The sequence below is a fragment of the Nocardia carnea genome, assembly GCF_029869215.1.
GTDB classification, from domain to species: domain Bacteria; phylum Actinomycetota; class Actinomycetes; order Mycobacteriales; family Mycobacteriaceae; genus Nocardia; species Nocardia carnea_B.
Map to the genome: position 1 here is coordinate 1 of NZ_JARWPM010000209.1, position 57671 is coordinate 57671.

Annotated in this window: 55 protein-coding genes (1 of these 55 running past the window's edge); 22 read left to right on the forward strand and 33 right to left on the reverse strand. The window is 68.9% G+C overall.

Features of this window, described 5'->3' with window-relative positions; all coding sequences use genetic code 11:
• A partial coding sequence (locus QH276_RS14325; protein ID WP_280406764.1) for an acyl-CoA dehydrogenase family protein occupies positions 1–477 on the reverse strand: 477 nt, incomplete at its 3' end.
• 92 nt (positions 478–569) lie between these two features.
• Between QH276_RS14325 and QH276_RS14330 the strand changes: the two genes are divergently transcribed.
• The 3 genes from QH276_RS14330 to QH276_RS14340 are packed head-to-tail and all read left to right on the forward strand — an operon-like array spanning position 570 to position 2363.
• Complete coding sequence (locus QH276_RS14330; protein WP_280398640.1) at positions 570–953, forward strand: nuclear transport factor 2 family protein; 384 nt, start codon at positions 570–572, stop codon at positions 951–953.
• Complete coding sequence (locus QH276_RS14335) at positions 950–1318, forward strand: hypothetical protein (protein WP_280398639.1); 369 nt, start codon at positions 950–952, stop codon at positions 1316–1318. Before QH276_RS14330 ends, QH276_RS14335 begins: the two co-directional genes overlap by 4 nt.
• Positions 1319–1340: 22 nt before the next feature.
• Positions 1341–2363: an NADP-dependent oxidoreductase gene (locus QH276_RS14340; RefSeq protein WP_280398638.1), complete on the forward strand. Its 1023-nt coding sequence runs from the start codon at positions 1341–1343 to the stop codon at positions 2361–2363.
• Between the two features lie 87 nt (positions 2364–2450).
• Here QH276_RS14340 and QH276_RS14345 read toward each other — a convergent pair whose 3' ends face one another.
• From QH276_RS14345 to QH276_RS14360, 4 genes are all read right to left on the reverse strand, one after another.
• A complete protein-coding gene (locus tag QH276_RS14345; protein WP_280398637.1) occupies positions 2451–3224 on the reverse strand; it encodes a MerR family transcriptional regulator in 774 nt (257 codons plus the stop codon).
• A 68-nt stretch (positions 3225–3292) separates the two neighbouring features.
• On the reverse strand, positions 3293–4801 hold the full coding sequence (locus QH276_RS14350; RefSeq protein ID WP_280398636.1) for a flavin-containing monooxygenase: 1509 nt from the start codon (positions 4799–4801) through the stop codon (positions 3293–3295).
• Between the two features lie 11 nt (positions 4802–4812).
• On the reverse strand, positions 4813–5736 hold the full coding sequence (locus QH276_RS14355) for a ferritin-like domain-containing protein (RefSeq protein ID WP_280398635.1): 924 nt from the start codon (positions 5734–5736) through the stop codon (positions 4813–4815).
• A 1-nt stretch (position 5737) separates the two neighbouring features.
• Entirely contained in the window at positions 5738–6631 is an 894-nt protein-coding gene (locus QH276_RS14360) for an SDR family NAD(P)-dependent oxidoreductase (protein WP_280398634.1), read from the reverse strand.
• Between the two features lie 261 nt (positions 6632–6892).
• Between QH276_RS14360 and QH276_RS14365 the strand changes: the two genes are divergently transcribed.
• On the forward strand, positions 6893–7858 hold the full coding sequence (locus tag QH276_RS14365) for an AraC family transcriptional regulator (protein ID WP_280398633.1): 966 nt from the start codon (positions 6893–6895) through the stop codon (positions 7856–7858).
• Positions 7859–8390: 532 nt separating this feature from the next.
• Here the strand turns inward: QH276_RS14365 and QH276_RS14370 are convergent.
• A complete protein-coding gene (locus tag QH276_RS14370; RefSeq protein ID WP_280398632.1) occupies positions 8391–9284 on the reverse strand; it encodes an endonuclease/exonuclease/phosphatase family protein in 894 nt (297 codons plus the stop codon).
• 61 nt (positions 9285–9345) lie between these two features.
• Positions 9346–9552, reverse strand: a complete 207-nt coding sequence (locus QH276_RS14375; RefSeq protein WP_280398631.1) for a universal stress protein — start codon at positions 9550–9552, stop codon at positions 9346–9348.
• 333 nt (positions 9553–9885) lie between these two features.
• Here QH276_RS14375 and QH276_RS14380 point away from each other — a divergent pair, with 333 nt between their 5' ends.
• Positions 9886–10344 carry a CBS domain-containing protein gene (locus QH276_RS14380; protein WP_280398630.1) on the forward strand — a complete coding sequence of 153 codons (459 nt, stop codon included), beginning with the start codon at positions 9886–9888 and terminating at the stop codon, positions 10342–10344.
• Positions 10345–10428: 84 nt separating this feature from the next.
• Positions 10429–11223, forward strand: a complete 795-nt coding sequence (locus QH276_RS14385) for an SDR family NAD(P)-dependent oxidoreductase (protein ID WP_280398629.1) — start codon at positions 10429–10431, stop codon at positions 11221–11223.
• Positions 11224–11328: 105 nt separating this feature from the next.
• Here the strand turns inward: QH276_RS14385 and QH276_RS14390 are convergent, their stop codons facing one another.
• The 9 genes from QH276_RS14390 to QH276_RS14430 form a co-directional block, all read right to left on the reverse strand.
• A complete protein-coding gene (locus QH276_RS14390) occupies positions 11329–13431 on the reverse strand; it encodes a neutral/alkaline ceramidase (RefSeq protein WP_280398628.1) in 2103 nt (700 codons plus the stop codon).
• A gap of 124 nt (positions 13432–13555) precedes the next feature.
• Positions 13556–14827 (reverse strand): DNA polymerase IV, encoded by a 1272-nt coding sequence (dinB, locus tag QH276_RS14395; protein WP_280398627.1) that lies wholly within the window; start codon positions 14825–14827, stop codon positions 13556–13558.
• Positions 14828–14883: 56 nt separating this feature from the next.
• Entirely contained in the window at positions 14884–15921 is a 1038-nt protein-coding gene (locus QH276_RS14400; protein WP_280398626.1) for a sugar kinase, read from the reverse strand.
• Positions 15918–16547, reverse strand: coding sequence for a bifunctional 4-hydroxy-2-oxoglutarate aldolase/2-dehydro-3-deoxy-phosphogluconate aldolase (locus QH276_RS14405; RefSeq protein ID WP_280398625.1), 630 nt, complete (start codon positions 16545–16547; stop codon positions 15918–15920). The genes QH276_RS14400 and QH276_RS14405 overlap by 4 nt, the downstream gene beginning before the upstream one ends.
• Positions 16544–17557, reverse strand: a complete 1014-nt coding sequence (locus tag QH276_RS14410) for a C-terminal binding protein (protein WP_280398624.1) — start codon at positions 17555–17557, stop codon at positions 16544–16546. The genes QH276_RS14405 and QH276_RS14410 overlap by 4 nt, the downstream gene beginning before the upstream one ends.
• A complete protein-coding gene (locus QH276_RS14415) occupies positions 17544–19337 on the reverse strand; it encodes an IlvD/Edd family dehydratase (protein ID WP_280398623.1) in 1794 nt (597 codons plus the stop codon). Before QH276_RS14415 ends, QH276_RS14410 begins: the two co-directional genes overlap by 14 nt.
• 41 nt (positions 19338–19378) lie before the next feature.
• Positions 19379–21205: a glycoside hydrolase family 15 protein gene (locus tag QH276_RS14420; protein WP_280398622.1), complete on the reverse strand. Its 1827-nt coding sequence runs from the start codon at positions 21203–21205 to the stop codon at positions 19379–19381.
• Positions 21206–21393: 188 nt separating this feature from the next.
• Positions 21394–22389, reverse strand: coding sequence for an ABC transporter permease (locus QH276_RS14425; protein ID WP_280398621.1), 996 nt, complete (start codon positions 22387–22389; stop codon positions 21394–21396).
• A 184-nt stretch (positions 22390–22573) separates the two neighbouring features.
• Entirely contained in the window at positions 22574–22969 is a 396-nt protein-coding gene (locus tag QH276_RS14430) for a hypothetical protein (RefSeq protein ID WP_280398620.1), read from the reverse strand.
• A 327-nt stretch (positions 22970–23296) separates the two neighbouring features.
• On the opposite strand from QH276_RS14430, the gene QH276_RS14435 reads away from it, so the two are divergent.
• The 8 genes from QH276_RS14435 (at position 23297) to QH276_RS14470 (ending at position 32198) form a co-directional block, all read left to right on the forward strand.
• Positions 23297–24904: an ABC transporter substrate-binding protein gene (locus tag QH276_RS14435; protein ID WP_280398619.1), complete on the forward strand. Its 1608-nt coding sequence runs from the start codon at positions 23297–23299 to the stop codon at positions 24902–24904.
• A gap of 4 nt (positions 24905–24908) precedes the next feature.
• Complete coding sequence (locus tag QH276_RS14440; RefSeq protein WP_280398618.1) at positions 24909–25868, forward strand: ABC transporter permease; 960 nt, start codon at positions 24909–24911, stop codon at positions 25866–25868.
• A 64-nt stretch (positions 25869–25932) separates the two neighbouring features.
• Positions 25933–26739, forward strand: coding sequence for an ABC transporter permease (locus QH276_RS14445; RefSeq protein ID WP_280398657.1), 807 nt, complete (start codon positions 25933–25935; stop codon positions 26737–26739).
• On the forward strand, positions 26736–26954 hold the full coding sequence (locus QH276_RS14450) for a hypothetical protein (RefSeq protein ID WP_280398617.1): 219 nt from the start codon (positions 26736–26738) through the stop codon (positions 26952–26954). Before QH276_RS14445 ends, QH276_RS14450 begins: the two co-directional genes overlap by 4 nt.
• Positions 26951–28612 (forward strand): dipeptide ABC transporter ATP-binding protein, encoded by a 1662-nt coding sequence (locus QH276_RS14455; RefSeq protein WP_432278616.1) that lies wholly within the window; start codon positions 26951–26953, stop codon positions 28610–28612. Before QH276_RS14450 ends, QH276_RS14455 begins: the two co-directional genes overlap by 4 nt.
• The gene (locus QH276_RS14460; protein ID WP_280398616.1) at positions 28612–29700 is read left to right on the forward strand and encodes an LLM class flavin-dependent oxidoreductase; all 1089 of its coding nucleotides are present in this window, start codon (positions 28612–28614) and stop codon (positions 29698–29700) included. Before QH276_RS14455 ends, QH276_RS14460 begins: the two co-directional genes overlap by 1 nt.
• Positions 29701–29703: 3 nt before the next feature.
• Complete coding sequence (locus tag QH276_RS14465; protein ID WP_280398615.1) at positions 29704–31068, forward strand: NtaA/DmoA family FMN-dependent monooxygenase; 1365 nt, start codon at positions 29704–29706, stop codon at positions 31066–31068.
• Positions 31065–32198: an LLM class flavin-dependent oxidoreductase gene (locus QH276_RS14470; RefSeq protein WP_280398614.1), complete on the forward strand. Its 1134-nt coding sequence runs from the start codon at positions 31065–31067 to the stop codon at positions 32196–32198. Before QH276_RS14465 ends, QH276_RS14470 begins: the two co-directional genes overlap by 4 nt.
• A 72-nt stretch (positions 32199–32270) precedes the next feature.
• Here the strand turns inward: QH276_RS14470 and QH276_RS14475 are convergent, their stop codons facing one another.
• The 13 genes from QH276_RS14475 to QH276_RS14535 all read right to left on the reverse strand — a co-directional run bounded on the left by QH276_RS14475 (position 32271) and on the right by QH276_RS14535 (position 46962).
• Positions 32271–32663, reverse strand: coding sequence for a VOC family protein (locus tag QH276_RS14475; protein ID WP_280398655.1), 393 nt, complete (start codon positions 32661–32663; stop codon positions 32271–32273).
• Positions 32664–32665: 2 nt separating this feature from the next.
• On the reverse strand, positions 32666–32947 hold the full coding sequence (locus tag QH276_RS14480; protein WP_280398613.1) for an ArsR/SmtB family transcription factor: 282 nt from the start codon (positions 32945–32947) through the stop codon (positions 32666–32668).
• A gap of 233 nt (positions 32948–33180) precedes the next feature.
• A complete protein-coding gene (locus QH276_RS14485) occupies positions 33181–34821 on the reverse strand; it encodes an alkaline phosphatase D family protein (protein ID WP_280398612.1) in 1641 nt (546 codons plus the stop codon).
• A 132-nt stretch (positions 34822–34953) separates the two neighbouring features.
• On the reverse strand, positions 34954–36087 hold the full coding sequence (locus QH276_RS14490) for a hypothetical protein (RefSeq protein WP_280398611.1): 1134 nt from the start codon (positions 36085–36087) through the stop codon (positions 34954–34956).
• Positions 36084–36671 (reverse strand): hypothetical protein, encoded by a 588-nt coding sequence (locus tag QH276_RS14495; protein ID WP_280398610.1) that lies wholly within the window; start codon positions 36669–36671, stop codon positions 36084–36086. The genes QH276_RS14490 and QH276_RS14495 overlap by 4 nt, the downstream gene beginning before the upstream one ends.
• A gap of 7 nt (positions 36672–36678) precedes the next feature.
• Positions 36679–38301 carry a VWA domain-containing protein gene (locus QH276_RS14500; RefSeq protein WP_280398609.1) on the reverse strand — a complete coding sequence of 541 codons (1623 nt, stop codon included), beginning with the start codon at positions 38299–38301 and terminating at the stop codon, positions 36679–36681.
• 146 nt (positions 38302–38447) lie between these two features.
• Complete coding sequence (locus tag QH276_RS14505; RefSeq protein ID WP_280398608.1) at positions 38448–38609, reverse strand: hypothetical protein; 162 nt, start codon at positions 38607–38609, stop codon at positions 38448–38450.
• Between the two features lie 112 nt (positions 38610–38721).
• Positions 38722–41985: a protein kinase domain-containing protein gene (locus QH276_RS14510; RefSeq protein WP_280398607.1), complete on the reverse strand. Its 3264-nt coding sequence runs from the start codon at positions 41983–41985 to the stop codon at positions 38722–38724.
• 167 nt (positions 41986–42152) lie between these two features.
• Entirely contained in the window at positions 42153–42566 is a 414-nt protein-coding gene (locus QH276_RS14515) for a Zn-ribbon domain-containing OB-fold protein (protein WP_280398606.1), read from the reverse strand.
• Positions 42567–42755: 189 nt separating this feature from the next.
• Positions 42756–44096: an MFS transporter gene (locus tag QH276_RS14520; RefSeq protein ID WP_280398605.1), complete on the reverse strand. Its 1341-nt coding sequence runs from the start codon at positions 44094–44096 to the stop codon at positions 42756–42758.
• Between the two features lie 2 nt (positions 44097–44098).
• Positions 44099–45247: a galactonate dehydratase gene (dgoD, locus tag QH276_RS14525; RefSeq protein ID WP_280398604.1), complete on the reverse strand. Its 1149-nt coding sequence runs from the start codon at positions 45245–45247 to the stop codon at positions 44099–44101.
• Between the two features lie 48 nt (positions 45248–45295).
• The gene (locus tag QH276_RS14530) at positions 45296–45943 is read right to left on the reverse strand and encodes a 2-dehydro-3-deoxy-6-phosphogalactonate aldolase (protein ID WP_280398603.1); all 648 of its coding nucleotides are present in this window, start codon (positions 45941–45943) and stop codon (positions 45296–45298) included.
• A gap of 14 nt (positions 45944–45957) precedes the next feature.
• A complete protein-coding gene (locus tag QH276_RS14535) occupies positions 45958–46962 on the reverse strand; it encodes a 2-dehydro-3-deoxygalactonokinase (protein WP_280398602.1) in 1005 nt (334 codons plus the stop codon).
• A gap of 67 nt (positions 46963–47029) precedes the next feature.
• Between QH276_RS14535 and QH276_RS14540 the strand changes: the two genes are divergently transcribed.
• Together QH276_RS14540 and QH276_RS14545 are read left to right on the forward strand one after the other, a co-directional pair.
• Positions 47030–47800: an IclR family transcriptional regulator gene (locus QH276_RS14540; RefSeq protein ID WP_280398601.1), complete on the forward strand. Its 771-nt coding sequence runs from the start codon at positions 47030–47032 to the stop codon at positions 47798–47800.
• A 162-nt stretch (positions 47801–47962) separates the two neighbouring features.
• Positions 47963–49117, forward strand: a complete 1155-nt coding sequence (locus tag QH276_RS14545) for an acyl-CoA dehydrogenase family protein (protein ID WP_280398600.1) — start codon at positions 47963–47965, stop codon at positions 49115–49117.
• 207 nt (positions 49118–49324) lie between these two features.
• On the opposite strand, the gene hydA is transcribed toward QH276_RS14545, so the two are convergent.
• From hydA to QH276_RS14565, 4 genes are read right to left on the reverse strand one after another with little or no spacing between them, the layout of a single operon-like run.
• On the reverse strand, positions 49325–50704 hold the full coding sequence (hydA, locus tag QH276_RS14550) for a dihydropyrimidinase (protein WP_280398599.1): 1380 nt from the start codon (positions 50702–50704) through the stop codon (positions 49325–49327).
• Complete coding sequence (locus QH276_RS14555; RefSeq protein ID WP_280398598.1) at positions 50701–51087, reverse strand: allophanate hydrolase-related protein; 387 nt, start codon at positions 51085–51087, stop codon at positions 50701–50703. Before QH276_RS14555 ends, hydA begins: the two co-directional genes overlap by 4 nt.
• Before the next feature lie 15 nt (positions 51088–51102).
• Positions 51103–52248, reverse strand: coding sequence for an NAD(P)/FAD-dependent oxidoreductase (locus QH276_RS14560; RefSeq protein ID WP_280398597.1), 1146 nt, complete (start codon positions 52246–52248; stop codon positions 51103–51105).
• Positions 52238–53203: a dihydrodipicolinate synthase family protein gene (locus tag QH276_RS14565; RefSeq protein ID WP_280398596.1), complete on the reverse strand. Its 966-nt coding sequence runs from the start codon at positions 53201–53203 to the stop codon at positions 52238–52240. The genes QH276_RS14560 and QH276_RS14565 overlap by 11 nt, the downstream gene beginning before the upstream one ends.
• Before the next feature lie 176 nt (positions 53204–53379).
• On the opposite strand from QH276_RS14565, the gene QH276_RS14570 reads away from it, so the two are divergent.
• The 6 genes from QH276_RS14570 to QH276_RS14595 form a co-directional block, all read left to right on the forward strand.
• Complete coding sequence (locus QH276_RS14570) at positions 53380–54396, forward strand: LacI family DNA-binding transcriptional regulator (RefSeq protein WP_280398595.1); 1017 nt, start codon at positions 53380–53382, stop codon at positions 54394–54396.
• Positions 54397–54593: 197 nt separating this feature from the next.
• Positions 54594–55454: an ABC transporter substrate-binding protein gene (locus QH276_RS14575; protein WP_280398594.1), complete on the forward strand. Its 861-nt coding sequence runs from the start codon at positions 54594–54596 to the stop codon at positions 55452–55454.
• A gap of 28 nt (positions 55455–55482) precedes the next feature.
• A complete protein-coding gene (locus tag QH276_RS14580) occupies positions 55483–56223 on the forward strand; it encodes an amino acid ABC transporter permease (protein ID WP_280398593.1) in 741 nt (246 codons plus the stop codon).
• Complete coding sequence (locus QH276_RS14585; protein ID WP_280398592.1) at positions 56220–56999, forward strand: amino acid ABC transporter ATP-binding protein; 780 nt, start codon at positions 56220–56222, stop codon at positions 56997–56999. Before QH276_RS14580 ends, QH276_RS14585 begins: the two co-directional genes overlap by 4 nt.
• Before the next feature lie 134 nt (positions 57000–57133).
• The gene (locus QH276_RS14590) at positions 57134–57649 is read left to right on the forward strand and encodes a hypothetical protein (protein ID WP_280398591.1); all 516 of its coding nucleotides are present in this window, start codon (positions 57134–57136) and stop codon (positions 57647–57649) included.
• On the forward strand, positions 57649–57671 hold the beginning of the coding sequence (locus QH276_RS14595) for a zinc-dependent alcohol dehydrogenase (protein WP_280398654.1). 1147 nt of this gene lie beyond the right edge of the window; the window shows 23 of its 1170 coding nt (coding positions 1–23); its start codon is at positions 57649–57651; the stop codon falls past the right edge of the window. Before QH276_RS14590 ends, QH276_RS14595 begins: the two co-directional genes overlap by 1 nt.

A 57671-nucleotide genomic window follows, 5' to 3' on the forward strand; every position in this document is an offset into this window, starting at 1 on the left:
CCACCCCTGTGGGCCCCGGGTGGCCCGTAGATCGTCGGTGGCCGGGCCGAGCGCGCTCACTGTGGCGAGGAGATCTCCGGCAAGTACCTCCGGAAGGGGATTGCCCTCGGCTTCCGGCGCGGTGAGCAGTGCGTGGGCGCCCAGTACCGCCGAGCTGTACACGGGCTCGCACACCAGTGCCCGTCCGCATTCCTCGAGCACTACGGCCAGCTCGGCGGTTCCGTAGCCGAGGCCGCCGTATTGCTCCGGGACGGCCAGTGCGGCCACCGACATCTCGTCGGCCAGTATTCGCCACAAGTGCGGCGAGTAGCCCGGATCGGTGTCCGTTGCCGCCCGGACCCGATCGATATCGCTGTACTTCCCGAGCAACCCCCGCAGCGATTCGCGCAGCTGAATCTGTTCGGCGTCAGGGGTGAGCCCCGGTGGTTCCGAGCGTGGCCACGGGCTTTCGGCGACTTCTGCCGAGGTCGGAGACATCTTCTCCCCTTGAGTTGAGTTCAATTCGATATTGTGGAGCCTAGCGGCCGAACCTCTCGACAAGAAGAGGTGGGCTGAACTAAGTTCATTTCATGACCCACGTGATCGAGGACTACTACGCGGCGGTGGACAGCGGCCGCCTGCGGGAGGCGACGGCCATGCTGGCCGAGGACGTCGAATTCGCGATGGTGCTGCCGACGGGAGTCAACCGGGACCGCGGCCGGGCGGCCATGCTCGACTACCTCGGCGGCCGGCCGAAAGTGAATCGCAAGCATCGGCTGTTGCGGGTCGCCGTCGACGGCGATATGTACTTCGCGCACGGTGCGGTCACCGAGAACGATTCCGTCACCACCGGCTGGTTCGTCGCCGCCATGCATATCGGCGCCGACGGCCATATCGACCGCTACCAGGTCTCGTTCAGCGCGGATTTCGCGCTGCTCCCGGTACAGACCTCGAACGAAGGAGCCCGGGCATGACAGCGGTACCGGTTCTCACCCGGTGGTTCGGCTACATGGATTCCGATGACCCGGACCGGGTGCTCGGCATGATCGCCGACGATTTCACCATGTCCGTGCAGTTCTCCAAAGGCGGCGGGCAGAGCGCCGAATTCGTCGGCGATCGCGCAGGATTGGTCGCGTACCTGGCGCAGCGGGAGAAGAGCACATTGGTCCACCACATCGATGTCGGCGTCGAGGCGGGCGAATACGAACTGGTGGTCGGCCGTACCACCCGCGACGGCGCGTTCGAAGCCTCTTTCAACGCGACCGCCCAGCTCGACTCCGCCGGCGCGGTCCGCCGCCTGCTCATCGCCCGTACGCCCGAAGTCGCGTTCGCGCGCTGAGCGGCGAGCAAAGGATCCCCCGTTGAATCGTCACGTGCGGCTGGCCCGCCGCCCGGCCGGGAAACTGGCCGCCGCCGATCTCGAGCTGGCCGAGACCCCGATTCCGCGGCCGGGCCCGGGCGAAATCCTGGTGCGCAATACCTGGCTGTCGATCGACCCGTCGATCCGGATCCGGCTCGCCGGCACTACACCGAACGGATATCTGCCGCCGCTACGGCCCGGCGACGAACTCACCGGACTGGCGCTGGGTACGGTCGTCGAATCGCGGAGCCCGGATTTCGCGGCCGGCGAGCTGGTATCGCACACACTCGGTTACCGGGAGTACGCGCTTCTCGGTACCGGGGCACAGACCATCGGCGGCTACGGCGCCCCGGCGCGTATCGACGCCGGTGAGCTTCCGGCCCAATGGTTTCTCGGGCCACTCGGCAGCGCCGGGCTCACCGCTTACGCCGGATTGTTCGAAATCCTGGCGCTGGCACCGGGGGATACGCTGTGGGTGTCGTCCGCCGCGGGCGCGGTGGGCGCGGTGGCCGCGCAACTCGCGAAACTCCGCGGCGCCACTGTGCTCGGTTCCGTCGGCAGCGCGGCCAAAGTCGCATACCTCCGGGACGAACTCGGGATCTCCGCGTTCGACTATCACGCGGGCTCGCTGCCGGAATCGCTGGCCGCACTGGCCCCCGGCGGTATCGACGCCTATTTCGACAATGTCGGCGGTGACCATCTCACCGCGGCCCTGGACGTGCTGCGTCCCGCGGGCCGGATCGCGCTGTGCGGGGCGGTCTCCGGGTACGACGGAACCCCTGCGCCGGGGCCACCGAACCTTTTCACGATGGTGTCGAAAGGTCTGCGTATGCGTGGTTTCCGCGCCGGTTCCTTCCTGCATCTGGAGGAACCGATGCGCCGCGAGGTGGCCGGATACCTCGCGGACGGCCGGCTACACCATCGGGAAACGGTATTCGACGGGATCGCTGAGGCGCCGGCCGCGCTGGTGGCGATGCTGTCGGGGGCGACCGTCGGAAAGACATTGTGCCGGCTCGCGGCCTAGCCACTTCGCCTCGCTCGTCCGGCGGATCGTGAACTGCGGCCACCACGACACCGTCACGCGGCAGAGGCGGCGGTGAGCCGAAGATATTCAACGGCCGCGGTCGGCGCGATCCGCCTGGCGTTCGCGTTCCCGTTCCGCGGCGGTGGCGAGATAGTCGCCGAGTTCGCGCGCGAGGGTGGCGTCCAGGGAGCGGGCCAGGCTGGTGTGCACGGCGGCGACGCCCAGTTCGCGCATGGTGTTGAGCATGCGGGTGGTTTCGGCGATCTCCTCGTTGGTGTCCGGTAACCAGCCGGGACCGTGCTCGTCGACGATATGGTTCTTCGCGGCGCGGATGAGCAGAGCGCTGATATCGTCGATCCGGGTGGCGACCTCGGCGTAGACCGAGATGAGTGTGCCGAGATCGATTCCGTACTCGTGCAGCTCGGTGAACGAGGTGAGCAGCTGGGTGTCGGTGATGGTCACGGTGTCGCCGTCGATGCGCACCAGATCCATCCCGCGCAGTTTCTCCACCAGTTCGTCCGATTGCGCACCGAGGATGGTGGTGAGCAGTTCCCGGGAGACCTCGAACGGCTCCTCCTGCGACCAGTTGGCGGTGACGGCGTGCTGCAGGCCCAGAACCTCGGTGAGGTCTTTACCGGTTTCCCAGCTGGTGATGAAATCCGAGATATGCGCCGTGGTGAACCCGCGCTGCAGCAGCGCGTCGATCAACCGCAACCGTTCGAGGTGGGAGTCGTCGTAAATACTGGCCCGGCCGTCCTTGGCGGCGGGCGGGGGGAGCAGCCCGCGTTCCTGGTAGGCGCGGACATTGCGGGACGTGGTGCCCGCGGCGCGGGCGAGGTCGTCGATCCGGTACCTCGCCATGTCCTGCACACCTCCTCGCCCGCCTGCCGTCCGGTCGCCCGGCTCGAGAGCTCGAGTCTAGCTGCCGGTCACGAGGCGGACGCCGGCCTTGCCGCGATCCGCGGTTCCGCCGCCACCACCGTGTAGTCGCCGAGCTCGACCTCGCGTAACTGGTGCCGGTACTGGGTGGCGAATCCCGGATACATGGTGGCGTTGAAGCCGTCCTCGGTGAGGTACCAGCTGCGGCATCCCGAATTCCAGGTGGTCGCGCCGAGCCGGCGCTGGATGGCCGCGTTGTAGCGGTCCTGGCGGTCGCGGCGGACCTCGAGCATCCGCAGGTCGCGATCCAGGATGATCCGGACGGCGCGGACCAGGTAATCGATTTGCGATTCCATGTAGACCAGCGCCGAATTGTGACCGGGCCCGGAATTGGGGCCGAAGGTGAGGAAGAGGTTCGGGTAGCCCGAAACCGTGACGCTGCGGTACGCGAACGCGCCGCGTCGCCATTCGTCGGCGAGTACCCGGCCGCCACGTCCGGTGATCGGGATCGGCGTGCCCTGTTTGGAGACTTCGAAGCCGGTGGCGAATACGAGGCAGTCGGCCCGGTGCTCGATTCCCTCGGCCGTGCGGATACCGTCCGGGGCGATCCGCGCGATCGGCCAGGTGATCAGCTTGCAGTTGGCGCGCTGTAACGCCGGGTAGTAGTCGTCGGACATGAGCAGGCGTTTGCAGCCGGCCCGGAATTCCGGGGTGAGCTGACGGCGCAGCCAGGGATCGCGCACCTGGCGCCGCAACTGCGCGCGCCCGGCCAGTTCGACCACCCGGGTGAGCGGGGTATTCCAGACGACGCCCAGTGCCACCGATTCGTGGCCGTAGAACCAGGCCTGCCGGGCCAGGGTTTCCGCGCCCGGAACCTGCCGGTAGATCTCTTTGACCAGCCCGCCGGTCCGGCGGTTGATCCGCGGCAGCACCCAGCCGGGCGTGCGCTGGAAAACCTTGACGAATTCGGCCTTCCGGACCAGTTCCGGGATGATCTGGACCGCGCTCGCACCGGTGCCGATCACCGCGACCCGTTTTCCGGTGAAATCGTAGTCGTGGTCCCAGCGCGCGCTGTGAATCGTGTGCCCGGTGAAAGTTTCGATTCCCGGTATATCGGGGAAACCGGGTTCGGTGAGCGGGCCGGAGGCCAGCACGACCGCCCGGGCGCGGACGGCCGCACGGCCCTCGAGCGTGATATCCCACAGACCGGCGTTCTCGTCGAACGACATCCCGGTGACGGTGTGCCGCAACCGGATATGCGGCGTCACCCCGTATTTCGCCGTGATCGCCTCGATGTATCGGAGGATTTCGGCGCTACCGGAGTAGGTGTGCGACCATTCCGGATTCGGCGCGAAACTGTAGGAGTAGAGCCGGGACGGAATATCGCAGGCGGCGCCGGGATAGGTGTTGTCGCGCCAGGTGCCACCGATCGCGGCACCCCGCTCGAAGACGGCGAAGTTTTCGACGCCGTTCTGGCGTAAGCGAATGGCGGTACCGATTCCGGCGAATCCGGCCCCGATCACGGCGACGTCGAGCGGCACCGCATGGTTCGTGGTCATGGTGTCCTCGTTCACGCGGCCGGGGTGTAGGTCAGCTCTTTCGACCAGGTCGGATCCTTGCGCAGGAGGGTGCGCGGGATGGCCCCGGTGATCTTCACCAGCGCATCGGCGAGGAGATGGTAGGGGTGGCCGCGGTCGACAACCCAGTTCGCCTGCAGTTTCACGATCTGATACATCGGGAGCCGGCGGACGAATTCGCTCCGCTCGCCGACCTTGCGGTAGCGCTCCATGGCCGTGTAGAGCTTCTGCTCGTCCACCCCCATGGCGACGATATTGTCGCGCATCTTGTTCAGCAGCGGGACATAGCTGAGCACGCCGATCAGGAAGGTCGGTTTCACCCACCCGCCGACCAGATCGATCAGCAGTTTCCGCATTTCCGCATGCCCGAGCAGGTCCATCACCGCGAAATCGACGGCGAGATGCCGGGATTCGTCGGCATTGATCCGGCGGAAAGCCTCCTGGCACACCGGGTCCTGGATCTCGTCCATGATGAATTTGACCAGGGCGCCGTCCAGGGCGACCTCCAGCATGGGGATCACCGTGCCGAGGAACGACAGCGACATATCGTCGGAATACTTGTCGAGGAAGTCGATCACCAGTTTGACATTGATATTCGGCTGCGGGATCTCGTCACCGTCGAGCATGCCCCAGCGCCGCATCAACGCCAATTCGGCATTGGCGTGCCGCTGTTCCTCGGCGTGGAAATAGCGATAGATCTCGCGCAGGGTCTCGTCGGGCGCTTTCTTCGCCATAGCCGCGAATCCGCGCGCCCCGACGTTCTCGATCCACATGAGATCCGCCATGAACGGTTTCAACCGGGCGTGCTGCTCGGGTGTGATGGTTTCCGCGCCCGGGGCGTCCCAATCGATATCGGCCAGCGCCCACTGCCGGTCCTTGATCTTGCCGAGCATGTCCTGGAAATCCATGGCAGCCATATCAGACTCCTGTTCTTTCCGCGGTCGGCGCGGCCGCCGCTTTCTCGTCGGGCAGCAGTCGCGCGAGCAGACCGGCCACGGCGGTGTACTGGCCGGGGAAGAGTCGTTTCAGCAACCAGAGCACTTGGGCGTCGAGCTGGGGAACGACGTGCAGCCGGCCACGATCGTTGGCGTCGAGGGTGGTGCGGGCGATGCTGTCGGGGGAGACTCCGGTCCAGCGCATCAGCGTGTCGGCGAGTTCGCGGGCGGCGCCGGATACGGGGGAGTCCTGGGCGATATTGGTGCGGACGAAGGTCGGGCACAGCACGGTCACCGCGATATCGGTCCCGGCGAATTCCGCGGCCATCGTCTCCGACAGTGCGAGCACCCCGGCTTTCCCGGTGTTGTAGGCGGCCATCCGGGGCGCGGTGCCGAACGCGGCGGCCGAGGCCACGTTGATGATGCCGCCGTGGCCGCCGGCGCGCAGTTGCGGAGCGAAGATCTCGCACCCGTGGACCACGCCCCACAGGTTGATGTTCAGCGTGCGCTCCCATTCGGCGAAACCGATCTCGCCGACCGGTGGCCCGCCCGACCCGACCCCGGCATTGTTGATCACCAGCGAGGCGGGACCGTCGAAAACGGTTTCCGCGTATCGGGCGAGCACCTCGACATCGTCGCGTTCGGCCACGTCGCAGCGGAACGCGTACGCCACTCCGGGATACTCGCGACCGATCGCGGCCACCGTTTCGTCCGCGCGATCCTGATCGATATCGGCGCAGACGACCCGACCGCCACGGGCGGCGAGTTCCTTTGCGAAGGCGCGCCCGATCCCACTGCCGGCGCCGGTGACGACGGCCCGGGCGCCGCGACTGCGTGGCGGCGGTCCGAACGGCCGGAAAATATCGAGCCCCAGCATGTCAGCCCACCTTTCCTACCGCGCGCACCGGCGGCGAGGTCCTCGTCGACCTGTTCATAACACTAAGAATCATTTACCAATGTGCCATTTGTCAATGGCGGATTATGGCCGGATCGGCTGCCGAGTCGGACCGCTCGGGCGGCGCGCGCGCTCACCGGGCCGGACAGCAGCCGATCGGCCTGCGCGGCACCGCGTTCCGGCCTCGGCGCCGCTATAATCGAGCCGCCATCTTCGGTCGGTTGCTGTGCTTCGGGAGCGGTAATGGACATCGAACCGCTTTCCCGGCATCGCGTGTTCCAGACCAGCGACGCGGAAGAGGCCCGCGTGCGGATGGGTGGCATTCTCCGGGACCATCGGCTCGATCCGGGGGCCGGCGTGATGGACGCCCGATGCGATTTCCTCGGCTTCGGGGATGTCGGGCTCGCCCAGTTGCAGTACGGGGTGCAGGTTCGCGTGCGCTCCGAGCCGACAGAAACCTTTCGCCTGGTCCAGATACCCTTGGCCGGCCGGGTGCGGGTGCGTGCGGGGTCCCGGGATATCGCCTCCGATACCACCGTCGCGTCGGTTCCCGAGCCGGATGAGCCACTGGATATGAACGCGCACGACAGCAGCCGGCATCTGCTCGTGCGGATCGACCGTCACGCGCTCGATACGCATCTGCTGCGGATACTCGGCCGGCCGCCCGATCATCCGCTGCGGATGTCGCCGGCGATGCGGTTACGGTCGCCCGCCGTCCGGTCCTGGCTCGAAACGCTGCGTATGCTGCACGCGGACGCCGCGGGACCCGGTCTGCTCCGTGGGTCGCGGTTGCGGCCGCAATTCGAGCAGTTGATCATGTCGCAACTGCTGCTGGCGCAACCGAACAGCTACTCCGAACTGCTGCTCGGCGGCGCCGGATACGCGACGCCACGACCCATCCGCCGAGCCGAACAACTGATCGCCGAACGGGCGCGGGATATGCCCACCGTCGCGGAGATCGCTGCGGCGGTGGGACTTTCGGTGCGCACGCTACAAGAAGGCTTCCGGCGGTATCTGGTCACCACCCCTACCGAGCGGTTGCGCGAAGCCCGGCTCGTTGGTGTACACGCCGACCTCGCCGCGGCCGATCCCACCACGACCACGGTGGCGGCGATCGCTGCGGACTGGGGTTTCTGGCATCTCGGGCGGTTCTCGGTGATGTATCGCAGGCGCTGGGGAGTCAGTCCGTCCACCACCCTGCGCAACTGAGCCGGCGACGCCCGGCGTCCAGGGGTAGAACCCGCCCCCGGGGATAGTCACGGCGTGTCCCCGCCGCCGATCATGAGCAGACCGGACTGCAGGGCGGGTTCGAGGTCTGCCGCTCAGCCCGGGGCGGCGGTCGTCGATATGAGCCGCCACACGATTTCCCCGCCACGGGCATCTGCGTGGCTCCAGCCGGGAGGTCGGCACGGGTCGCACCGCCGAATGGTGGAGCAAAGACAACAACTGGCGGTTGACACCGTCTCGCTAGGAAGGTCCCGGCGACCGTAGGACAGTCGGGGACCATCGCTGTGCGGTGGTCCCCGACGAGTCCGGTAGGTGACAGTGCAAGCCCGGATATGCCGGCGACGGGGTACGGCACTACGGTTCGCGGGCGACCACGGCCCGACAGCCGGCCTGTGCGTCCGGCCGGGCGGGTGGTTCGCCGGCGGGACGCCGCGTTCGGTGGCGATCACGCCTCGGCGTCGTGATCAACGCCGCGGGCGCGCAAAGACTTCGGGCCGACGGTGGCGCCGTCGGCTCACCGCAGGGGTACCTGACGGCGCGTGGTGGTACCGCCGCGCTCGGGCCGGTCCCAGACCCCAGGCGGACGAGCGGGGACCGCGAGTTCGGCGAGCAGGCCGTAATGGTCGCTGGCCTGGATACCGTGCCGTGGTTCCACGAAGATCCGGGTGCAATCGCGCACCTCCAAGGTGGGCCCGTAGTGGGTGTTGCGCACCAGGATGTGATCGATGCGGCGGCCGGGTACGAGCGGCATATCGCCGCGGGCGGCCAACGGGTTCACCGGGGTGAAGGTATGTCCGGTGGCACCCGGATGCACGCTCTCCCAGATGTCCTGGTAGGAGACACTGGTGCCGTTCAGCGACTGGCGGCCGGTCCAGTAACGCAGGCTGCTGGTCTCCGGGCCCGCGTCGAAATCACCCAGCACCACGACGTGACGAGCAGAACTGCCGACCAGTTCCTCGACGAACTGCGCGGTGATCACCGCCTGCCGTTCCCGCTCGCACTCGTAGCCGAGCTGGAACACCGGCTTGTGGTGCACCACCAGAACGGTTCCCAGCGGCGGCGGCGCGTGGACTTCCGCGACGACCGCCCCGGACCACGGGAAGTCGCCCGCCCGCGCACCGAATTCGAGATCGACCTGATGGACGGCCCCCAGCGGCCATCGGCTGGCCAGCACCGCACCGACACCGCCGGGCCCCGACCTGGCATGGGGTGCGAGCATCCAGTCAGGGCCCAGTAATTCGGTGACCGCCGTGAGGTCCGGCGCGATCGTGACCTCCTGTAGCGCGACGATATCGGGCCGCAACTCGGCCAGCCCACCGGCGATCACCCGCCGTCGGGCGGGCCAATCGGCGTAGGCCGGCGCGAGCACATTGAACGTCACCACCCGCAGGGCATCGGCGACAGCCACACGTTCCACCATTGGCCCCGCATACCCGGACGTCCGCGGAATTAACGGGGCGCATGCCTGGTCACGGCAGCGGCGCGCGGTGGCGGAACGCGCGATCGTCGAAGGCGCCGTGCTCTGGATCGCGATCGCCGGACAGGCCCACGGCGCACACCAGGTGTAGCGGCGCCTGCCGGCGCGCCGCGGTACGTGCCGCCCACCGCAGGGCGGTCGTCGAACCGGAGGATCCGTCGACACCGACGACAACGGGGGATCGGGGAGGCGCGGACACGGGGTTCCTTTCCGACGGCGGGATGCGATGCCGTCGGGCGACCGTACGGTCTCGATCCGGCGACCTGCCCGCACAGGCTCACCGCCGACACCAGAACGCGGGAGGCGATGGTCCCGTGCACGAAGGACCGAAATACCCTCCTCGGTGAGTACTTCGCGATCATTCCGGCGGGTGCGCCCGGCCGTTGCCGAAGCGGCGGCTCGGCGATCGCATGCACCGGCATGGAACGCTGCGGTCTGGACAGCGATCACACCGGCGCGGACCATGGATAGCGCACTCGGAGTACAGCGTGGAGGAACCCGGCAGGTGGCATCCCGGTGGAAGGAGAGCACCATGATCACAGCGCGCGAGCTCATGCACCCCGATGTGGCGACCATCGGGGTACGCGACACGATGGACACGGCCGCCCAGCAGATGCGGCAGCGCGATATCGGCGCACTACCGATCTGCGACGGGGAGGGGCATCCGGTCGGAATCGTCACCGACCGGGATATCGTGGTGAACTGCCTTGCACTGGGACGCAATCCGGCGACCGCGACCGCCGGGGAGTTCGCGCAGGGCGACGAACTGCGCACCGTCGAGGTGGATACGGCGTTCGGGGAGCTCCTGGCGCTGATGCAGCGTTACCAGATCCGCCGCCTGCCCGTCACCGAACAGGGCCGGCTGGTCGGAATCATCACCGAAGCCGATATCGCGCACGGTGTGCCGGAACAGCGGACCGGCGAATTCGTCGAGGCGGTATGCGAACAGCAACTGCCCGCGCGGGTGGGCGAAACGGTACACAACCGCTGAACAGGCTGCCCGCCGGGACACCTCCGACCGGTACTTCCGCGTGGCACGCCCGGCCGATATCCGTGGTGCGGCACGATGGGCCGTATGCATATCGACCTCTCCGGGCGTCGCGCACTCGTCACCGGTTCCAGTCAGGGGATCGGCTCGGCCATCGCCACCGCGCTGGCCCGGGCCGGTGCCGCGGTGATCGTGAACGGACGTAGCCGGGAGCGCACGGACCAGGCGCGCGATGCCCTGCTGGCCGAGGTGCCGGGTGCCGCCGTACGTGCCGTCGCCGCGGACCTGGCCACCGCCGCGGGTGCGGCGGAACTCCGGGACGAGGTGGGCGAACTCGATATCCTGGTCAACAATCTGGGGATCTTCGAGGCGAAACCGGTATTCGAGATCGACGACGACGAATGGCGGCGCTATTTCGAGGTCAACGTCCTCTCGGCGGTGCGGCTGATCCGGATGTATCTACCGGCGATGATGGAGCGCGGGTTCGGACGGGTCATGAATATAGCGAGCGATTCCGCGGTGGTCACCCCGCTGGAAATGGTGCACTACGGGATGACGAAAACCGCGCTGCTCGCCGTCACCCGCGGCTATGCGAAAGCCGCGGCGGGCACCGGCGTAACCGTCAACTCCGTGATGGCGGGCCCCACCCATACACCAGGAGTCGAAGATTTCGTGCACGACCTGGTGGGTGACGAACTGCCGTGGGACGAAGCCCAGCACCGGTTCATGGTGGAGCACCGTCCGCATTCACTGCTCCAGCGGCTGATCGAACCCGCGGAGATCGGCAATATGGTCGTCTATCTGAGCTCGGACTTCGCCGCCGCCACCACGGGCGGCGCCGTGCGAGTGGACGGCGGGTATATCGATTCGATCCTGCCCTGATCCCCGGGCGGCCGTGGGCGCCGCGTACGAATTGTCCAGTGTCCTCGAGAGGTGAGGTTCGCGAAACCACGGCCGGTTGGACCCTCCGGCGATCGGTGGCCGCGATCAGCCGACGGTGAATTCGTTGCTGATGCCGGTGAACGGTCGCAGCGCGCCGTCGGCGGACAGCCTGTCGGCCCAGTGGACGAATCGATAGCGCCCGGCCGGGGAATCGGCGGGAATATCCCAGGTGAAGGTCGCGATGGAGGTCGCCGGTGGGCGTTTGCTCCAATGGAAACGCACCGCCCATTCGCCCTCGTTGGCGACCCGCGTCCAGCGGCCGTCCACGAAGCGTTGCACTTCGAGGAAGGTGCCGTTGCGGCGGGGATTGTGTTTCGGATGGGCGGAGACGAATTCCACGACCGATCGCGTTCCCGGTGCGTAGGACGGCGCCGGCTGGACGAGGATCGCCCCGAAATCGTATCCGGGCGGAGCCGTGTCCGGCCCCGGCGCGGGGACGACATTCGGCTGGAGATGCGCGAGGTCGCGCGGAGCCGGACCGCGCGCGACGGTGGTACCGGCGCCGAGTGCCGCGGCCAAGCGGGTGAACTCCTGCTCGTAAGCGGGCAGGGTGTAGCGGCCGAACAGTGTGGAAGCCCCCTCGTACTGCTGGGCGTCGTACTCTTCCGGTGTCGTCACGTATTCGTGGTACGCGTTCGCATAACCTTGCAGCAGCACGTGCCGCGGATCGACCCCCAGCGCCGCCGCGACGGCGCGGCGGACCCGCAGGCCCGCGACGATGGTGAACTCGCCACCGGCCGCGGCCAGATAGAGCTCACCGATACGCACGATCTGGATCGGGACGATATTCGGCACCCAGGGCGCCGGCGGCAGCAGGCTGAACGGCACCGCGATCGCCTTGGGGGCCTGGGCGTCGGCGAGCCAGGCCGGCGCCGGCCGGTGGGGGTCCCCGCCCAAGGCCTCGAGAAACGGGTTGCGGACGCCCTCGGGGATGGGTCCGCCGGGCAGCCCCGGACCGTCCTCGACACTGCCTGCCAGCAGGGATACCCCGGCGGCGGCGGGCGCCGTGTGCCGGGGCGCGCCGTCCGGGGTGAATTTTCCGTCCACGGCGATATCCGCGAGGTCGATATAGCAGAACACCGAGTCGACCGGCCCGGTCAGCGGGGACGCCGCGGACACCGCGGTGCGTGCGGCCTCGTACTGTCGTTCGCCGAGTATCCGGGCGCTGTCGAATTCGTCGGCGCCGGGCCCGGAACCCGGTCGCAGGCCGAGGTTCGGCGACATATCACCGGCGTTGGTCTGGGCGAACGCGGCGACGAATTCGGGTGGGCCGTCGTCGAGATAACGGACACCGTGCTCGGTGTGTTCACAGGCGAAGGACGCGTAACCCTTGTTATCGGAACTGATCAGGCGGTTCTTGTTCGTCATGGACGTGTTGTGGGTGGCGAACCAGGTGATCGAACCCACCGGCCGCCCGCCCCGGAGGATCGACAACACGGTGACCGCGGGATCGATGGCGCCGGGAAAGTGCGCCTTGTCCGCCTCGGGGTTGCGGTCGAACGCGACCCGCGAGCGGTTGACGCTGGCGTTGTGCAATTCGGTGCGGCCCAGCGCCAGGCTGCCCGGCGCCAGGTCGGCGTGGGCGGCGGCGATGGCTTCGACCAGACCGTCCACCTCGGCGTCGTAGACCTGCTGCTGGAATCCGAGGATCGATAGGTTGTAGGCGTAATCGTGCGCCGCACCGCCGCAGACGGCATGCGAATGGGTCGAGGTCAGTAGGACATTGCGCTCGGTATAGAGGTCGCCGAATCGCCGCGCCAGTTCGGTGAGTACGCCCCGGTGTACCGACTGGAAGATCATCGCGTTCTCGGCGACGGCGAATACCACGCGGCGCCCACCGGCGGCGAAGACGAACGCGCGGGCGCGGGGCCGCAGATGGATACCGGCGGTGGTCTGGTCCTGCTGCGAGTAGCCCATCATGCCGCATTCGGCGGCCGGGCCGGTGATATCGGAGATTCCCAGCCCGACGAGATACTCGCCCGCGGCCGGTTCCGCGGCTGCGGTGGCGGATTGTCCGGGCACACCGGGGGATACCGCGCCGAGCGCGAACGTTCCCGCCGCCGCACCCGCCAGCACGGTGCGGCGGGCGACCGCCCGGCCCCGGACCGGATCGGGAGTGGCGGAACGAGGTTCGGGGATCGCTGCCATCGCGGTTCCTTCCTGTCGCATGGCAGCGAACCATACGGTTGAACATTCGTCCAGATCTTGTTGGTCGGTCGTTCAGTTCGTCGTTCGTGCCGAACGGCCCGGGCGGCGGGCCTGCGGCACCGGCTCAATCGGGCAGCAGCGGTACCGACAGCCCCTCGCCGCGGCCGAGCAGCGCGGCCCGGGTGACGGCGCTCGCACCGAACCGGCTGCGGACTTCGTCGAGGGCTGTATCCAATTCGGGGCCGGGACCCGGCTCGAACGGCAGGCTGAGCTGCCGGGGGTCGGCGTCTTCGAGATTTGTCAGCGCCAGGCCGATGAGGGTGATGCCGCGTTCGCGGATCAGCGGCATCGCGGCGGTGAGCAGGCCGCGCGCGGTGCGCAGGATGGTCTCGGTGTGGTCGGTGGCATCGGGCAAGGTGTGCGAGCGGGTGGCCCGGGTGAAATCGTCGAAACGCAGGCGCAGCACCACGGTCCGGCAGATCCGCTCGGCGGTCCGCAGCCGCCGGGTGAGGCGGTCGGTGAGGCCGTGCAGATACGCCTCGATCTCGGCCGGGCGGTGTGGGTGCCGGCCGATCGCGCGTTGGGCGCCGATCGACCGGCGCCGCCGCCCTGTCTCGACGCGGCGCGGGTCGCGCGCCCAGGCCAAGGCGTGGAGATGCCGGGCCGCGGCCCGGCCGACGAGGGGCCGCAGGCCCTGTTCGCCGAGTTCGGCCAATTGCCCGATCCGCTCGATACCGTGCCCGCGCAGGGCTTCCGCTGTCACCGGTCCCACGCCCCAGAGCCGTTGTACCGGAAGGGGATGCAGGAACTCGAGTTCACCGCCGTGTTCGACGAGTAACAACCCATCGGGCTTCGAGACCGCGCTGGCGACCTTGGCCAGGAATTTCGTACCCGCGATACCCACCGAAATGGGCAGGCCGACTTCGCGTCGTACCCGGGCGCGCAACTCCGCCGCGATGGTGCGTGGCTCACCGGCGAGGCGCCGCAGTCCGGCGACATCGAGGAAGGCTTCGTCGATGGAAATCCCCTCCACGATGGGGGTGGTATCGGCGAATATCGCGAACACCTGCTTGCTGGCCCGTGCGTATTCGGACATCCGCGGCGGAACCACGATCGCCTCCGGGCACAGTTGCAGTGCCCGTCCGATACTCATCGGCGTTCGCACTCCGCGAGCCTTGGCCTCGTAGCTGGCGGCCAGCACGACCCCGCCGCCCACCAGCACGGCTTTGCCGCGCAGCTGCGGCTGGTCGCGTTGTTCGACCGAGGCGTAGAACGAATCCAGGTCGGCATGCAGGATCGACGCCTGCGGCCGGGCGGCTATCCGAGGCCGGCGCCCCGTCCCTGCGGGGCGGCCCAGGTGCCCGGCGCCTCGTTGCGGAGGCTCGGATTCGAACATATGTTCACATTAGCACCGGGTGGTAACTCGGACGTCGCGGTCGTCGACCGCCGCGGTCAGCGTCTGACGTGGGGCGATCCGTTCGCGATGAGTGCTTCGACCTCGGCCAGCGTGGCCATGGAACTATCGCCCGGTGTTGTCATGACGAGGGCGCCGTGGGCGGTGCCGTAGGCGAGGGCGCGTTCGACCGAGGCGCCGGAGAGCAGACCGTGGATCAGTCCGGCGGCGAAACCGTCGCCGGAGCCCACGCGGTCCAGGATATGGAGCTCCCGCATCCGGGGGCCGCGAACGAAGCCGTCCTCGGTGGACCAGGCGGCCGAGGACCAGTCGTTGACATCGGCCGAGGAGACCTCGCGCAGCGTCGTCGCCACGACCGACGCGCCGGGAGCCCGGCCCGCCACCTCGGCCAGCGCGTCCGGTATCTCGTCGGCACCGATACGCACCTCGCCCGGGCGCGTGCCGGCCAGCGCCAGGGCGCCCACGATGACATCGGCGTGCCGGGCCAGTTGCAGGTCGACCTCGCGGGCCCGGTCCGCGCCACCCCGGTCCGCCCAGATGCTGGGGCGATAGTTGGGGTCGTAGGAGACGGTGAGGCCGTGGCGGCGGGCGGCCGCCATGGCCTCCTCGGCGACGTCGACGGTGGTGTCGGACAGTCCGGCGAAGATGCCGCCGGTGTGGAACCAGCGCGGGCCCGCGCCGAAGACGGCGTCCCAGTCGATATCGCCCCGGCGCAGTTGACAGACAGCGGTGTGCGCCCGATCGCTGACGCCGAGCGCGCCGCGAAGACCGTAGCCCCGTTCGACGAAGTTCAGCCCGTTGCGGACGGCGCGGCCGATACCGTCGGCCGGCACCCAGCGAATCAGCGAGGTATCGACTCCACCCTGGAGAATCAGGTCCTCGACCAGCCGGCCGACGGCATTGTCGGCCAGGGCGGTGACGATCGCGGTACGCAGACCGAAGCAGCGGCGCAGGCCGCGTACGACGTTGTACTCACCGCCGCCCTCCCAGACCTGGAAGGTGCGGGCGGTGCGGATGCGGCCCTCGCCCGGGTCGAAGCGCAGCATCACCTCGCCCAGGGCCACCACGTCGGTCACGGTGTGCTCCGCTCGACGGCCTCGGCGGTCAGCCGGCGGATCGCCTCGAAGTCGGCTCGTTCCAGATGCCCCGCCGTCGCCATCCAGCTGCCACCGACGGCGAGGACCGCGGGCTCGGCGAGGTAGGAGTCGAGGTGGGAGTCCTTGACGCCACCGGTCGGAATGAAGCGGACCTGCGGGAAGGGCGCGGCGAGTGCCCGCAGCGTACGCAATCCGCCGAGTGGTTCGGCGGGAAAGAGCTTCACGGTGTGGCACCCTGCCCGCAGGGCGCGCATCAGCTCGGTGGCCGTGGCGATGCCCGGCACCACGGGCACGTCGAGCTCCCGGCACCGCGCTACGACCCCTTCGTCGTAGCCGGGCGAGACGACGAAGCCGGCGCCGGCGGCCACGGCGCGTTCCGCCTGATCCCGGGTGAGCACCGTGCCCGCGCCTACCGTCAGGGCGCCGTGCGCCGCCATCGTCTCGAGTACCTGCTCGGCGCCCGCGGTGCGGAAGGTGACTTCGGCGCAGCGCGCGCCGCCCGCCGCGAGCGCCTCGGCCAAGGGACGGGTCGTGGCCGGATCGGGCACGGTCAGCACCGGCAGGATCCGGGAACCCCGTAGCACGGAATCCATTTCCGTCGTCATCGACCGAGACCGGCCCCGGGCAGCTCGTTGACCGGGAATCGTGGCGGCTGCCCGGTCAGCACCCGTACGGCCTCTTCGGCGGCGACGGTCCGCACCGTTCTGACGGATTCCACCGAGTAATAGGCGGCGTGCGGTGTGACGATGACGTCGGGCACGTCGAAGAGCGGATTCGTAGGGCGCCACCCCCGCTGTTTCGCGGGCTCCTCCTCGAGGTCGTCCAAAGCCGCGCCGGCGATCCAGCCTTCGGTGAGTGCCTGCGCAAGGGCCGCATCTTCCACGATGGGGCCGCGCGCGGTGTTGACGAGGATGGCGTTCGGCTTCATCCGGCGCAGCGTCGCGCGGTCGAAGGTGTGGTGCGTCTGTGGGGTGAGCGGTGTTTGGATCACCACGTAGTCGGCACCTTCCACCAGATCGTCGAAAGACACCGGCCGGACCCCGGATTCCTGGATCTCGGACTGGTCGAGGAACGGGTCGTATGCCCAGACCTCGACACCGAACGCCTGGGCGCGTTCGGCGATGAGCCGGGCGATGGCGCCGAAAGACAGCAGACCCAGCACCTGACCCCGCAATCGGTGGATGGGTTGTCCGGTCTGCCAGTGCCATTCGCCCTGCCGGGTCGCCCGGTCGTAGCGGCAGATCTTGCGGGCGGCCGCGAGCCAGAGCGCGATGGCATGATCGGCGACCTCGTCGGCACACCAGTCGTTCGGTGCGTTCGTGACCTGGATTCCATGCTCGGTCGCGGCGTCCACATCGACGATATCCACGCCGGTGCCGTAGCGGGCGATCACCCGGCAGCGGGGCAATGCGGCGATGGCGCGCGCTCCGACCTGTGCGTACTGGGTCAGAATGCCGTCGGCCTCGCGGCCCGCCTCGATCACCTCCTCCTCGCTCTTGCACTGCGCGGCCAGCAGCCGGAGACCGGCGCCTTCGACGATCTTGCGTTCGATATCCACCTCGCCGAAGTCGTAGTCGGCGATCAGGATCGTTGCGCGGGAGTCAGTGCGAGTCACGGGGGATCCCCTTGGTATGGGCGATGTCCTGGTACGACACGGCGAACTCCAGGCAGCCGCCGCTGTCCAGCTGGCCGACCGTGGAACGGTAGATCTCCTGCCACGGTGTCTGGTGCTCCAGGGCCGGTGGTGTGTGATCGGCCCACCGCGCGGCGATCTCGTCCTCGGTCAGGAGAACATCCACGCGCGCGTTGTCGAGATCGATACGGATCAGATCACCGGTGCGCAGGATGGCCAGGTTCCCACCCGCCGCGGCCTCGGGGCTGGCGTTGAGGATGGACGGTGCGTCCGAGGTGCCGCTCTGCCGGCCGTCGCCGAGCGTGGGCAGCGCGGTGATCCCTTGCTGGACCACGGCGGCGGGCAACTCCATGTTCACGACCTCGGCGGACCCCGGATAGCCGATGGGCCCGGTGTAGCGGATGACGAGGAGGCAGTCCTGGTCGATGCCCAGGTCGGGATCTCCGATGCGCGCGTGGTAATCCTCGGGTCCGTCGAAGACGATGGCGCGCAGGTCGAACGCCGACGACCCGTCGGGGCGCGGCAGGCCGCGAGCCCGGAAATCGTCGGTGATGACCGAGGTTTTCATGATCGCCGAGTCGAACAGGTTCCCGGACATGACGAGCAGTCCGCCGTGGGCGGTGACCGGGTCGTGCACGGGGCGGATGACCGCCGGGTCGGCAGGCGGAACATGCTCGAGGTTCTCCGCCACGGTCCGCCCCGAGACGGTCCCGGCGTCACCGTGCAGATGCCCGGCCTCCAGCAGTGATCGCATGACCGCGGGGACACCGCCGGCCCGGTAGAAGTCCTCGGCGAGGAATTCCCCGGCGGGAGCGAGGTTCACCAGAACCGGGATATCGCGTCCGGCGCGCTGCCAGTCCTGATTGGTCAGGTCCACCCCGACGTGACGTGCGATGGCATTGATATGAATCGGCACATTGGTCGACGCCGCGATGGCCGAGGCGACGACGATCGAGTTCTCGAAGGCCTGCGGGGTCATGATCGTGCGAGGTGTCAGGTCCTCGCGGACCAAGGACACCGCCCGCAAGCCGGTCGCGTAGGCCATTTGCGCCCGCTCGTTGTAGGGGGCCGGTATCGCCGCGCAGCCGGGCAGCGACATTCCCAGGGCTTCGGCCAGGCTGTTCATCGACAGCGCGGTGCCCATGGTGTTGCAGTGCCCGATGCTGGGTGCGGAGGCGCTCACCCGCGCCATGTACTCCTCGTAGTCGATCTCCCCGGCCGCCAGGAGCCGCTTCGACTGCCAGATCACCAGCCCTGAGCCGGTCCGCATGCCGTTATGATAGCCGTTGAGCATAGGTCCACCGGACAGGACGATCGCGGGGATGTTCACCGTCGCCGCCGCGGTCAGACAGGCCGGCGTGGTCTTGTCGCAGCCCGTCGTCAGCACCACTCCGTCGAGGGGATATCCGTAGAGCACCTCGACCAGCCCGAGATAGGCGAGGTTGCGGTCCAATGCCGCGGTGGGGCGCTTGCCGGTCTCCTGCAACGGATGGACGGGGAACTCGAACGGAATACCACCCCCATCCCGGATCCCGTCCCTGATCCGGTCGGCGAGCGCGAGATGATGCCGGTTACAGGGAACCAGATCGTTACCGGTCTGCGCGATGCCGATGATCGGCCGGCCCGCCTGGAGTTCGGCCCGGGTGAGGCCGTAGTTCAGGAACCGCTCGAGATACAGCGCCGTCATCTCGCGGTTTCCCGCGTTGTCCCACCATGCCTGGCTGCGCAGCCCCTGGGGGGTCGGTTTCGCAGACGATCTCACGTCTGACGACGTCTCGCGCGGGGCATCACTCGCCGTAGGCATCATCGGGTGGCCGCCTTTGCTCGTGCGAGGTTCACGCCACTGGCGATGACGCCGATATGGCTGAACGCCTGCGGGAAGTTACCCATGAACGCGCCGGTGGAGGGGTCGATCTGTTCGGAGAACAGGCCCAGCGGGCTGGCGCGGTCACAGAGCGACTCGTAGAGTTGCTCGGCCTCCTCGATACGGCCCTGCAAGGTCAGATTGTCGATCAGCCAGAAGCTGCACAGGACGAACGCGCCCTCGTCGCCGGGCAGGCCGTCGGGTGATTCGTCGTGCAGGTACCGGTAGAGCAGCCCACCCCCGGCGTCCAGGCGTTCGGCGATCGCCGCGGTCGTCGCCACCATGCGCGGATGGTCGGCGGGGAGAACATGACGTAGCGGTAGCGCGAGCAGACTGGCATCCAGTGCGGAGCCGCCGTCGAGATGGGCGCTCAATGTCCGGGCCCGCTCGTTCCAGGCGCGTTCCAGAATGGACTCGCGGATATGTGTGGCGGTGGCGCGCCACGTGCCGACAGGCCCGGATAGCCGGAAACGCTCACCGATCGACGCGGCCCGGTCCAGCGCGACCTGGCACAGTCCCGCGCTGTAGGTGAACGCGCGGCCCTCGCTGCGAACCTCCCAGATCCCTTGATCCGGCTGCTCCCATGTGCGGGCGGCCATATCCGCCAGGCCGGCCAGACCGGCCCACAGGACCGGCTGCAACTCGCCGCCGGCATGCAGCCATTGGTCGGCGCAATCGAGGATCTCACCGTAGAGGTCGTGCTGGCGCTGGTCGGCGGCGCCGTTGCCCCACCGCACCGGCGCCGAACGCCGATAGCCTTCGAGACCGGCATCCGATATCTCGTCCGGTACCGGATCCCCGTCCAGGTCGTACATGATCCGCGGCCGGTCGCCACGTTCGACGGCATCGAGCACCCAGCCGAGAAACGCATCGGCCTCGATGTGAAAGCCGATACGGCGCAAGGCGAAGACGGCATAGGCGGCGTCGCGGATCCAGACATACCGGTAATCCCAGTTGCGGACACCGCCCATCGGCGCCGGCAACGAGGAGGTCGGGGCCGCGATCACCGATCCGCTCGCCCAGTGATCACACATCTTGAGCGTGATCGCGGCCCGCCGGACGAGGCGCTGCTGCGGGCCGGCATAGTCGCAGCCGTCCAGCCACGACCGCCAGGCATACGCGGTGTCCCGCAGCATCGTCTCGGCGTCGAACCGATGGTGCCGGTGAAAACGTCCCCACGACAACGCGAAATCCACCTGCTCGCCCTGCGTCAGGTCGTACGTGCTGCGCAGACCCGTCACCGGACGGGTGCTGCGCAGATGCACCCGCACCCGGGGCTGCGACGCCGGGCGGATCTCCATCCCGCTCAGCAGTGGTCGCACCTCGGCCCCGCCGCGCGGCGATACCTCGACGGCCAGCCGGACCCGGCCTTCGAAGACCCGGGCGCTGCGCACGAGTTCCGCCCGGTCGGCCGCGGCGTCCTCACCGAGGTCGGCACCCGAACGCAGGACCAGCGCGTCGGTGACCCGGACGATTCCGGTGGCGCAGCGCAGCTCGGTTTCCAACACCCCGGTGTCCGGACGATAGCGCTGGCGGCCCTCGCGCAGTTCCTCCGGTGCGAGGGTGAACGACCCACCTCGAGCATGATCGAGAAGTCCGCAGAACAGCGGTTCGGCGTCGAACCGTGGAATGCACAGCCAGGGAATCGAGCCGTCGACACCGACCAGGGCCGCGGTCGCGCCGTCACCGATCAGCCCGTAATCCTCGAGCGGCAGGTAGCCATCGACCCGGCGTATCGGCCGAAACGGTGGATCCAGATCGTGCATCACACCTCCTCGACGGCGCGCGCAGCGAAGCGGCGGCGAATCGACCGAACCGGGTCGGCACGTGCGGTGGCATCGGAGAAACAGCCGCCGGCACTATTGCGCAGGTGGCCATGCGGGCGAGAATATCCCCCCGGCGGCCTCCGAAACAGCACCCACACGCGCGTCGCGGTAACGGCCCGGATCACCGCTCAGCTGTCCGCTCGGCGCTGGGCTATGAGAAACACCGCGATACCGGCCGCCGACCATCCGGACAGGACCAGCCACGGCCCGAGGTGCTGATGGTCCGGGAAGTAGACGGCGGTGTGCTGTGCATCGACCGAGGCGGCCGGCGGCAGCCAGCGGCCGACGGCCGCGAGCAGACCGGGCAGCAGCGGCCACGACACCGAGCCGCCGGAGGTCGGGTTGCCGAGCAGAATCATGATTCCCCAGGTCGGCAGCATCGCCCAGCGGCCGAACAGGGCGCTGAACATGGTGAACACCATGCCGGAGGTGAACATGGTCAGCGTCAGAACCGGCCACGACAGGAGGGGCAGGTCGAGGGCGCCCAGGAGCCGGTCGACGGTGACGAGGATGGCGAAGCCGCCGAGCACGGCGTACGCGGCGATGAACGCGATACGTTCGCCGGGACGCAGGCCGCGGGCGTGGACCCCGAGCTGAATCGCGCCGACGAAGCCCACCACCACTGAGGCGATGGTCATGTAGAAGAGGGTCAGCCCGTGCGGATCACCGGGCTGTAACGGATGGAGGTCGGTCGTCGTCACGGTGTACCCGGCGCGCTGGGCGACCGGTGGTACCGCGTTCTGCAGGACCGTTGCCACCGTCTGGCCCGAAGCGCTGGACAGGCCGAGCGTCATCGTCTGGTCCGGTGCCGTCTCGATAACGGCGAAAACGGTCTGTTCCGCGAGCAGGTCGAGGGCGCGCGCCCGGTCGCCGGTGTGCCGTACCTCCAGGGAACTGTCCATCGCCGCGTTCAATTCGGATTCCAGCCGCTGGGCCTGTGCGGCAGGTACGTCACCGACCACGGCGACGGGTATGTGGCGTGGTTTCGGGTTGGCGGTCGCGTAGGTGTAGGAACCGACGAACAAGGCGGCGGCGCAGGCGATGATTCCGGCGATCACCGTGGCGGGGAGGAACCGCGACTCCCGAAAGCTCCGCCACCGTTGTTTTCCGCGGGCGGCCGTCATCGGGTCAGGCGCCGGCCCTTGGGGAACCCGTCTCCCGGACCGACCTCGACGGCCGTGGAGACGAACTGTCCGCCGACGCGGAACCGGACATGAGCTCACCTTTCGACAGGGCGGGTGGTCGGTTCATCCAGCAGAACCGACCATGGCACGGCCCGTCCCGTGCGCCGTGGTGAAACGCCGACAGTCAGGAATCCGATCCGGCCGCGGCGGGCCGGGCACGCCACCAGGCCAGCGCGAATGCCGCGGCGAAGGCCAGGTGGACGACGAGGAACAGTGCGGCCAGGTCGCGGGCGGAGCCGCTGAGCACGCCCCACACATCGTTGAGTGCCACGACGCCGAACCCCACCAGGTTCGCTGCCACCACCGTGTTCCGGAGGGAGTACGGGTCGGCGCCGCGCGACATCCAGTTCAGGACGGCGATCCCGAGGAACGGCCCGCCCAGCAGTCGGAGCAGGGCGATCAACTCGGGCGGAGCGTCGTCGGGCACCGCACCGACACCGAACTGCGCCGGGACCAGCAGGAGTGCCAGGCCGATCACGGCGAGGTAGAGCGCGGCGAGGACGAGGAGCGGTTTCAGCATGCGCAGGATCCTTTGTTCACTGGGGCGGCCTGCCGCCCGGGGCCTGCCGGAGAGCCGGGAAGCTCTCCTGAGCGCAGTGGGTGTCCGATTCCGGCGCCGCGGGACCGCACATATCATCCCGCGGCGGCGGGCGCCGCGCATGCCCCGTGATCCGCGGGCTCAGTGCGCGGCCCCGTCACCGTGAGTTGTGTTCAGGCTGAGCGAGACCGGCGACGGGCGGCCGCTGCCTCCCTACCGTTTCCGTATGCCGGGGATCTGCCGTGGAGCCGATCCCGGTCCGGTGATACCGGCACCGAGTGTCCGGTGCGGCGCGATGCGGAGAGCTGGATGAGACGAATCGTGGCCCTGGTGGGCGTGCTGGCCGCGGTGCTGGCCTCGGGTGCCTGCGCGGGTGGCGGCCCGCAGGCGGGGCCCGACGGCCCGCCGCGGCCGGGAGGAACGTTGCGGTACGGCCTGTCCCAGGCGCCGACCTGTTCCGATCCGGCGCAGAGCGGGACGAACCAGACTCTCTACGTCACCCGGCAGATCGCCGATTCGCTGACCGATCAGGATCCGGCGACCGGCGAACTGCGGCCGTGGCTGGCGCAACGCTGGGAGGTGAGCCCGGACGCCACCACCTTCACCTTCCATCTGCGTGAGGGCGTGACCTTCAGCGACGGAACCCCGCTGACCGCGGAATCGGTTCGCGCCACCTTCGATTCGATCGTGCACACCCTCGGTGGCGTCAAGGCCCCGCTGGGGGCGGTCTATCTCGCGAACTACGGCGGCACCGAGGTGGTGGACCCGCTCACCGCCCGGGTGCGGTTCGGTGCGCCCAACGCCCAGTTCCTGCAGGCCACCTCCACTCCGCAGCTCGCGATCCTGGCCGCCGCGACGACAGCGAAGCCGGCCGAGCAGCGCTGCCTCGGCGAGGTCGTCGGCAGCGGCCCGTTCACGTATGCCGAATACCGCCAAGGCGATAAGGTCACGCTGGCGAAGCGACCCGGATACGACTGGGGTTCGGCGGTCTTCGCCCATCGCGGGGAAGCGTATCTGGACGGGATCGAATTCACCGTCGTCCCGGAGTCGGGGGTGCGGACCGGTAGCCTCGCCTCCGGCCAGCTCGACGCGATCAGCGATGCCCTGCCCCAGGACGCGCCACAGATCGAGGCGGCCGGCGGGCAGGTGGCCACCGCCTCGAACCCCGGGCTCACTTTCGGCCTGCAACCGAACGTGACGCGAGGCCCGTTGCGCGACCAGGCGGTCCGGACCGCGCTGGTGTCCGCGATCGACCGCCGCGAACTCGTCGACACCGTGCTGGGCCCGCAGTTCCGGGCGGCCACCAGCCCACTCGCCCACACCACACCCGGTTATGTCGACCTCTCCGCGGACACCAGGTTCGATCTGCCTGCCGCGCGACGCATCCTCGACGCGGCGGGCTGGATCCCCGGCGCGGACGGTATCCGGGTGAAGGACGGGCAGCGGTTGTCCTTCGGCGTGCTCTTCAGCCAGGTATTCGCCGGCAACCAGGCGATCCTGGAGCTGCTCCAGCAGCAGTTGCGGGCGGCGGGGGTCGATCTGCGGCTCGAACTCGCGTCCAACGCCGACTACACGGTCCGGCAGAACGCCAAGGATTTCGACACGATCTACTACAACACCACCCGGGCCGACGGCGATATCCTGCGCGCCAACTTCGGGCTGGACGGGCGGAACCTGAATGCCCGCGGTGCGATTCCGGCGCTGGACGCCGCGCTGTCGGGACAGCTGCGCACGGTCGGCACCGCCGAACGTGCCCGGCTGATCGGTACGGCACAGCGACTCCTGCTCGCGGAGGGACTGTGGATCCCGACCGTCGAGCTCTCCCAGGCGATCGGCGTCTCGGGGACGGTGCGGGACCTGAAGTTCGAGGCCTCCGCGCGGTTGCAGTTCTTCGACACCTGGCTGAGCGGCCGGTGAGGTGATGGCCCGTTATATGACGTTCCGGGTGCTGCAAGCGGCGGGGGTGCTGTGGGCGGCGTTCACGGCGACGTTCGCGGTGTTGTACCTGTTACCGGCGGATCCGGTGCAGCTGGCGGTGGACGCGAGCCCGGGCACACCGGTCGACGCCGTGGCCGTCGCCGAACTGCAGGCGCGGTACGGCCTGGACAAGCCCGTGTGGGAACAGTATTGGACCGCCCTGACCCACGCTCTCCGCGGCGATCTGGGGTATTCGCTGACCACGGGCCAGACCGTTTCGGCCGCCATCACCGAGGCGTTGCCCTCGACCCTGGCGCTCGCCGGATCGGCGCTGGCGGCGGCCGTGGTATTCGGTGCCGCGCTGGCGCTGGCGGCCGCCTACACCGAACGCCGCTGGTTGCGGGCCGTGCTGACCGCACTGCCGCCGGTGGGCGCCGCGATGCCGACCTTCTGGGTGGGACTGCTGCTGCTGCAGGTCTTCTCGTTCCAGCTGCGGCTCGTCCCGGCCTTCGGCGGGACAGGGTTCGCGGGCACCGTCCTGCCCGCGGTCACCCTGGCCGTTCCGGTGGGTGCGGTGGTCGCGCAGGTGCTCTACAGCGGCCTCGTCACCACCTGGCAGCAGCCGTTCGTGGCCGTCGCCCTCGCCAAGGGCGCGTCCCGGGCCCGGGTCCAGCGGCGGCATGTGCTGCGCGCGGCGCTCGGACCGGCGCTCGCCGTCGCGGGTATCTGGGTGGGCACGGTGCTCGCCGGATCCGTGGTCGTCGAAACAGTGTTCGCGCGTGCCGGTATCGGCCGCCTCACCCAGACCTCGGTGCTCAACCAGGACATCCCGGTGGTGCAGGGCATCGTCCTGTTCGGCGCGGCGGCCTACGTTGTGGTCAATCTGCTGGTGGATCTGGTGTATCCGCTGGTGGACCCGCGCGTAGTGGACCGCCCTCGCAGAAAGGTGCCGGTCCATGCGTGATCCGGGCAGGAGCGCCGTGACGGCGGAACGTCCGGGTACGGCGCCGCACGGCGGTCGGCCGTGGATGCCGCGCCGCCGGCCCGCGGTGGGACTGGTGGTGTCCGTGGGCGTTCTCCTGCTCGTCCTCGGCTGGGCGCTGGCTCCCGGGCTGTTCAGCGACGGAGATCCGCGCAGTGGCGTGCCGAGCGAGAAGTTCCGGGGTCCCGGCCCCGAGCACTGGTTCGGCACCGATAACCTCGGTCGCGATCTGTACACGCGGGTCGTGCACGGGGCGAGCCTGTCCCTCACCGCGACGGTGCTCGCCGTCGTGCTCGGGCTGGTGGCCGGATCGCTGATCGGTCTGCTCGCGGGCGCGGTGGGCGGAGCCGTCGACAGTGCGGTGATGCGCGGCGTGGATGTGCTGCTGTCCATTCCGGAACTCCTGCTGTCGCTGGCGCTCGTCACGGTGCTCGGCTTCGGTACCGGCAATGTGGCGCTCGCGGTGGGCGTGGCCCTCATCGCGAGATTCGCCCGGGTGATGCGCGCGGAGGTACTGCGCGTACGCCGGGCGCCGTACGTGGAGGCCGCGTACGCGTCGGGGGTGCGCTGGTACATCGTGCTGGTCCGGCACGTCCTGCGTAACGCCTACGCACCGGTGGCGGCGCTGGCCGCGGTGGAGTTCGGGCTCGCGGTGCTCGCTGTCTCCGCGCTGAGTTTCCTCGGCTACGGTGCCGCGCCACCGGCCCCGGAATGGGGTTCGCTGATCTCGGAGGGACGTAACTATCTGGCCACCGCGTGGTGGCTCACCACCCTGCCCGGTCTCGTGATCATCGCGCTGGTGCTCGCGACCCAGCGCCTGGGCCGGGCACTCGCTCAGGAGGGTTTGCGATGAATTCCCCCGACCCGGGCCGGCCGCGCGGCCGGGCAGCGGCGGCCGACCACCGAGCAGGCGTGGCGAACAGACCCCGTGCGGCCGCCGATCCGGCCGGGGATCCGCTGGTGGCGGCGCTGCGCCGCGGTCGAGAATTCTTCCGCCGGGGCTGGTCGTTCAATACCGGGCTCGCCGAACGGATGCCGCGGGTGTACTTCGCCGGGTGGTCGCTGTGACGGGGCCGGCGGCGCTCGCCCGGGCGGGGACCGCGGTCGCGGCGGCGGACGAGGTGTTGCGGGTCGACGGCTTGCGCGTCGAGTATCGCTCCGGCGATAGCGTCACCACGGCAGTCGACGAGGTATCGCTCACGATGCACGCCGGAGAAACGGTGGCGCTCGTCGGCGAGTCCGGGTCCGGGAAATCCAGTCTGGCCCACGCGGTGATCGGCCTGCCGAGCGGTGGTGCCGTGATCACCGCCGGCACCGTCACCTTCTGCGGCGAGCGGATCGACCGGTTGCCGCCGCGCGCGTGGCGGCGGCTGCGCGGCGCCGAGATCGGGCTGGTCCCGCAGGACCCGGCGGTATCGCTGAACCCGGTACTGCGGATCGGTGACCAGGTCGCCGAAACACTGCGGATCCACGGGCGGGCCGATCGGCGCACGGCGTGGGCCGAGGCCGTGCGGATCCTGACCGAGGCCGGGATCGACCGGCCCGGACTACGTGCCCGGCAGTTCCCGCAGGATCTCTCGGGTGGTCAGCGTCAGCGAGTGCTGATCGGGATCGCGCTGGCCTGCCGGCCGCGCCTGGTGATCGCGGACGAGCCGACCAGCGCGCTCGACGTGACGGTGCAGCGGCGGATCCTGGACCATCTGGCGGGACGCACGGCCGAATCCGGGACGGCGGTTCTGCTGATCACCCATGACCTCGGCGTGGCCGCCGACCGCGCCGACCGGATCGTGGTGCTCCGGCAGGGCCGGATCGTGGAGACCGGTGCGGCCGCGGAGGTACTCACCGCACCCCGCCACGACTACACGCGCCGCCTGCTGGCCGCCGCCTCGGGCGCGCACCGGCCCGTGCGGGCGCTCCGTCCGCGGGCGGCCACCCCGCTGCTGTCGGCTCGCGGTCTGCACAAAACCTTCCGCGCCGGCCGCGGCGCCACGCTCACCGCGGTCGACGAGGTCTCGCTGACCGTCGACCGCGGGGAAACACTGGCGATCGTGGGGGAATCCGGTTCCGGCAAATCCACCACCGCCCGGATCGTCGCGCGGCTCGAGGCGCCCGACCGCGGCGTGGTCGAATTCGACGGCGTCGATATCGCCGCCCTGCGCGGCGCGCGGTTGCGGGAATGGCGCCGGCGCGTCCAGATCGTGTATCAGAACCCGTATGCGTCACTGAATCCGAAACTCACCGTGGCGCGGATCGTGGCCGAGCCGCTGCAGGCATTCGGTGTCGGGTCCCGGAGCACCCGCCGGAACCGGGTGGCCGAACTGCTGGACCGGGTCGCGCTCCCGGAAGCCTGTGCGCGGCGGCGTCCGGCGGAGTTGTCGGGTGGACAGCGGCAGCGGGTGGCCATCGCCCGGGCGCTGGCCCTGCGCCCGGAGCTGGTGGTGCTCGACGAACCCGTCTCCGCCCTCGACGTCTCGGTGCAGGAGCAGATCCTGGACCTGCTCGGAGAGCTCCAGTCCGATCTCGCGTTGAGCTATCTGTTCATCTCGCACGATCTGGCCGTCGTCCGCGACGTCAGTGATCGAGTCGCCGTCATGCGGTCCGGCCGGGTCGTCGAAACCGGCCGTACCGCCGAGGTTTTCGAGGCGCCGCGACACGACTACACCCGCGAGCTGCTGCTCGCGATTCCCGGCGCCGCGCGGCGCCGGCAGCAGGAAAGGACCGCGTGATGCCGCATGCCGCACCGCTGCTGATCGCCGTCGAACTGGACGGCACCGGCGCCCATCCCGGCTCCTGGCGGCGCCCGGATTCGCGCGCCGAGGACCTGTTCACCGCCGGTTTCTGGGTGGACGCGGTCACCGCGGCCGAGCGGGCCGGGCTCGATCTGGTGTTCCTGCCGGATTCCTTCGCCCTGCAATCCGGTGGCGCGCGCGGCCGGCTCGACGCGATCGGGATCGCCGCGCGGCTCGCGCCGGTGACCACCCGCATCGGGCTGATCCCGCAGGGCCCGGTCACCCATACCGAGCCCTTCCACCTGTCCAAGGCCGTCGCCAGTCTCGACTACGCCTCGTCCGGCCGGGCGGGCTGGGAGGTGACGGTCTCGCCCGGGGCGCCGCAGGCCCGGTTGTTCGGGCGGAAACCGGAACAGCCGGACAGTGCGCTGTGGCACGAGGCGGACGAGGCGATCGACGTGGTCACCCGGCTGTGGGACAGCTGGGAGGACGACGCGGAGATCCGCGATACGCCGACCGGGCGGTTCATCGACCGCGGCAAACTGCACTACATCGATTTCACCGGTGACAACTTCTCGGTGAAAGGCCCCTCGATCACCCCGCGGCCGCCGCAGGGGCAGCCCGTGATCGCGATCCGGGCGGACGGCCCGCACGCGACCCGCGTCGCCGTCCAGCGCGGCGACCTGCTCCGGATCACCGCACCCGAGCTGGCGACGGCCGCCGAGACCCGGTCGGTGTTGCGGGCGGCCACCGCCGCCGCGGGCCGCGATCCGGACCTGATCAGCGTCCTGCTCGATATCGAGGTCCATCTCGCGGCGTCGGCGGCGGTCGCGGAAGCGGAGGTGGCGGAACTGGACACCTGGGCCACCGGGCCGGCGCCGGCCACCCTGCGCCATCTCGGCACCGGAGACTCCCTGCGCGCACTCATCGCGCGGGCTCAGCGGGAACGCGCCGCCGACGGCCTGGTCCTGCGGCCCCTGGCGCAGGCGGCGTTTCTGGACCGGATACCCGCGCCGTTGCTGTCCCTGCGCGGCCGCCTGGGATTGCCGCGGCCACTGAACCGTTATGCGACCGAAGGGGCGTGACCTGTGTCGAAAAGTACGTCCGGCAAGCGAATTCATCTCGCCGCACATTTCCCCGGCGTCAACAACACCACGGTCTGGAACGATCCGGAGTCGGGCAGCCAGATCGCCTTCGACTCGTTCGTCCACCTGGCCCGGACGGCCGAACGCGGGCTGTTCGATTTCTTCTTCCTCGCCGAGGGTCTGCGGCTGCGCGAACACCGGGGCCGGATCCACGACCTGGACGTGGTGGGGCGGCCCGATACCTTCACGGTGCTCAACGCGCTCGCCGCGGTCACCACGCGGCTGGGTCTCGCCGGGACCATCAACACCACGTTCAACGAACCGTTCGAACTCGCGAAACAGTTCGCCACCCTGGATCATCTGTCGGCCGGCCGCGCCGCCTGGAACGCGGTGACCTCTTCCGACGCGTTCACCGGGGAGAACTTCCGCCGCGGCGGCTACCTCGACCATTCCCGCCGGTATACGCGGGCGGCCGAGGTCGTGGCCGCCACCCGCGCACTGTGGGACAGCTGGCCCGCCGATGCGCTGGTCGTCGACCGCGAACGCGGCGTCTTCGCGCGGCCGGTACCCGAATTCCGCTACACCGGTGAACAATTCGATATCACCGGCACATTCGTACTGCCGCGCAGCCCGCAGGGGTATCCGGTCCAACTCCAGGCCGGTGACTCCGACGAGGGCCGGGAGTTCGGCGCCGCCACCGCCGACGCGATCTTCAGCCGGCACGGCGAACTCGAAGCGGGGCAGCGGTTCTACACCGATATGAAGAACCGGCTCGCCAAGTACGGGCGCGACCGTGATGATCTGCTGATCCTGCCCGCGGCCACCTTCGTGCTCGGCGACAGTGCCGCCGACGCCGAGGAACGGGCCCGGGAGATCCGGCTGAAACAGGTGAGCCCGCAGACCGCGATCTCCTTCCTCGAACAGGTCTGGGGCCGTGACCTGTCCGCCTACGACCCCGACGGCCCGCTACCGGACGTCGAACCGCTCGACGATGTGACGATCACCCGCGGCCGGGTCCGGCACACCAGTGATCCGCGAGGCCTGGTGCGTCGATGGCGGGCCCGGGCCGAGGCGGAGAAGCTGAGCATCCGGGAACTCGTCATCGAGGTCACCGCCCGGCAGCAGTTCGTGGGTACACCGGCTGCTGTCGCGGCGGAGATCGACCGCTACGTCCAAGCGGACGCGGCCGACGGATTCATCCTCGTACCCCATCTCACTCCCGGCGGGCTGGACGAATTCGTCGACAAGGTCGTGCCAGAACTCCAGGATCGCGGAAATTTCCGCACCGAATACCGCGGGACCACGTTGCGCGACCATCTGGGCCTGCGCCACCCGCACCGCGCCGGAAAGCAGGTACGGGCATCATGACCACACCGTTATCGGTTCTGGACCTTTCGCCCATCAGCACGGGATCGGATGCCCGGCAGGCGATCCGCAACACCATCGACCTCGCCCGCCACGCCGAAACCTGGGGGTACCGGCGGTACTGGGTCGCCGAACACCATTTCGTGGCGGTGGCCTCCTCGGCGCCCACCGAACTGATCGCGCTCATCGCGGCCGCCACCGAAACGATCCGCGTCGGCTCCGCCGCCGTGCAGGCGGGCTACCGGACCTCGGCGTCGGTGGTGGAGGCCTTCGGCACCGTCGACGCGCTGTACCCGGGCCGATTGGATCTCGGACTGGGGCGTTCGGCGCATCGCCTCCCGCCCCTGCGTGCCCCCGGGACCCCGCCGCCTCCGCCGGCGTCCCGGCCGGCCGTGGTCCGCGACGGGGTGGTCGTCCCGGCACCGTTCACTCCCGCGCAGATCCGCGATACGAGCCGGTTGGCGGCCTCGCTCGAAGCGCTCCGGCTGCCCGGGGCCGAACCGCTGGACTACGCCGAGCAGGTCGCCGAGATCCGCGCACTGCTCGCCGGCACGTACACGACCTCCGACGGGACCCACCTGCGTGCCGTACCGGGGGAGGGCGCCGATGTGCAGCTGTGGCTGTTCGGCAGCAGCGGTGGGGAGAGCGCGCAACTCGCGGGCCGCCTCGGCCTGCCGTTCGTCGCCAACTATCACGTATCGCCGGGGACGATTCTGGAAACCGTGGCGGGCTACCGCGCCGCGTTCCGGCCGTCGGAGCAGTTCCCGGAGCCGTATCTGGTGGTTTCGGCCGATGTGGTGGTCGCCGAGGACGACACCCGGGCCCGGCACCTCGCGTCCACCTACGGGCACTGGGTGGCCGGTATCCGCAGCGGTGCCGGAGCGGCTGAATACCTGGACCCCGACACCGCGCCCCCGCTGACAGCTCAGCAGCGGAAGCTGGTCGACGATCGGGTGAGCACCCAGTTCGTGGGGACACCGGCGGACGTCGCCGCCCGGCTGTCGGCGCTGCAGCGGCTGACCGGCGCCGACGAACTGGTGGTCACGAGTGTGACCCACCGGCACGAGGACCGGTTGACCTCGCATCGCCTGCTCGCCCGGGAATGGGGACTCACTCGGGTCCGTGCCGCGTGACGCCGCCGGTCTCGAACGGCCGCACCGGTTCTCACCGGGCCCGTGCGCGGGTGTGCCGCGGCGAGGTTGCGCCTATGCCGGGGTTTCCTGGGCGATCTGGATGAGGTTGCCGCAGGTGTCGTCGAAAACGGCGGTTTTCACCGTGCCGTAATCCACCGGGTCCTGGGTGAACCGCACGCCGAGCCCGCGCAGCCGCTCGCATTCGGCGTCCAGGTCCGCCACCGCGAAGGAGGTGAACGGAATCCCGTCCTCGACCAGCGCCTGTTTGTAGACCTTCGCCGCGGGATGGCCGGTCGGTTCGAGCAGCAGTTCGACGCCGTCGGGATCCAGCGGTGAGACCACGGTCAGCCAGGAAGCGTCACCGACCGGGACATCGGTCTTCTTCTGGAAGCCGAGGATCTCGGTATAGAAACGCAGGGCCTTGGCCTGGTCGTCGACGTAGACGCTCGTGACATTGATCCGCAACATTATTCCTCCAGCCAGCGGTCGGTGAGACCGCGCAGGGGAGCGCGGTCGAGGTAATGGAATTTGTGCCGCCCGTCGCGACGGGTACGAACCAGGCCCGCGGCGGCCAGGTGATCGAGATGCTGGGAGATCGCCTGCCGGGTGGACGAGAGACCATGCTTCATGGTGATCCGCCCGCACAGTTCGAACAGGGTCTGTCCGTCGCGGTCGGCCAGTTCGTCCAGTATTGCCCGCCGGGTCGGATCGGCGAGCGCTTTGAAGACGAGTCCCTGGTCGGTGTGCACACCCCCGACTATAGGCAAGTAGATGCTTGCCTATCAAGTGGTGGAGCAGCGCCCCGGCTTCCACTACCGAGCCGCCCCGCGGGTGCGCCATGTCCGGGTGGGGCAGGGCGGCGTCGAAGACCGGCCGAGGCGGCCCGGCCACCCGCGCGCAGCGGCTCGGATCCGCGCGTGCGGGTGCCGACACCGTGTGGTGGTGCCGTCCTCGTCGGTGCGGGCCGGGCGGGCCGCTCGTGTCATGGACCCGGGCGGAGGCGGCCGCCGTGCGGTAATACCCACGATGCTCCGAGCGCGACCCCGGTACGCGGGTCGGTGACGTCCACCGCGTAGAACCACTCCATGCGCACCTGGTCGGTGGCGATATCGACGACGCCGTAACCGTGCGAATCGAGTTCGGCGTAACGAATATGTGGATTCAGCGCCCGGATCGCGTTCTCCAGCGCGATCGAGGAGGTACGGGGCGGGCCGGGCAGGAGATCGCCGATACCCGTGGAGGTCACCGACGGCACCACGAACTCCGCCCCCGCGGTGGGGCCGCCGGGGTAGGCCGCGGCGTGGAGCGGTACATCCCCGGCCCATGAACTGTGGATATCGCCGGTGAGGTAGACGATATTCGTCGCGTTCCGCTCGGTGAGGGCTGCGAGCAGGCGCCGCCGGTCGGCGGTGTAGCCGTCCCATTGATCGGTGTTGGGCGCCAGGCCCTCGCGCGGAATTCCGAGGACCCGGGTGACGGCGGCCGTTGTGTCCGGGTCCAGCGGTGGAAAAGCCAAGGGCGAGAGCATCACCGAATTGCCCACCAGCTGCCAGCGTGCCGAGCCCGACAGCAGTCCGGCGGTGAGCCACTCCATCTGCGCCGCGCCGGTGATCGTGCGGGCCGGGTCGTCCCCGTCGCGGGAACCGAGGCGCGGTTCGGCATCGCGATAGCTGCGCAGATCGAGCATCGACAGTTCGGCGAGACCGCCGAATCGCAGCCGCCGATAGATCCGCGGTGCCGCCGCCGAGCCCTGCGCGCGCACCGGCATCCACTCGAGGTAGGCGCGCACCGAGGCGGCGCGCCGCGCCGGCCACTCGCCCTCGACAGCCGGATCGTGGTTCTCGGCACCGCCGGACCACGCGTTGTTGGCCGATTCGTGGTCGTCCCAGGTGCAGATGAACGGCACCCGGGCATGCAGGGCCATCAGATCGGGATCGGTTTTGTACTGTCCGTGCCGGATCCGGTAGTCGGTGAGCGTGACGATCTCGTGCGCCGGTTCGTGCCGCCGGACCGATCCGGCGCGGCCGCCGAACGAGCCGGTCGCGTACTCGTAGAGGTAATCGCCCAGATGGACTACGGCATCGAGATCGTCGCGCCCGGCCAGGTGCCGGTACGCGGCGAAATAGCCGGCCTCCCAGTTCGAACACGAGACCACCCCGAAACGAAGTCCCTCGGGGATCGCCGTGGCCGCCGGTGCGGTGCGGGTACGGCCCACCATGGACAGTGCGCCGAGGGCGGTGAACCGGTACCAGTAGTCCTGCGCGGGAGCGAGAGTGCGCACATCGACCTTCACCGTATGGTCGTCCGCCGCGCTGGTGGTGACCGTTCCGGACGCCACGATCGCGCGGAAGTCCGCGTCCGCGGACACCTCCCAGCGCACGGCGACCGGACCGCCGGCCCCGGATCCCGGCACCGCGTCCGGGCCCACCGTCACCCGGGTCCACAGGATCACCCCGTCGGGTAGCGGATCACCCGACGCGACCCCGTGGCCGAACACCGGCGTCGCGGCGCGGGCGGCGGGCGCGGTGAGTACCCCCGCCGCGGCGACCGCACCCGCCTGCAGTACTGCGCGCCGGCCCAGCCCGGCGGGCCCGCCGGTCGAAACGATCCTGTTTCCGCTCACATGCACCGATCCCAGCCGACGGCGGGCGAATCGGCAAATCGAATCGCGGTAACCGGTCGCCAGGGTTTCGCCTGCCGGGCCGGATGCCGGTCGGGCCGGTTGACTCGTTTCCGATGGGCCCTGTAGCCGTCGTCACGAGCACTGGCCGTCGCGGACACAGGCCAGCAGCAGGCGGGTGACATCGGCCCGGGGTGGTGCGATGGCGCGCGGGTGGGCGGCCAGCGGGATCTGCGCGAAATCCGCGGTATCGGCGGCACCGAGCTGGGTGGCGGAGCGGAAACCGTAGCGTTTCCAGGCGATGTCCTGGATTGCCGGATCCCGGAGCGCCGTGATCAGCGGATGCGCGGACGCGGTGAGCGTGAGCAGCGGGTTGCTGTTGAAGATGGTGGGGTCCGGGTACAGCAGGCGGGTTTTCGCCAGGAGCTCCCCGGTGGAGGCGGCGTCGTCGCGGTAGGCGACCAGTTGCTGGAGCACCTGGTTCTCATAGCCCGCGTACAGCGAGGTGGCACCCTGTACCAGCCATTCGCGGAACCCACCGTCGGAACTGTCGGACTGCAGCCCCTGCGCGTCGTAGAGCCCGCGCACCGTGGGCAGCCCGGCCCGGGCCTCGGCGACCGTCGGCGGCTGGAAAACATCGCCGGAGGCGACCACCGTCAACTCGAGTTGCAGCAGGGTGAAGCCAGAATTCGAGGATTGCGGGTCGGTGCTGGTGATCCGGACCGGACCCGCCGGGTTGGTGGTGCCCAGATCTTCCCACCGCCGTTCGGGCAGCACGTACTCCAGCAGCAGCCGTTTGAAATCGACCACGTAGTAGGCGTTGTCGCGCAAGGCGACGATCCCGGCCCGGACCAGGGCATCGGTGGCGGCGGCACCCGCGTAGATCACCTCCGGGGTCTCCAGCACGGCTTCGGCGCGGTAGTCCGGGAAATCGGTGAGGTCGTGTTCCTCCTCGAATATGCTGCGGGCACTCGCCGAGGACGGCCACAGGCAGTCGATCCGCTGCGCGCGCAGCTGGTCGGTGGGTAGCTGGACCAGGTCGTAGGAGCCCCGTTTGTCGAAGCGCACCTCCAGCCCGTACTCGTCGCGCAGGACGGCACGGACCTCGGGATCGTCCATCAGCGCCGACTTCTCGGATCCGCCCAGGCAGACGAGTTGCTGCAGCGCGGCGGGCGCCCGGTTCTCCCGCAGGATCACCAGGACCCCGACAACGAGGACGACCACGGCGAACAGGACCGCGATGAGGACGGGGAGACGGGATCGGTTCATAGTTCCTCGCTCGGGGGCAACCGGGGCGGATTCATGAGTTCCAGATGCGCGAGATCCCGGAAGAAGGATTCGAGATTCGCTTCGCCGATCTGTTCGGCGGCGTGGTTCGCGAAGGATTCGAATCCGGTGAGCGTCCGGCGGCTGTTCGCCAGCAGCCTGTCGGCGTCGCGGTAGGACGACGGGTACTCCTGGATTTCGAGATAGCGGCGCAGTACCGATTCCACACTGCCGAGATAGTCGGACAGTTTGTGCAGGGTCATGGGAAGCGCCGCGGGATCGGCTTCCGCGGTCCGCGCCAGCAACCGCGGCACGGTATCGCAGGCGTGCAACAGGGAGGCCCGGGTGGCGGGATGCGATACCTGCGTCGCCAGTGCCGCCACCCGGCTGTTCGCCTCGGCCACCGCTCGGGCCAGGCGGTCGCGCCGCGCCCGCTGCGACACCGCCTGCCCGGCCAGGCCCGCCAGTACGGCCGCACCCACGGCGACCAGGGCCGCGCCCACCGGTGTGCCGAGTACGGCGAAGAGACCGAGAAAGGCGGGAACGAATACCACCAGCGCCGCGATCACCGCGGCATTGTCCGGCACGCCCGGCCTACCGGTAGCCGGTGGCCTGGCGCAGGGCCGCGACCATATCGTCGCTGGTCGAATACGATCCGCCGGTGCGCTCGGCGATCTCCCGCAAGGCGTCCTGCTCGATATCGGATCCGAATCCGATCACCACCACGGGGATCCCGGTCGCGGCGATGACCTCGAGGCCGGGGCCGCCCACGGTATCCGCGCCGTCGGTCATCAGCACGATCATGCGTTTACGTCCCGGTTCGGCCGTCCCGGCGAATCGGTCGGCCGCCGTGCTCAGGCAGCGGTAGATACCGGTATCGCCGCCCGGCCGTCGGGAGTGCACCTGATCGCGCAGCGACCGCAGGACGGCGTCCGCGTTACCGCGGGCCCATTCCGTGGAGGCGGTGTTCTGGTTGAACAGCAGGATCGCGGTCCGGTCCTTCGGCCCGGTCTGCAGCAGGTATTTCTTCGCCTGGCCGGGGTCGAAGAGCAGGTCCGCGGCGCGTAGTACCCCCGTCCAGCCACCGTTGGTGTCCATGCTTCCGGATGCGTCGATGCAGTACACCAGGTCGGTCGGGGTGCGATAGACCGTCTGGTAGTCCTCCAATACCCGGGCGATCACCGGCGCGGCGGGATAGGTGATCGGCTGCTCGTCGAGGGTCGGCTGTACACCCCACGCCGGATCGAATACCGCGGGTGGGGCGTCGGGCAGGGAGAGTCCGATACTGGAGATCGGCCGCCGGCCGAGCTGCACCAGCCGCCGCTGGGTATCGGCCGAGAGCAGGAAATCCTGCAGCTTGCGGAAATTATCCAGTTTCGCGGGGTTGTCGCCATGAGGCAGATAGCCCAGCGGCGCATCCGCGATCGCGAGCACACCCTTCGGATAGATCACGTGCAGCGGCTCCTGTCCGGCCGCCACCAGTTGCTGGTTCCGCTCGATCACCAAATCCTCATAGGTGAACATCGTCTTGCACTGCTCCGGCACGGCCAGGCATTCGTCCATCAGCAGACCGGTGGACGGCGGTGTCCGGGTGACGGCGCGGGCGAACCGGGTGAAGCCGGTGCGGACCGGCTCCGAATCCAGCTGCGCCTGGGTCAACGGTACGCCGGGCCCGTTTCCGGCGAAATGGTTCAGGAAGCCCAGCAATACGGTCGCACCGGAGTTGGACTGGGTGGGGTTGGTGGCCCACACCGTCGTCTTCTTCGTTTCGGCCGCGACCAGGATCTCCTCGATCCCGACCTCCCGGCCGAGGAATCCGAGCGCCTCGAGTTCGCTGCGCCGCCCGGCGTAGACGACGGGCGTGCTGAACATCGGCTGCACCTGCTGCAGCCGGTGCGCGGTATCACCGAACTGCTGGAAAACGCTGCTGGCGAACCAGAACGCGTCGTAGGGCGCGTCGCCGGTTTCCAGCAGCCGCGCCTGATCCACCGACCCCAGTTTCGTCATGGTGCAGGTCAGCTCCTGGTCCGCGCACCACGGCTGCACGATCTGCTGGAACACCGCCTCGTGTTCCGAACCGGCGACGATGTTCAGCACCGCGGCGTCCGGGTCGTAGGCGGTGACGGGTTCGGTGTCGGTATCGGTCCCGCAACCGGACAGCACCGCACACACCAGCAGAATTACGGTGGCCGCCAACGACCCACGGCGATAAGTCAATTCGCCACCTTCCCCTCGATGGGAAGATCGTAGTCGCCGAGGTGGGTGGGGCAGGGTGAACCGGTGATGACGAACCGGCGAATCCTCGGCGACCGTGGCGGTTTCGTGCCGGCCGGTCCGGAAAGCCGGCCGGACGCGGCCGGTGGTCAGCGATCAGCGTCGCGGATCTCGCGCGCCCGAGAGTGTTTGGGTTTGCGCCGGTAGTTCTTACCGGACGGGATGGGCTGGGCGGCGCTGGAGTGGCGCAATTGCTGCCGCCGGCGCCAGCCGGTGAGGTCCGGGCGTTCGGTTCTGTCAGGGGTGGTCATCGTCGCTCCGAGTCGGTGTGCCGTCCGTTCGATATCGATGCGGGTAGCCGGTCATACGGTGAATGATGGCGGCCGCGCCGCGATTTCGCCCGTGAATTTCCGCGGCCGCCGCTCAGTCCTGGGCGTTCTCGGTGATCCAGGCGGCGATCTGGGCGCGCGAGGTGAAACCGAGTTTGGTCAGAATATGTTCCACATGGCTCTGGGCAGTGCGCTGGGAGATCACCAGTTTCGCCGCGATCTGCCGGTTACTGAACCCCTGGGCGACCAGATCGGCGACCTGGCGCTCGCGTTTGGTCAATGTGCCCGCCGCGCCGGACCCGGAGCGACGTTCGCCCTCGGGCGCCCCGAGGGCATAGGCGACGGCGGTGTTCATACTCATCGACTGCCCCCGCCGGAAGGCGGCGTCGAACGCGCGAGTACCCAGGGCCTGGCGCGCCGCCCGTTCGCAGTCGTCGTGGAAACGCGCCATATTGTGGAACACGAGCGTTACCTGGCTGCCGGCCGGTGCCAATCCCTCCGCGGCCCCCATCAGCACCGCCGCGCGTTCGGCGTCGCTGCGGGGGTCCAGCGTCCAGGCCAGCCCTTCGAGGCCGAACACGGTGAGCACCCTGCTGTTCAGGCCGCTGTTCACGCGCAGCGCTTCGGTGAGCAACTGCTGGGCCCGGGCGCGCTCGCCGTGCCGCCAGGCGGCGACCCCCAGCCCCCGCAGTACCGCGCAGCGGTGCAGGTGCTCGCCGCGCGGCTCGGTCACCGCCAGCACCGCACGGTAGAAATCGGCGGCGCGATCGGTATCGCCGGCCAGCTCGTAGGCCCAGCCCAGCAGCGTGAGCGCGCTCATCCGGAGTTGTCCGTACGGCTCCGCGGCGGTCAGTTCCACCGCGCGGTCGAAATGCGAGCGGGCTCGGTCCGATTCGCCCTGCGCCAGGGCGAACAAGCCTTCCGCGTAGGCGATCTGGGCGCGGGTGGGCTGCCGGAGTTCGGTGGTCGCCAGTGCCCGCGCCTCCTGCAGCTGTTCCTGTGCCGCCGGGAATTCGCCGTGTGTCGCCGCCAGCTTCCCCGCGGCGCACAGTGCCTCGATGCGTACCGGCACCGAATAGGAGCCGGGGCGGGCGAGCAGGCGGTTCAGCCACGACCGGCCCTCCCCGTACAAACCGCGGAAGTTCCAGAACTCGTAGAGCCCTGTCGCGGTGCGCAGGCCTGCCTCGGTGGCCTCGGGGGTGTCCTCGGACAGGCAGTATTCGAGCGCGTCACGCAGATTGGCTTGTTCGCGTTCCAGGCGCGCGATCCATGTCGGTTGCTCGGAGCCGATCCAGGTCTCCGCGGAATCGTCGAGCAGCCGCTGGTACCAGGCGTGGTGCCGCCGGCGCAGGTCCGGGAACCGGCCGGTGGCCCGCAGTTCCTGCCGGCCGTAGTCGCGCAGGGTTTCCAGCATCCGGAAACGGACAACGTTACCGGTCTCCTCGCGCGCCAGGACCGACTTGTCGACCAGCGCCGACAGCACGTCCAGCAGACACTCCGGCGCTGTGTCGACGTCACAGACCCCTTCCACGGCGTCCAGTTCGCAGCTACCGGCGAACACCGACAGCTGTGCCCACAGCTGCCGTTCCACCGGGGTGCACAGGTCGAAACTCCAGTCGATACACAGCCGTAGCGTTTGCTGGCGGGTCGGGGCGGTGCGACCGGCGCGGGTGAGCAGTGCGTACCGGTCGTTGAGCCGCTGCAGGATCTGCTGGGGCGACATCGTGCGCATCCGGGCGGCCGCCAGCTCGATCGCCAGTGGCAGCCCGTCGAGCCGGGCACAGATCCCGGCCACGGCGCCTTTGTTGTCCTCGGTGAGTTCGAACCCCGGAACCGCCGCGGCCGCGCGTTCGGCGAACAACGTCACGGCGTCGAAGCGGGGCATACCCTTGAGGCCGGGTTCCCGGCCCGCTTCGGGGACCGTGAGCGGACTGACCCGAAGCACCGCTTCACCGGCTGTGTTCAGCGGCTCCCGGCTCGTGGCCAGCACCCGCAGCTCCGGGCACGACCGCAGCATCGCCTCGTTCAACTCGGCGATCGCCTGGACCAGGTGTTCGCAGTTGTCCAGGACGAGCAGTGTGTCGCGTGGGCACAGGAACTGCAGCAGCACGTCGAGCAGCGGGACGGCCGATTCGTTGCGGACCCCCACCGTGGCCGCGATGACATCGACAAGGAGCGAGGGCTCGGTGACATCGGCCAGTTCGATCAGCCAGACGCCGTCGGAATAGTCCCGGGACACCTGGGTGGCGGCACGGAGCGCCAGCCGGGTCTTGCCGACCCCGCCGATACCGGTGAGCGTCACCAGCCGGTGGGTGGACAACAGGTTCTTCACTTCCGCGAGTTCGGTTCGCCGGTTGACGAGACTGGTGAGCTCGAGCGGTAGGTTGCCGGTGCGGTCGGGGACGACGGCCGCGCGGGACGCCGGTACCGCCCCCTCGTGGCGTGTCCCGTCGAGCGGGGTGTCCCGCAGCGCCATCGCGCCCACCGGGAATCCGAGTTGTTGCTGAACTCGCCTGGCCTCCTCCCCGAATCCCGCAGCGGACAGCCGCGCCCGCGGATCCCGCTTCATCGCCGATTCGACCAGGGTCGTGATTTCCCCGGCGATACCGTGTTCACGGAGGTCGGGCACCGGTTGGCTGGTGATACGCAGGAACTGGGTCACGATTTTCTCGCCGGTCCGGCGTTCGAAGGCCGCGTGGCCGGTGAGCGCGCTGAACAGCGTCGCTCCCAGCCCGTACACGTCGGCGGCCGGTGTCGGGGTGTTCCCCTCGAGCACCTCGGGCGCGGTGTACGCCGGTGACCCGGTGACCGTGCCCTCGGCGGTGCGGAAACCCCCGGCGATATGGGCGATACCGAAATCGGTCAGCGCGGGTTCGCCGTAGTCGGTGAGCAGGATGTTGCCGGGTTTCACGTCCCGGTGTACGACCCCCACACGATGCGCGCTCTCCAGCGCGCCGGCGATCTTCACCCCGAGTTGCAGGGCGTCCGCGGAGGTGAGCGGTCCGTTCCGGCGGATCCGCTGGTCCAGCGAACCGGCCGCGTAGTAGGGAGTCACCAGGTAGAGGCGGCCGCCGTCGGTGACGCCGGCCTCCAGTACGGGGACGATATTGGGGTGCCCGGTCAGGCGGCCCATCGCCCGTTGTTCGCGGACGAACCGCGCCCGGTTGTCCTCGTCGGTTTCGCCGGTGAGGATTTTGACCGCCACCGTCCGGTCGAGCGCTTGCTGAGTACAGCGGTAGACGATCCCGAAACCGCCGCGCCCGATCTCGGTGGCCGATGCGAAACCGGCCGCCTCGAGTTCCGCGGCGACGGAAGTATCCGAATCACGCCGCGTCCGCAGCGGGTCGTCGGCGGTCATGACCCGGATCCGGCCCGTCGAGGTTCTGTGTGGGCATCGTGCAACATCTGCGCACCTTCCGCCACCTCAACTGTATCGCCGAGGGGACGCGGCGGCGAGACGCACACGCCGGGGCCGGGCGGTACGCGACGGCCGCTGGTTGAACGGCGGTGGCGCGGTACGGCCGGTTATGTCGCGGGGACGGTGGTCTCCCGGGTGACCGCGAAAACCGGGAAGCGGTCGCCCTTCGGCGGCGTCCGGAACCGCACCCGTACCGGTGTCCCCGCGGCCTGCGGGACGGGCCCCGCGATCGTCGTGTACACCCACGGGCCTTCGTCGAGTTCGACGATCGCGAGGGTCGCCGGCACCGGATCGGTGAGGGCGTTCGGGGCGCATTCCACGGTCCGCCAGCACACGATGGACCCGGTACCGGCCGCCACCACCGGCTCGAGCTCGTCGGACCGGCACGCCGAGCAGCGGGCCGTTGTCGGCGCGAACAGTGTGTCGCAGGCGACGCAGCGGCGGATCGTCAGCGCGTCCGTCGCCGCCCGCGCAGAGTCTTCGGATGTTCTACAGGTGCGCTCCGGGTGGAACTGCGGCATCGGCGAGCCTCGGGATTCGGGTCGGGGGTGTTCGGGTACCAGCATCGGCCGTTCCGGCCCGAAGCGCGTCGGCCGATTGACCCGAGGCATACCTATTTGTGCCGTACCGCCAGGTCAGCGCCGTGTTTTCCGGTGGAATCGCCGGTCCGCCGGGCAGCGGACCGGCGAGCGAACACCGGGTGCGCTCCGCTACGCCGGTACCTGCGCGGGCCGCGATTCCTGTACGCGTTCGACGCGACCGACCAGCAGCACATAGGAGGTGATCCCGAGCAATGTGACGACCGTCATGTACACGAAGGCGGGCGCGAAGCTGGCATCGGTGACCAGGAAACCGATGACGATCGGGGTCGCGATACCGGACAGGTTGCCGATGAAGTTGAACATCCCGCCGGTGAGCCCGATCAGCCGTTCCGGCGCCAGCGCCGACACCAGGGACCAGGTGATGGAGGCCAGCCCGTTGCCGAAGAACGCGACCGACAGGAACACGATCACCAGGGCGGTGGAATCGGTGAAATTCGCACCGATCAGCGTGGTACTCAGCAGCAGCCCGGCGATGATCGGACCCTTGCGGGCGATACCCACCGAAACCCCGCGCCGCAAGAGGAAGTCGGAGAAAACCCCGGAGAACAGCACCCCGACCACCGCGGCGATGAACGGCAGCGAAGCCAGGAAACCGGATTTGATGTAATCCATATCCCGGTACTCGACCAGGTAGGTCGGGAACCAGGTGAGGAAGAACCACAGCGTCGAGGTGAGGCAGAACTGCCCCAGGTAGACGCCCCACAGTTTGCGCCGGCCCAGCACGGTCGCGATATCGGACCAGGTCACCTTCGCGCGTTCCGGCCGCGATTCGTTCAGATCCACCAGGCCACCGCCCGCGCTGATATGGGCGATCTCGGCCTCGTTGGCCCGGGAATCGCGCGGCTCCCGGTACACGAGATACCACACCAGACCCCACACCACGCCGACGGCACCGGTGCAGACGAACACCCAATGCCAGCTCAGCGCCGACTGCAGCCACGACAGCACCGGGGTGAGCAGGGCGAGGCCGATGAACTGGCCCGAGGTGTAGAAGCCGATCACGGTGGCGCGTTCCCGTTCGGGGAACCAGGCGGTCGCGACCCGGTTGTTGATCGGATAGGCGGGCGCCTCGAATACGCCGACCAGCAACCGCAGCACGATCAGCGCCACGAAGCCGCCGATGATGCCCATGAACACCGTGGCCAGCGACCACAGCACCAGGCAGACGGGGTACAGCACCCGGGGCGGCACCCGGTCGACGAACCAGCCCCCGGGGATCTGCAGCGCCGCGTAGGTCCAGCCGAACGCGGACAGCAGCAGGCCCTGCTGCGCCGAGGACAGATCCATTTCGTCGGCGATGGCCGGGGCCGCGATCGACAGGTTGGCGCGGTCCATGTAGTTGATGACCACGGTCACGAACAGCATGACCGCGATGAGGATGCGGGCCCGGCTCGCGGTCGTGGCGAGTGCCGCGCGGGAGGCGGCGGGCTTTTCGGTAGTTGTTCTCATGCTCACCACTCCGCGAACGAACCGTCGGCGTGCCGCCAGATCGGGTTGCGCCACCGATGCCCGATGGCCGCCCGCTCGGTCACGTATTCCTCGTTGATCTCGATGCCCAGGCCGGGACCGGCCGGGATCCGCACCTGTCCGTCGGCGTAGGTGAACACCGCCGGATCCACCAGGTAGTCCAGCAGCTCGTTGGTGGTGTTGTAGTGGATGCCCAGGCTCTGTTCCTGGATGGTCGCGTTGTAGCAGCCGGCGTCGATCTGCAGGCACGCGGCGAGCGCGATCGGTCCGAGCGGGCAGTGCAGGGCCAGCGCGACATCGTAGGCCTCGGCCATCTGCGCGATCTTGCGGGCTTCGGTGATGCCGCCGCAGTGCGAGGGGTCGGGCTGGATGATATCGACCGCGCCCGAAGCGAGCACCGATTTGAAATCCCAGCGGGAGAACAGCCGCTCACCGAGCGCGATCGGAACGGGCGAATTACGCAGCACGTCCACCACGCTGTCGACGTGCTCGGACAGTACCGGTTCCTCGACGAACATCAGGCGGAACGGTTCCAGTTCGCGCAGCAGCACCTTGGCCATCGGCTTGTGCACCCGGCCGTGGAAATCCACGCCGATACCGATATTCGGGCCGACCGCGTCGCGGACCGCCGCGACATTGGCCACGCACCGGTCGATCTTGTCCCAGGTATCGAGGTACTGCAGTTCCTCGGTGCCGTTCATCTTCACCGCGGTGAAACCGCGGTCCACGGCGTCCCGGGCGGCCCGCGCCGTTTCGCCCGGCCGGTCGCCGCCGATCCAGGAGTACACCTTGATCCGGTCGCGGACCCGGCCGCCGAGCAGATCGTGCACCGGCACGCCCAGCGCCTTGCCTTTGATATCCCACAGCGCCTGGTCGATGCCCGCCAGCGCGCTCATATGGATACCGCCACCGCGATAGAACCCGCCACGGTAGAGCACCGTCCACAGATCCTCGATCCGGCCCGGATCCTGCCCGATCAGATAGTCCGACAGTTCCTCGACCGTCGCGGCGACCGAGGCCGCCCGCCCTTCCAGCACGGGCTCGCCCCAGCCCACGACGCCGTCGTCGGTTTCGATGCGCACGAACAGCCAGCGCGGCGGCACCGTGTACGTCGTGATCGACGCGATCTTCATTGCTTTCCTCCTGTGCAGCGGACTGCGTTGTCCGGTGACGTGCGGGTACTACCGGGCCGATGCCCAGACGGCCGCGAGCCGGCGGGCTTTCGCCCGCACCTGATCTGCGGTGTCGCCCGGCCGGTAGGCGGCCGTGCCGATACCGGCGCCACCGGCTCCGGCGGCGCGCCATTCGGCAAGGTTCGATTCGTCGACCCCGCCGACCGGCAGCATTTCCACCTCGGCGGGCAGGACGGCCCGCACGGCGCGCATCCCGGAGATGCCGAGCGCCTCGGACGGGAACAGCTTGAGGCTGCGCGCGCCGGCCCGGACCGCCGCGAACGCTTCCGTGGGGGTCGCGACGCCGGGATAGGGACGCATTCCGCCGGCCACGGTCGCGGCGATCACCTCGGGGTTCGTATCCGGGGACACGATGATGGTGGCACCGGCCGCGCGGGCCCGCTCCACCTCCTCGACGCGCAGGACCGTTCCGGCGCCGATGGGGCACACCGCGCCGAAGTTCGCGGCCAGGATCTCGAGCGAACGGAACGGGTCCGGCGAGTTGAGCGGCACCTCGATGGCATGGAAACCTGCCTCCACCAGCGCCGCGCCCACGGCGGCGACTTCGCCGGGGGTGATACCGCGCAGGATCGCGACCAATCCCGACCCGGTTGTCTCCGGTGATTCGCCCATCAACTTCTCCTCGGTAGTCGTCATCTGTCCTCGCCCGCTCATCGCCGTTGCCGTTCCGGTGCCGTCAGTCCGGCGGCGGCGGCGATCGACCACAAACCGGTGGCGGTGGCGTCCTCCCGCACGATCTCCGTCCGTGCCCCGCACCGCGCCAAGGCGATCGCGTAGCGCCGGCACAGGTCGGCGGCACCGCAGAGCACGATCGGGTCCGCCGTGGGATACCGCGGCAGCGCATGCCGCACCTCGTCGGCGATGACGACACCGGAGAGGTAGTCGGCCAGTGCGGCCGGGGCGAGCAGGTCGTCGAGTACCAGTGCCCGCGCACCGAACAAGGCGGTCCCGAGCCCTTGGTCGCGGGCCGAGAAGCCGGCGGTCAGGCCGCGGGCGAAGGCCGTGTCGTCGCGCCGCGCGGTGGTCGCGGTATGGCTCAGCAGACCGTACCGGGTGACGAGTCCGTACAGCTCACCGGTCATGGCGGTGGTGAAGGACGCCACCGTGCCGTCCTCGACCCGCACCCATTTGGTGTGCGTACCCGGCAGCACCAGCGTATGTGCGGCGCCGGGGCGTTTCATCAGCTCGAGCGCGCCCACGACCTGGGTTTCTTCGCCGCGCAGGACGTCACCGGGGAGGTCGTGCCGCGGGTCCGAGGGGATGCGCAGGCCGGGGACCAGGTGGACGACGCCCTGGTCGAACCGGATCTCGGTCAGTTCGCGGGCGGTGTGTTCGAGGCGCGCGGGAACGGTCAGGTAGCCGGCCTCGCGCCAGCCCTGGGCGCTGCCCACCATGCCGCAGGCCAGTGCCGGGATCCCCGGGTGGGCGTGTACCCAGTCGCCGCAGATCCGCAGATACGCCGTCTCGTAGGCGTGCGCCCGGGCCGCCGGATCGCCGGCGTCGATACCTTCGGCGAGTTCGAGCAGGCCGCCGGCCCGGCTGCGGGTGTCGAGGATACGGCCGTCGTCGCCGAGCAGCCAGGAACGCATCGATGTCGTACCCCAGTCGAGTGCGATGAGGCGCGGCGTCGGGAGCCCAGGCCGGTCCGGTGTCATGACCGTCACTATGAACAGGACGTCCCGTTATTTCCAACCTGATCCCTATTTGTGGGACCGTAGCGGAATGAGCAGCCCGCACGACGACATTCCCCCCGGTACCCAGACCCTCGCGCGGGGCCTCGCCGTGATCCGGGCGGTCGCCGACGGCGCGCAGGGCCTGCGCGGGATCGTCGAGCACACCGGCCTGGGCCGCAGCAGTACCCACCGGCTGGCTCAGCTACTGGTGAACCAGGGATTTCTGCGCCACGACAAACGGGGTTACGCGCTCGGTCCGGCGCTGATCGAACTCGGCTTCAAAGCGCTGCACGGCAACCCACTGCCGGTGGTGGCGCGGCCGGTGCTCGAGGAACTGTCGGCGACCGTGCTCGATACCGTCCATCTGGGCGTCGAAGACGGCGGTTCGGTGCTCTACCTGGATAAACTGCCGGGGTCGCGGGGTGCGGAGATGCGCTCGCGGATCGGGTACCGCATGCCGCTCAGCCGCGCCGGCGTCGGCAAAGCGTTGCTGCTCGACGCCGCCGACCGCTGGGCCGACCAGTACGCCGCCGACGAGTCACAGGTTCCGGCCGCCGCCCGCCACGACGACCTGGACGGGTTCCTCACCCGGATGCGCGAATACGCCAGAACCGGCGCGGCGCTGGATCTCGAGGACAACGAACCGGGCATCCGCTGCGTCGCGGCGCCGATCCGCGATGCGTCCCGTGCCATCGTGGGCGCGGTGAGTGTTTCGGCGACCACGCCGTATATGCCCGACGAACGGATGCGCGGCCTGATCCCCGTCGTCCGGCGGGCGGCGGGGCGGATCTCCGCCTCGCTCGGCTACCTCGTGCCCTGACCCCGGCGTCCCCGGGCCGACCCCGGTTCCGGCGCGGCGGACATGATGAACGGACTACGCGTTCCCGGCGGACTACGGACCTGCGCGACGGCCGGCAAACCCGTCGCCGCATCCGCTCCGCGTACCGGGTAACGCGCCCCCTGCCGAAAGGACCTCGCCGAAATGTACGAACTGGACGAAGACGAAACCGCGGTGGTCGCGCTGGTGGCGGACTTCGTCGACCGCGAAGTCGCCCCGGTCGTCCGCGAACTCGAACACAGCAACACCTACCCGGAGACCCTCATCGAGCAGATGAAGACGATGGGCATCTTCGGGCTGGCGATTCCCGAACCCTGGGGCGAGGCCGCGGTTTCGGCGCCCTGCTACGCCGCGGTGACCGAGGAACTGGCACGCGGCTGGATGAGCCTGGCGGGCGCGATGGGCGGGCATACGGTGGTCGCGAAACTCTTGCTGGCGTTCGGCACCCGGCAGCAGCAGGACCACTATCTCCCGCGGATGGCCACCGGGGAGATCCGGGCGACCATGGCGTTGACCGAACCCGGCGGCGGCTCCGACCTGCAGGCCATCCGAACCTGGGCCCGTCGCGCCGGCGACCGCTATGTGATCAACGGCGCGAAGACCTGGATCACCAATGCCCGGCGCTCCCAGCTGATCGCGCTGCTGTGCAAAACCGACCGGGACGCGGTGCCCCCGCATCGCGGCGTGAGCATACTGCTGGTGGAGCACGGCCCCGGTTTCGACGTGTCGCGCGATCTACCGAAACTCGGCTACAAGGGTGTCGAGAGCTGTGAGCTGTCCTTCACCGATTTCGAGGTGCCCGCCTCCGCGCTGCTGGGCACCGAGGAGGGTAAGGGTTTCGCACAGATGATGCGCGGTCTGGAAATGGGCCGCATCCAGGTGGCGTCGCGGGCCCTGGGCGTCGGCCGGGCCGCACTGGAGGATTCGCTGCGCTACGCCCAGCAACGGGAGAGCTTCGGCCGCCCGATCTGGGAACACCAGTCCATCAGCAATTATCTTGCCGAGATGGCGACGAAACTCACCGCGGCCCGCCAGCTGGTGATGTACGCGGCCCGTCGCTACGAATCCGGGCAGCGCGCCGATATGGAAGCCGGTATGGCGAAACTGTTCGCCTCGGAAACCGCCATGCAGATCGCGCTCGACGCGGTCCGGATCCACGGCGGCTACGGCTATTCCACCGAATTCGACGTCGAACGGTATTTCCGGGACGCTCCGCTGATGATCGTCGGCGAGGGCACCAACGAAATCCAGAAGAATGTGATCACCCGTCAGCTGATCGCCCGGAACAAGAACCGCTGAGGTGGGAGCGAGTGCCCGGTTCGCGGAGTCCGGCATCGGGCCGCGGCAACGACCGGTCATGCGCTTGCCGCGAGCCCGGTCCGGCAGGCTTCTACGCTACGGCGCAGTGGTTGCGTGCAACCTACGCCGATCTCCGCTGGGAGATCCACGAGACCGCCGCCTCCTCCGATGTGGTCGCCGTGCACACCGCCATGTCCGGCCGCCAGGTCAGCAGAGCCGGAAATCGAGCGGCGCCGCCTCGATATGCCGGCCCCGGGGCATGGGGTCGAGTAGCTGTCCGTCGTGCACCACGGCCGTGCCCCGGACGAGCACCGTGACCGGTTTGCCCCGCAGCCGGCGTCCTTCGTAGGGGGTGTAATCGGTCGCCATATGCAAGGACTCGGTGGTGACGGTCCATTCGAGGCCGGGGTCCCAGAGAACGATATCGGCGTCCGCGCCGGGCATCAGGGACCCCTTCCGCGGATACAAACCGTTGGTGCGGGCGGGGTTCGCCGCGGTGAGTTCGACGAACCTGCTCGGGGTCAGCCCCAGCTCGCCCACATAGTGCGAAAAGATCACGGGCAGGCGGGTTTCGACGCCGGGCAGGCCGTTCGGCATATGCCGGACATCGTGACGGTGCACCTTCTTCTGCGCCGTGTCGTAACAGCAGTGGTCGGAACCGATGGTGGTGATCTGGCCGGTGAACAGGTGGCGGCCGAGCCCTTCGACGACCGCCGCGGAACGTAGCGGTGGGCAGCAGACGAAACGTTCCGGATCGCTGCCGCGGTAAGCGGTGTCGTCGAGGGTCAGATGGTGGGTGACCGCTTCGGTGAACGCGATGAGCCCGCGTGTGCGCGCCTCCGCGACCAGTTCGACGGCCGCCGCGGTCGATTGGTGCACGAAGTAGACCGGCGCCCGCTGCGATTCGGCAATCGCGAGAATGGCGGCGACGGAAGCGGTTTCGGCCAGCTCCGGCCGGGTTTGTGCCATCTGTGCCGCATCGAGACCGGTGGAAGCGGCCGCGAACCGCTGGGCGTCGGTGACGATGGCATCGGATTCGCAATGGATGACGACCATGCCGCCGAGGTCGCGGGTGGTCTGCATCGTCCGGAGGATGGTGTGCTCGTCGGCCATCGTTTCTCCCGCGTAGGTGGTGAACATCTTCACCGTGCGGATTCCGGCATCGGCCAGGGTGGCCAGTTGTCCGGCGGTGGTGTCGTTCCATTCGACGACGCAGGCGTGCAGCGCCGAATCACACAGCCCGTCGCCGGCTTTCGCGCGCTGTTTCTCGGCCGCGTCGAGCGGCTGCTGCCCCGGCCGGGGTATGGCGAAGTCGATAATGGTAGTGGTGCCGCCGAACACCGCCGCTGTGGTGCATTCCCGGTAGGAGTCCAGTGAGGTGAACTCGCCGGAGGTGAATCCGACATGGCAATGCGGGTCCACGCCGCCGGGCAGGACGAGTTTCCCGGTGGCATCGATGACCTCGGCCGCGGCGTCGACCGCGGTACCGGGCGCGAGCACCGCCGCGATCGTATCGCCCTCGATCAGCAGATCCGCCGGACCCGACCAGTGTGCTTCGACGACGGTTCCGCCGCGTATCACCTTCATCGCGTGGCCTCCCGGTAGGCGACCCATCCGCCGCGATCGCTGATATCGATGACGCCGGGGGCCGCCAACGCCTCCCTGCGCATTCGCATCGACAGGGAGCCGCGTCGGTCCGCCAGTTCGATAACCCCCAGTTCGAGTTCTTCCGGCTCGCGGGGGAGTAGTTCCTCGCGCAGGACGTCGTATTCGACTTCGTAGAGTTCGCCCGGTACGACGAAGCCGCCGCTGCCGACCGGGTGCAGGCCGGGGAATTCATCGCGTACCGAATAGAACCGGTAGCGCGGTGCCGTCTCGACCGGGCCGAGGAAACGCGCGCGATGCAGCGCGTCGTGCAACGTGCCGCCGGACATCGCCTGCCCGTTGACGAACATCGTGACAACTGCCATGGGAAATCTGTTCCTTCAGTGTGCTTGTCGTGGGACCAGACGGGTCGGCGTGAACGCCGAGATGTCGATATCGGGTTCTTTCTCGTGCACCAGCGCGGTGAGGATTTGTGCCCACAGCGGTGCGAAGGTGAAGGAATAGGTGCCGCCCGCGACGAACAGTCCCGGCGCCGCGTCGAGCGGGCCGATCACGGGCATCTCGTCGGGGGTTGTGACGACCGGCCCGGTCCACGCGTCGAGAAGTGGTCCGTGCAGTGCCGGGAGCAGCCGTTCGACCTGGGCGAGATTGCCCGTCGTGCTGTCGTCGCGCAGGGGTGCTGCGGCACGGTCGTGGAACGGTCCGGCCGGCCATCCGCCGCCCAGAACGAGCCGATCGCGCCGGTCCTGTTTGATCGACATACCCTCGCCGACGTGCTGTACCAGCACATCGAGGGTGCGGGGCGGCGCTGCGAGCGAATGCATTTGCAGTGACCGGGGTGTCAGGTCCAGGTCGACGCCCGCCAGCGCGGCGATCGCGGCCATCCAGGGACCGGCCGCGTTGATGACCGCGCGGGTTGCCCAGGTCAGCGCCGGCGTGGTCACCTGCCAGGCCCCGCTCGCGTATGCGAGGCCGGTGACCGGGGTATCGGGGTGCAGCCGCGCGCCTTCGGCGACCGCCTGCCGGAGCATGGCCGGCCCGGCGAGGTCGGGTTCGGCGAAACCGTCCCAGGGGCACCAGGTGGCCGCTTCGACCGTGGGCCCGAGCAAGGGGAGCGCGCGCCGGGCTTCCGCTCCGGTGAGCACCTCGGTGGGTATGCCCGCGGCCTGTTCCCACCGGTGCTTGGTGTGCAGGGCGCGCACCTGGTCCTCGGTTTCGGCGACCATGAAACCACCGCAACGATTGAGGCCGAGGCCGGGTACGGTGTCGCCGAGTATGTCCCACAAGGCACTTGTTGCTTTTTGGAGCGGAAGCAGTTTCTCGACGTCGACGGCCGTGCCCTGACCGGGGCGCCGGGTGTGGATGGTCTGGATGTGCAGATTGCCGGCGGTGGTTCCCGAGCCCGCGGTATTCGGAACCGTGCGGTCGAGCACGGCGACCCGCAGCCCCGATCGGGTCAGCGCCACCGCGGTGGCTGCGCCCACGATTCCCGCGCCGACGACGACGGCGTCCACCTCAGTCGCCACGGCCGGCTCCTCCGGTGGGCGCGGAGGCTTCGGCGATCCCGGACTCGGTGATCACGGCGCGCAGCGCGTCGAGGGTCGCCGGATCCGTCACCGGGAGGAGGGGTTCCCGGACCGCGCCGCCGGGCTGCCCCAGCAGGTTCATCACGGCCTTCAGCTGTGGAATGGGGGAGGCGTATACACCGCTGTAGTCGGCATTGATGAGCCGTCCGGACAGGGCCCGGTACCTGTCCGCCCACACCCGGGCGGTCTCCGCGTCGCGGGCCGCGACCGCGCGGTAGAACGGCACCGCGAAGGGTGCGCCGACTCCGCCGCCGTCGATATTGCCGTCGCCGCCGAGTTCGAGCAGCGTCGCCAGACCCCGGCGGTGCAGGAAACTCCCGAACACCCGGACCCGGTCCGCGACGGCCTCGACGGTGTCGAGCATCGACAGCCAGTCGCCGGTGCTGTCCTTGATCGCCACCACATTGTCGAGGCCGGCCAGCCGGGAGAACAGGCCCGGGATCGTCCCCATGTCCAGGGAGACGCCGCGCGGCCAGTTGTAGACCATGAACGGCAGCGACGTCGCCGAGGAGACGGTGTCGAAGAACCGCACCGTCTCCTCCGCCGAGGTGTGGACATAGGGGGGCGGGGTGGCCAGGACTCCGTCGGCTCCCGCGGCCGCGGCATGTACGGCCAGTTCGGCGGACTGCCGCGCGGTGTAGGCACTCACGCCGACGACGACCGGAAACCGGCCGGCCACCGCCGCGACGGCCACTTCGGCGACCGTTCTCCGTTCGTCACCGGTCTGGCTGAACCACTCGCCGGTACTTCCGTTGACGAGCACACCGTCCACCCCCATGCGCGCGTACAACTGCATCAGCTCGGTGAGGGCATCGGTATCGAGGGCACCCGAGCGGGTGAACGGGGTCGGGGCCGCGGGCCAGTATCCGGACCACGCGACATCATCGCGATTCATGGGCTGCCTTCCGAGCGGGCGGAATTCGAAATTCTGTCGATCCGCGGACATTGATGGGATCGATTGCATAGACTGCCGTCGAATACGTCACCCCGTCAAGCCCGGAAACGCAGTCGTAACGCGGACCCTGTCGAATGTGGGTGTCCGGCGGACGGACAGAGAGAAATGGAGGACCGATGGCGGTCACTTTGGTCGACGTGGCGGTTGCTGCGGGGGTTTCGCGCAGTACCGCGTCGCGGGCGCTGAGCGGATCGCCGTTGATCTCCCCGCAGACGCGGGCCGCCGTGGAAGCGGCCGCGCGGACGCTCGGTTACCGCCCCAACCGGGCCGCGAGCGCGCTGCGGTCCAACCGCTCCCACCTCCTCGGTCTGGTGATGAACAACCTGATCAACGCCTCTTTCCACACCATCGCCGAGGTCGTGCACAAGCGGGCGTCGGCCGCCGGGTTCCAGGTGTTGTTGTGCATCACCGACGCCGATCCGGCCCGGGAGAACGATGTGCTGGCGATGCTGGGCGAACACGGTGTGGACGGGACCATCGTCATAGGCAGCGGGCGGAGTGCGCCGGCCTCCAATGCTCTGCTGGGCCAGGGCCGCGCGGTGGTGAATCTCATCCGGTCGGTGCAGGGCAGCAAGGCCTCGACCGTTCTCGCCGACGATGTCGAAGGCGCCCGGGACGCGACAGCGCATCTGCTGGCGCTCGGGCATCGGCGCATCGGATACATCGGCGGAACGGCCGAGGCGACGTCGGGCCGCGAACGGTTCGCGGGCTACCGGTCGGCGTTGGCGGACGCCGGGATCGCGGTGGACGACGCGATCGTGCGCAAGGGGCCGTTCACCACGGAATTCGGTGCCGAAGCGGTGAACTCCCTGCTCGACAGCGGCGAAGCGATCACCGCTCTCTACGCGGCCAACCACGAAGCCGTCTTCGGCATCCTGCCCACCCTGGTGAGCCGCGGTGTCTCCGTTCCCGGCGAACTGTCGCTGATCTGCCATGAGGATATGCCGTGGCTGGCGCTGTGGCAGCCGGCGATCACCGTGGTCGACAACGGCGCGGCACAGCTGGCCAACCTGGCGATGGACCTGCTGTTCCAGCAGATCAACGAGGCCGCCGCGCCGGACGGGCGAACGTACCGGATCGGCGCCCGGCTGGTGGAGCGCGCGTCCTGCCGCGCCGTGGGGAACGGCCGGTGAATACGTGCGTGCGCCGGGCATTCCCGGCTCCCTCGTTAACAGTTGATTCGTCGCGTGTCGGCCGTGTTAACGGCATTGACGGCCCTCGGTCGTTCTGCGACTCTTTATGCAATCGATCCCATGGAGGGTCGGAAGATTTCCCGGGGCATATTCGCCCGATCGCTGCCGCGGAGCAGTCGATATCGAAAGGTTCGTCAATGCGCAATATCATCGGAATCGCCGCTGCCGTGGTCGTGGCCGCCGGTCTCACCGGGTGTAGTTCGGCGGCGGACGAGAATGCCGCCCCGGCGGGCTGCACTCCGGCGCTCGGTGCCGCCGACCTCGCGAAGGAGGGCACCTTGACGATCGCTACCAATGCGACCCTCCCGCCCATGCAATATGTCGACGCCGACGGCGAGGTGATCGGAATGCGGATCGACCTGGGCCGCGAAATCGCGAAGCGACTGTGCCTGGCAACCGAATTCGTCAATATCGAATTCGAGGCGCAGATCCCCGGCGTGCAGAGCGGCCGCTGGGACATGATCGACACCGGCATGTTCTACACCCCGGCGCGCGCCGAAACCATCGATCTGGTGCCCTATGAGGTTCAGGCGGTATCCATCTCCGTGCCCGCGGGAAACCCGGAGTCGATCTCGACCGTCGACGATCTGGCCGGTAAGACCATCGGGGTCGAAGCCCCCGGATACGAGTTCGACACCCTCACCGCCCTCGCGGAAGAGTTCGCCGCCGCGGGCAAGCCACCGCTGAATGTCCAGACCTTCAAAACCAATGCCGATGCGTACCAAGCGCTTTCGGCGGGCCAGATCGACGGTACCTCGATCGTCGAATCGGTGACCTCTTTCTATCAGAAGGACGGCCGCTTCGAGACCGCCGTCGGCGGGATCAACGAGGCGCCGCTCGCGATGGGTTTCGCCAAGGGAAGCAAAGCGGCCACGGAGGTCGCCCGGGTGCTGTCGGAGATGCGCAGTGACGGCTTCCTGCCGGACCTCTTCGAGCAGTACGGCGTCGAGGCGTACGACGGTGATATCGCCGTGAGCACCGGACCGCTCGAGAGCTGATCGCGCGAACTAGTCGAAAGGCATCCCCATGTGGTCCTGGGACGCATTCTTTTCCATCCTCACGAGTGACCAGCTGCTGGAAGGGGCCTGGGTCACGATCTGGCTCACCGTGGTCAGCATGGTGCTGGGCCTGGCGCTGGCCATTGTGGTCGCGGCCGCGCGCTCGTCGAAATTCCTGCCGCTGCGGGCAGTATCCGGTTTCTACGTATGGCTGATGCGCGGGACCCCGCTGCTGGTGCAGCTGGTGATCATCTATACGGGATTACCGCAGGTCGGCATCAAGCTGGGTGTTATCCAGGCGGCGCTGCTCGGGCTGGTGCTCAACGAAGCGGCGTACCTGTCCGAGATCGTCCGGTCGGGACTGCTCGCGGTCCCCGCCGGGCAAACCGAGGCCGCCCGGGCCCTGGGAATGTCACCCGCCAAGGTCTTCCGGGTCGTGGTTCTCCCGCAAGCGCTGCGCGTGATGATCCCGCCCCTCGGTAACAGCTTCAACGGCCTGCTGAAAACCACGACACTCGTCTCGGTGATCTCGGTACAGGAACTTCTGCGCCGGACACAATTCCTGGTGCAGGTGAATTTCCGGGTACTCGAGGGACTCTGCGCGGCCGCGCTCTACTTCCTGGTGCTCACCACCCTGTGGGGATTGATCCAGCGCATGCTCGAAGCGCGGGCCGGCCGCGGCTACGACCGGAACTACCGCCGCAAGGGCGGACAGGCGACGAAAGTCCTGGAGGACAGTGCGATGGAAGCGGAGGCCGTGAACCGATGACGACCGCGATACCACAGGCCACGGCGATGATCGAGGTCCGGAATCTGACCAAGGCCTTCAACGATCTCGTCGTCCTCGACGATATCGACTTCTCGGTCGCGAAAGGTGAGGTCGTCCTGTTGCTGGGTCCGTCGGGCAGCGGGAAGAGCACACTGCTGCGCACCCTGAACTGCCTCGAGACGATCGATGCCGGCACCGTCCGGGTATGTGGCGAAATAATGGGTTTCGCCGATGACGGTAGGCGAACGCCTTTATCGGAAGCGCAGATCGCGAAACAACGCCACCACACGGGGATGGTGTTCCAGAATTTCAATCTCTTCCCGATGATGACGGCGCTCGACAATATCGCGTCGGGTCCACGGCATGTGCGCGGAACGCGGGTGGAGGACGCCCGGCGCCAGGCGCGGGAACTGCTCGAGCTGGTCGGGCTCGGCGACAAGGGCGAGAACTACCCGTCGCAGCTGTCCGGCGGCCAGCAGCAGCGGGTCGCCATCGCCCGGGCGCTGGCGATGAAACCGGAGGTCATGCTGTTCGATGAACCCACCTCCGCGCTGGACCCCGAAATGGTCAACGAGGTCCTCGACGTCATGCTGCGGCTGCGCGACGAGGGGATGACGATGGTGGTGGTGAGCCACGAAATGGGCTTCGCGAAAGCCGCCGCCGATCGAGTGGTGTTCATGAGCGACGGCAAGATCGTCGAGGACGCCCCGCCGCAGCAGTTCTTCGACGACCCCCGGCACCCGCGAACCCGGCAGTTCCTGAGCCGGATTCTGTGACCCCGGCCGACGCGCCGATCCGGGTGTTCCGGAGCGTACGACACGATCCGCGGATTGCGGATCCCGCGAGTGGGTAGGCCGGGGCAGAAGCGGATCGAGCAGGTGCGTGTCGATCGTTCGAAGGGAGCCGGCCCGTGCAGTACCTCGACAAGGCGAAACACGAACTGGCCGCACTCGCGGGCAGAGCACTGGGCGCGGCGAGCGGCGGCAGCGCAAGCCAGGCCCTGACGGTGAAATGTTCGCGGGCGTCGGCGGAACAATTCTGGCGCCGCCCAGAGCAGCTGTCGCAGGTCTTCGGTGGATTGGCCGAAGTGCGGCCGACCGCGGCGGACCGCTACGAGTGGGCGGTCCGGCCACCCGGTGCCGAGGCCGTCACCTGGGAGAGCGTGCTCGTCGCCGCGGACGACGGGCTGCGGTTCGTCGACCCGGACGATCCCGACCTGGTGCAGCTGGAACTCGCGTTCGCCGACGCGCCCCAGGGTGCGGGGACCGAGATGCGGATCTCGGGCCGGGCGCCGCTGCCGGAGCAGCTCACCGGTGCGGCGCTGTTCACGGTGCTCTACCGGGCGCGTGCGTTGCTGCAAACCGGTGAGATACCCACGCTCGAGCACAACCCGAGCGCCCGTAGCCGGCCGGCCGAGGAGGCATGATGCGCGCACTGTGCTGGAACGG

What these genes read in the sequence shown, in the direction of transcription:
- QH276_RS14420 (WP_280398622.1), bottom strand. Translation starts at nt 21,205, where the DNA reads ATGCACGATCTGGATCCACCGTTTCGGCCGATACGCCGGGTCGATGGC.
- QH276_RS14440 (WP_280398618.1), top strand. Translation starts at nt 24,909, where the DNA reads ATGGCCCGTTATATGACGTTCCGGGTGCTGCAAGCGGCGGGGGTGCTG.
- QH276_RS14355 (WP_280398635.1), bottom strand. Translation starts at nt 5,736, where the DNA reads ATGGCTGCCATGGATTTCCAGGACATGCTCGGCAAGATCAAGGACCGG.
- dinB (WP_280398627.1), bottom strand. Translation starts at nt 14,827, where the DNA reads ATGTTCGAATCCGAGCCTCCGCAACGAGGCGCCGGGCACCTGGGCCGC.
- QH276_RS14580 (WP_280398593.1), top strand. Translation starts at nt 55,483, where the DNA reads ATGTGGTCCTGGGACGCATTCTTTTCCATCCTCACGAGTGACCAGCTG.
- QH276_RS14365 (WP_280398633.1), top strand. Translation starts at nt 6,893, where the DNA reads ATGGACATCGAACCGCTTTCCCGGCATCGCGTGTTCCAGACCAGCGAC.
- QH276_RS14585 (WP_280398592.1), top strand. Translation starts at nt 56,220, where the DNA reads ATGACGACCGCGATACCACAGGCCACGGCGATGATCGAGGTCCGGAAT.
- QH276_RS14545 (WP_280398600.1), top strand. Translation starts at nt 47,963, where the DNA reads ATGTACGAACTGGACGAAGACGAAACCGCGGTGGTCGCGCTGGTGGCG.
- QH276_RS14575 (WP_280398594.1), top strand. Translation starts at nt 54,594, where the DNA reads ATGCGCAATATCATCGGAATCGCCGCTGCCGTGGTCGTGGCCGCCGGT.
- QH276_RS14460 (WP_280398616.1), top strand. Translation starts at nt 28,612, where the DNA reads ATGCCGCATGCCGCACCGCTGCTGATCGCCGTCGAACTGGACGGCACC.
- QH276_RS14515 (WP_280398606.1), bottom strand. Translation starts at nt 42,566, where the DNA reads ATGCCGCAGTTCCACCCGGAGCGCACCTGTAGAACATCCGAAGACTCT.
- QH276_RS14540 (WP_280398601.1), top strand. Translation starts at nt 47,030, where the DNA reads ATGAGCAGCCCGCACGACGACATTCCCCCCGGTACCCAGACCCTCGCG.
- QH276_RS14350 (WP_280398636.1), bottom strand. Translation starts at nt 4,801, where the DNA reads ATGACCACGAACCATGCGGTGCCGCTCGACGTCGCCGTGATCGGGGCC.
- QH276_RS14380 (WP_280398630.1), top strand. Translation starts at nt 9,886, where the DNA reads ATGATCACAGCGCGCGAGCTCATGCACCCCGATGTGGCGACCATCGGG.
- QH276_RS14405 (WP_280398625.1), bottom strand. Translation starts at nt 16,547, where the DNA reads ATGACGACGGAAATGGATTCCGTGCTACGGGGTTCCCGGATCCTGCCG.
- QH276_RS14470 (WP_280398614.1), top strand. Translation starts at nt 31,065, where the DNA reads ATGACCACACCGTTATCGGTTCTGGACCTTTCGCCCATCAGCACGGGA.
- QH276_RS14330 (WP_280398640.1), top strand. Translation starts at nt 570, where the DNA reads ATGACCCACGTGATCGAGGACTACTACGCGGCGGTGGACAGCGGCCGC.
- QH276_RS14425 (WP_280398621.1), bottom strand. Translation starts at nt 22,389, where the DNA reads ATGACGGCCGCCCGCGGAAAACAACGGTGGCGGAGCTTTCGGGAGTCG.
- hydA (WP_280398599.1), bottom strand. Translation starts at nt 50,704, where the DNA reads ATGAAGGTGATACGCGGCGGAACCGTCGTCGAAGCACACTGGTCGGGT.
- QH276_RS14385 (WP_280398629.1), top strand. Translation starts at nt 10,429, where the DNA reads ATGCATATCGACCTCTCCGGGCGTCGCGCACTCGTCACCGGTTCCAGT.
- QH276_RS14555 (WP_280398598.1), bottom strand. Translation starts at nt 51,087, where the DNA reads ATGGCAGTTGTCACGATGTTCGTCAACGGGCAGGCGATGTCCGGCGGC.
- QH276_RS14510 (WP_280398607.1), bottom strand. Translation starts at nt 41,985, where the DNA reads ATGACCGCCGACGACCCGCTGCGGACGCGGCGTGATTCGGATACTTCC.
- QH276_RS14530 (WP_280398603.1), bottom strand. Translation starts at nt 45,943, where the DNA reads ATGACGACTACCGAGGAGAAGTTGATGGGCGAATCACCGGAGACAACC.
- QH276_RS14505 (WP_280398608.1), bottom strand. Translation starts at nt 38,609, where the DNA reads ATGACCACCCCTGACAGAACCGAACGCCCGGACCTCACCGGCTGGCGC.
- QH276_RS14450 (WP_280398617.1), top strand. Translation starts at nt 26,736, where the DNA reads ATGAATTCCCCCGACCCGGGCCGGCCGCGCGGCCGGGCAGCGGCGGCC.
- QH276_RS14445 (WP_280398657.1), top strand. Translation starts at nt 25,933, where the DNA reads ATGCCGCGCCGCCGGCCCGCGGTGGGACTGGTGGTGTCCGTGGGCGTT.
- QH276_RS14570 (WP_280398595.1), top strand. Translation starts at nt 53,380, where the DNA reads ATGGCGGTCACTTTGGTCGACGTGGCGGTTGCTGCGGGGGTTTCGCGC.
- QH276_RS14520 (WP_280398605.1), bottom strand. Translation starts at nt 44,096, where the DNA reads ATGAGAACAACTACCGAAAAGCCCGCCGCCTCCCGCGCGGCACTCGCC.
- QH276_RS14345 (WP_280398637.1), bottom strand. Translation starts at nt 3,224, where the DNA reads ATGGCGAGGTACCGGATCGACGACCTCGCCCGCGCCGCGGGCACCACG.
- QH276_RS14335 (WP_280398639.1), top strand. Translation starts at nt 950, where the DNA reads ATGACAGCGGTACCGGTTCTCACCCGGTGGTTCGGCTACATGGATTCC.
- QH276_RS14535 (WP_280398602.1), bottom strand. Translation starts at nt 46,962, where the DNA reads ATGACACCGGACCGGCCTGGGCTCCCGACGCCGCGCCTCATCGCACTC.
- QH276_RS14435 (WP_280398619.1), top strand. Translation starts at nt 23,297, where the DNA reads ATGAGACGAATCGTGGCCCTGGTGGGCGTGCTGGCCGCGGTGCTGGCC.
- QH276_RS14565 (WP_280398596.1), bottom strand. Translation starts at nt 53,203, where the DNA reads ATGAATCGCGATGATGTCGCGTGGTCCGGATACTGGCCCGCGGCCCCG.
- QH276_RS14430 (WP_280398620.1), bottom strand. Translation starts at nt 22,969, where the DNA reads ATGCTGAAACCGCTCCTCGTCCTCGCCGCGCTCTACCTCGCCGTGATC.
- QH276_RS14360 (WP_280398634.1), bottom strand. Translation starts at nt 6,631, where the DNA reads ATGCTGGGGCTCGATATTTTCCGGCCGTTCGGACCGCCGCCACGCAGT.
- dgoD (WP_280398604.1), bottom strand. Translation starts at nt 45,247, where the DNA reads ATGAAGATCGCGTCGATCACGACGTACACGGTGCCGCCGCGCTGGCTG.
- QH276_RS14390 (WP_280398628.1), bottom strand. Translation starts at nt 13,431, where the DNA reads ATGGCAGCGATCCCCGAACCTCGTTCCGCCACTCCCGATCCGGTCCGG.
- QH276_RS14490 (WP_280398611.1), bottom strand. Translation starts at nt 36,087, where the DNA reads ATGAACCGATCCCGTCTCCCCGTCCTCATCGCGGTCCTGTTCGCCGTG.